The organism is Dyella sp. C11 (assembly GCF_003121485.1).
Classification (GTDB): domain Bacteria; phylum Pseudomonadota; class Gammaproteobacteria; order Xanthomonadales; family Rhodanobacteraceae; genus Dyella.
The window spans coordinates 57672-112773 of record NZ_QAVX01000002.1; the positions used below are offsets into that span (position 1 = coordinate 57672).

The 55102-nt window shown below is 64.7% G+C and carries 59 protein-coding genes, 1 tRNA gene and 1 pseudogene (2 of these 61 only partly in view); 25 read left to right on the top strand and 36 right to left on the bottom strand.

Features of this window, described 5'->3' with window-relative positions; genetic code table 11:
* The 14 genes from DK366_RS02645 to DK366_RS02710 all read right to left on the bottom strand — a co-directional run.
* On the bottom strand, positions 1-5 hold the start of the coding sequence (locus DK366_RS02645) for an RNA polymerase sigma factor FliA (protein WP_109123975.1). 760 nt of this gene lie to the left of the window's left edge; the window shows 5 of its 765 coding nt (coding positions 1-5); the start codon lies at positions 3-5; its stop codon lies beyond the left edge, outside the window.
* 2 nt (positions 6-7) lie between these two features.
* The gene (locus tag DK366_RS02650) at positions 8-931 is read right to left on the bottom strand and encodes a P-loop NTPase (protein WP_109123976.1); all 924 of its coding nucleotides are present in this window, start codon (positions 929-931) and stop codon (positions 8-10) included.
* A gap of 14 nt (positions 932-945) precedes the next feature.
* Positions 946-2382 (bottom strand): flagellar biosynthesis protein FlhF, encoded by a 1437-nt coding sequence (gene flhF / locus DK366_RS02655; protein ID WP_109123977.1) that lies wholly within the window; start codon positions 2380-2382, stop codon positions 946-948.
* A 156-nt stretch (positions 2383-2538) separates the two neighbouring features.
* Positions 2539-4632, bottom strand: a complete 2094-nt coding sequence (flhA, locus tag DK366_RS02660; protein ID WP_109123978.1) for a flagellar biosynthesis protein FlhA — start codon at positions 4630-4632, stop codon at positions 2539-2541.
* An 8-nt stretch (positions 4633-4640) separates the two neighbouring features.
* A complete protein-coding gene (flhB, locus tag DK366_RS02665; RefSeq protein ID WP_109123979.1) occupies positions 4641-5777 on the bottom strand; it encodes a flagellar biosynthesis protein FlhB in 1137 nt (378 codons plus the stop codon).
* 10 nt (positions 5778-5787) lie between these two features.
* Positions 5788-6558 (bottom strand): flagellar biosynthetic protein FliR, encoded by a 771-nt coding sequence (gene fliR, locus DK366_RS02670; RefSeq protein WP_109123980.1) that lies wholly within the window; start codon positions 6556-6558, stop codon positions 5788-5790.
* Entirely contained in the window at positions 6555-6824 is a 270-nt protein-coding gene (gene fliQ, locus DK366_RS02675) for a flagellar biosynthesis protein FliQ (protein ID WP_109123981.1), read from the bottom strand. Before fliQ ends, fliR begins: the two co-directional genes overlap by 4 nt.
* Positions 6821-7036 (bottom strand): hypothetical protein, encoded by a 216-nt coding sequence (locus DK366_RS21090; RefSeq protein WP_157956432.1) that lies wholly within the window; start codon positions 7034-7036, stop codon positions 6821-6823. The genes fliQ and DK366_RS21090 overlap by 4 nt, the downstream gene beginning before the upstream one ends.
* Positions 7033-7824 (bottom strand): flagellar type III secretion system pore protein FliP, encoded by a 792-nt coding sequence (gene fliP, locus DK366_RS02680; protein ID WP_109123982.1) that lies wholly within the window; start codon positions 7822-7824, stop codon positions 7033-7035. Before fliP ends, DK366_RS21090 begins: the two co-directional genes overlap by 4 nt.
* Entirely contained in the window at positions 7824-8195 is a 372-nt protein-coding gene (fliO, locus tag DK366_RS02685) for a flagellar biosynthetic protein FliO (RefSeq protein ID WP_232820881.1), read from the bottom strand. Before fliO ends, fliP begins: the two co-directional genes overlap by 1 nt.
* 5 nt (positions 8196-8200) lie before the next feature.
* A complete protein-coding gene (gene fliN, locus DK366_RS02690; protein WP_109123983.1) occupies positions 8201-8539 on the bottom strand; it encodes a flagellar motor switch protein FliN in 339 nt (112 codons plus the stop codon).
* Complete coding sequence (gene fliM, locus DK366_RS02695; protein WP_109123984.1) at positions 8536-9552, bottom strand: flagellar motor switch protein FliM; 1017 nt, start codon at positions 9550-9552, stop codon at positions 8536-8538. Before fliM ends, fliN begins: the two co-directional genes overlap by 4 nt.
* A gap of 13 nt (positions 9553-9565) precedes the next feature.
* Positions 9566-10066 carry a flagellar basal body-associated FliL family protein gene (locus DK366_RS02700; protein ID WP_109123985.1) on the bottom strand — a complete coding sequence of 167 codons (501 nt, stop codon included), beginning with the start codon at positions 10064-10066 and terminating at the stop codon, positions 9566-9568.
* Positions 10067-11002: 936 nt separating this feature from the next.
* Entirely contained in the window at positions 11003-11932 is a 930-nt protein-coding gene (locus DK366_RS02710; RefSeq protein WP_109123987.1) for a chemotaxis protein, read from the bottom strand.
* Between the two features lie 165 nt (positions 11933-12097).
* Here DK366_RS02710 and DK366_RS02715 point away from each other — a divergent pair, with 165 nt between their 5' ends.
* From DK366_RS02715 to DK366_RS02735, 5 genes are all read left to right on the top strand, one after another.
* On the top strand, positions 12098-13405 hold the full coding sequence (locus DK366_RS02715) for a methyl-accepting chemotaxis protein (protein ID WP_109123988.1): 1308 nt from the start codon (positions 12098-12100) through the stop codon (positions 13403-13405).
* A complete protein-coding gene (gene flgA, locus DK366_RS02720; protein WP_109123989.1) occupies positions 13402-14094 on the top strand; it encodes a flagellar basal body P-ring formation chaperone FlgA in 693 nt (230 codons plus the stop codon). The genes DK366_RS02715 and flgA overlap by 4 nt, the downstream gene beginning before the upstream one ends.
* A gap of 81 nt (positions 14095-14175) precedes the next feature.
* Positions 14176-14499 (top strand): flagellar biosynthesis anti-sigma factor FlgM, encoded by a 324-nt coding sequence (gene flgM / locus DK366_RS02725; protein ID WP_109123990.1) that lies wholly within the window; start codon positions 14176-14178, stop codon positions 14497-14499.
* Entirely contained in the window at positions 14496-14942 is a 447-nt protein-coding gene (locus tag DK366_RS02730) for a flagellar protein FlgN (protein WP_109123991.1), read from the top strand. Before flgM ends, DK366_RS02730 begins: the two co-directional genes overlap by 4 nt.
* A gap of 76 nt (positions 14943-15018) precedes the next feature.
* On the top strand, positions 15019-16275 hold the full coding sequence (locus DK366_RS02735) for an HDOD domain-containing protein (RefSeq protein WP_109123992.1): 1257 nt from the start codon (positions 15019-15021) through the stop codon (positions 16273-16275).
* Positions 16276-16768: 493 nt separating this feature from the next.
* Here the strand turns inward: DK366_RS02735 and DK366_RS02740 are convergent, their stop codons facing one another.
* The 7 genes from DK366_RS02740 to rsmD all read right to left on the bottom strand — a co-directional run bounded on the left by DK366_RS02740 (position 16769) and on the right by rsmD (position 23005).
* Complete coding sequence (locus tag DK366_RS02740) at positions 16769-17785, bottom strand: TMEM43 family protein (protein ID WP_109123993.1); 1017 nt, start codon at positions 17783-17785, stop codon at positions 16769-16771.
* 27 nt (positions 17786-17812) lie between these two features.
* Positions 17813-18664: an MBL fold metallo-hydrolase gene (locus DK366_RS02745; protein WP_109124260.1), complete on the bottom strand. Its 852-nt coding sequence runs from the start codon at positions 18662-18664 to the stop codon at positions 17813-17815.
* 159 nt (positions 18665-18823) lie between these two features.
* Complete coding sequence (gene ggt / locus DK366_RS02750; protein WP_109123994.1) at positions 18824-20551, bottom strand: gamma-glutamyltransferase; 1728 nt, start codon at positions 20549-20551, stop codon at positions 18824-18826.
* A complete protein-coding gene (locus DK366_RS02755; RefSeq protein ID WP_109123995.1) occupies positions 20548-20823 on the bottom strand; it encodes a YfhL family 4Fe-4S dicluster ferredoxin in 276 nt (91 codons plus the stop codon). Before DK366_RS02755 ends, ggt begins: the two co-directional genes overlap by 4 nt.
* A 203-nt stretch (positions 20824-21026) precedes the next feature.
* Positions 21027-21521: a hypothetical protein gene (locus tag DK366_RS02760; RefSeq protein ID WP_109124261.1), complete on the bottom strand. Its 495-nt coding sequence runs from the start codon at positions 21519-21521 to the stop codon at positions 21027-21029.
* A gap of 331 nt (positions 21522-21852) precedes the next feature.
* Entirely contained in the window at positions 21853-22350 is a 498-nt protein-coding gene (gene coaD / locus DK366_RS02765; RefSeq protein WP_109123996.1) for a pantetheine-phosphate adenylyltransferase, read from the bottom strand.
* Between the two features lie 94 nt (positions 22351-22444).
* Complete coding sequence (gene rsmD, locus DK366_RS02770; protein ID WP_109123997.1) at positions 22445-23005, bottom strand: 16S rRNA (guanine(966)-N(2))-methyltransferase RsmD; 561 nt, start codon at positions 23003-23005, stop codon at positions 22445-22447.
* 74 nt (positions 23006-23079) lie between these two features.
* On the opposite strand from rsmD, the gene ftsY reads away from it, so the two are divergent.
* The 6 genes from ftsY to DK366_RS02800 all read left to right on the top strand — a co-directional run bounded on the left by ftsY (position 23080) and on the right by DK366_RS02800 (position 28086).
* A complete protein-coding gene (ftsY, locus tag DK366_RS02775; protein WP_109123998.1) occupies positions 23080-24228 on the top strand; it encodes a signal recognition particle-docking protein FtsY in 1149 nt (382 codons plus the stop codon).
* A gap of 13 nt (positions 24229-24241) precedes the next feature.
* The gene (locus DK366_RS02780) at positions 24242-25327 is read left to right on the top strand and encodes an AsmA family protein (protein WP_109123999.1); all 1086 of its coding nucleotides are present in this window, start codon (positions 24242-24244) and stop codon (positions 25325-25327) included.
* Positions 25324-26355, top strand: a complete 1032-nt coding sequence (gene mutY / locus DK366_RS02785; protein WP_109124000.1) for an A/G-specific adenine glycosylase — start codon at positions 25324-25326, stop codon at positions 26353-26355. Before DK366_RS02780 ends, mutY begins: the two co-directional genes overlap by 4 nt.
* A 24-nt stretch (positions 26356-26379) precedes the next feature.
* Complete coding sequence (locus DK366_RS02790; protein ID WP_109124001.1) at positions 26380-26658, top strand: oxidative damage protection protein; 279 nt, start codon at positions 26380-26382, stop codon at positions 26656-26658.
* Between the two features lie 66 nt (positions 26659-26724).
* Positions 26725-26800: transfer RNA gene (locus DK366_RS02795), tRNA-Phe, on the top strand.
* An 821-nt stretch (positions 26801-27621) separates the two neighbouring features.
* Complete coding sequence (locus DK366_RS02800) at positions 27622-28086, top strand: hypothetical protein (protein WP_232820882.1); 465 nt, start codon at positions 27622-27624, stop codon at positions 28084-28086.
* A 25-nt stretch (positions 28087-28111) separates the two neighbouring features.
* Here the strand turns inward: DK366_RS02800 and DK366_RS02805 are convergent, their stop codons facing one another.
* The 4 genes from DK366_RS02805 to DK366_RS02820 form a co-directional block, all read right to left on the bottom strand.
* On the bottom strand, positions 28112-29713 hold the full coding sequence (locus DK366_RS02805; RefSeq protein WP_109124003.1) for an MASE1 domain-containing protein: 1602 nt from the start codon (positions 29711-29713) through the stop codon (positions 28112-28114).
* Between the two features lie 253 nt (positions 29714-29966).
* Positions 29967-30425, bottom strand: a complete 459-nt coding sequence (locus DK366_RS02810; RefSeq protein ID WP_109124004.1) for a host attachment protein — start codon at positions 30423-30425, stop codon at positions 29967-29969.
* A 189-nt stretch (positions 30426-30614) separates the two neighbouring features.
* A complete protein-coding gene (locus DK366_RS02815; RefSeq protein ID WP_157956433.1) occupies positions 30615-31283 on the bottom strand; it encodes a DUF1045 domain-containing protein in 669 nt (222 codons plus the stop codon).
* Positions 31284-31828: 545 nt separating this feature from the next.
* Positions 31829-32257, bottom strand: coding sequence for a phasin family protein (locus tag DK366_RS02820; RefSeq protein WP_109124006.1), 429 nt, complete (start codon positions 32255-32257; stop codon positions 31829-31831).
* 276 nt (positions 32258-32533) lie between these two features.
* On the opposite strand from DK366_RS02820, the gene DK366_RS02825 reads away from it, so the two are divergent.
* Positions 32534-32956 (top strand): PepSY domain-containing protein, encoded by a 423-nt coding sequence (locus DK366_RS02825; protein ID WP_109124007.1) that lies wholly within the window; start codon positions 32534-32536, stop codon positions 32954-32956.
* Positions 32957-33059: 103 nt separating this feature from the next.
* Here DK366_RS02825 and DK366_RS02830 read toward each other — a convergent pair whose 3' ends face one another.
* Positions 33060-33455 (bottom strand): HU family DNA-binding protein, encoded by a 396-nt coding sequence (locus DK366_RS02830; protein ID WP_109124008.1) that lies wholly within the window; start codon positions 33453-33455, stop codon positions 33060-33062.
* A 293-nt stretch (positions 33456-33748) separates the two neighbouring features.
* On the opposite strand from DK366_RS02830, the gene DK366_RS02840 reads away from it, so the two are divergent.
* Positions 33749-35410, top strand: coding sequence for a M28 family metallopeptidase (locus DK366_RS02840; protein WP_109124010.1), 1662 nt, complete (start codon positions 33749-33751; stop codon positions 35408-35410).
* 40 nt (positions 35411-35450) lie between these two features.
* The gene (locus DK366_RS21485; protein ID WP_232820883.1) at positions 35451-35894 is read left to right on the top strand and encodes a hypothetical protein; all 444 of its coding nucleotides are present in this window, start codon (positions 35451-35453) and stop codon (positions 35892-35894) included.
* 43 nt (positions 35895-35937) lie between these two features.
* Here the strand turns inward: DK366_RS21485 and recQ are convergent, their stop codons facing one another.
* Together recQ and DK366_RS02855 are read right to left on the bottom strand one after the other, a co-directional pair.
* Positions 35938-37755 carry a DNA helicase RecQ gene (gene recQ, locus DK366_RS02850; RefSeq protein WP_109124012.1) on the bottom strand — a complete coding sequence of 606 codons (1818 nt, stop codon included), beginning with the start codon at positions 37753-37755 and terminating at the stop codon, positions 35938-35940.
* Positions 37756-38038: 283 nt separating this feature from the next.
* Positions 38039-38377, bottom strand: a complete 339-nt coding sequence (locus tag DK366_RS02855; RefSeq protein ID WP_109124013.1) for an MGMT family protein — start codon at positions 38375-38377, stop codon at positions 38039-38041.
* Positions 38378-38464: 87 nt separating this feature from the next.
* Between DK366_RS02855 and DK366_RS02860 the strand changes: the two genes are divergently transcribed.
* Positions 38465-38869 (top strand): hypothetical protein, encoded by a 405-nt coding sequence (locus DK366_RS02860; protein WP_109124014.1) that lies wholly within the window; start codon positions 38465-38467, stop codon positions 38867-38869.
* Between the two features lie 104 nt (positions 38870-38973).
* Here DK366_RS02860 and DK366_RS02865 read toward each other — a convergent pair whose 3' ends face one another.
* Both DK366_RS02865 and DK366_RS02870 read right to left on the bottom strand, forming a co-directional pair.
* Complete coding sequence (locus tag DK366_RS02865) at positions 38974-40095, bottom strand: inorganic phosphate transporter (RefSeq protein ID WP_198651395.1); 1122 nt, start codon at positions 40093-40095, stop codon at positions 38974-38976.
* A gap of 78 nt (positions 40096-40173) precedes the next feature.
* Complete coding sequence (locus DK366_RS02870) at positions 40174-40803, bottom strand: pit accessory protein (protein ID WP_109124015.1); 630 nt, start codon at positions 40801-40803, stop codon at positions 40174-40176.
* A 164-nt stretch (positions 40804-40967) separates the two neighbouring features.
* On the opposite strand from DK366_RS02870, the gene DK366_RS02875 reads away from it, so the two are divergent.
* Positions 40968-42290 carry a hemolysin family protein gene (locus DK366_RS02875; RefSeq protein ID WP_109124016.1) on the top strand — a complete coding sequence of 441 codons (1323 nt, stop codon included), beginning with the start codon at positions 40968-40970 and terminating at the stop codon, positions 42288-42290.
* Positions 42291-42418: 128 nt separating this feature from the next.
* Here the strand turns inward: DK366_RS02875 and DK366_RS02880 are convergent, their stop codons facing one another.
* Positions 42419-43195, bottom strand: coding sequence for an RNA methyltransferase (locus tag DK366_RS02880; RefSeq protein ID WP_109124017.1), 777 nt, complete (start codon positions 43193-43195; stop codon positions 42419-42421).
* Between the two features lie 158 nt (positions 43196-43353).
* Between DK366_RS02880 and DK366_RS02885 the strand changes: the two genes are divergently transcribed.
* Positions 43354-44157 (top strand): inositol monophosphatase family protein, encoded by an 804-nt coding sequence (locus DK366_RS02885; protein WP_109124263.1) that lies wholly within the window; start codon positions 43354-43356, stop codon positions 44155-44157.
* A gap of 139 nt (positions 44158-44296) precedes the next feature.
* Here DK366_RS02885 and hda read toward each other — a convergent pair whose 3' ends face one another.
* The 3 genes and pseudogenes from hda to DK366_RS02900 form a co-directional block, all read right to left on the bottom strand.
* Complete coding sequence (gene hda, locus DK366_RS02890; RefSeq protein WP_109124018.1) at positions 44297-45001, bottom strand: DnaA regulatory inactivator Hda; 705 nt, start codon at positions 44999-45001, stop codon at positions 44297-44299.
* A 173-nt stretch (positions 45002-45174) separates the two neighbouring features.
* Positions 45175-46185: pseudogene (locus DK366_RS02895) on the bottom strand (AI-2E family transporter); the annotation flags it as partial.
* 82 nt (positions 46186-46267) lie between these two features.
* Positions 46268-47248, bottom strand: coding sequence for a DUF2066 domain-containing protein (locus DK366_RS02900; RefSeq protein ID WP_109124019.1), 981 nt, complete (start codon positions 47246-47248; stop codon positions 46268-46270).
* Positions 47249-47397: 149 nt separating this feature from the next.
* Between DK366_RS02900 and purM the strand changes: the two genes are divergently transcribed.
* Genes purM through DK366_RS02915 form a run of 3 tightly spaced genes read left to right on the top strand, consistent with a single transcriptional unit; the run spans position 47398 to position 49871 of the window.
* Positions 47398-48426 (top strand): phosphoribosylformylglycinamidine cyclo-ligase, encoded by a 1029-nt coding sequence (gene purM, locus DK366_RS02905; RefSeq protein WP_109124020.1) that lies wholly within the window; start codon positions 47398-47400, stop codon positions 48424-48426.
* Between the two features lie 4 nt (positions 48427-48430).
* On the top strand, positions 48431-49099 hold the full coding sequence (gene purN / locus DK366_RS02910) for a phosphoribosylglycinamide formyltransferase (protein ID WP_109124021.1): 669 nt from the start codon (positions 48431-48433) through the stop codon (positions 49097-49099).
* Between the two features lie 55 nt (positions 49100-49154).
* Entirely contained in the window at positions 49155-49871 is a 717-nt protein-coding gene (locus DK366_RS02915; protein ID WP_109124022.1) for a DUF3108 domain-containing protein, read from the top strand.
* A 71-nt stretch (positions 49872-49942) separates the two neighbouring features.
* On the opposite strand, the gene murA is transcribed toward DK366_RS02915, so the two are convergent.
* A complete protein-coding gene (murA, locus tag DK366_RS02920; RefSeq protein ID WP_109124023.1) occupies positions 49943-51202 on the bottom strand; it encodes a UDP-N-acetylglucosamine 1-carboxyvinyltransferase in 1260 nt (419 codons plus the stop codon).
* Between the two features lie 41 nt (positions 51203-51243).
* Positions 51244-51483 carry a BolA/IbaG family iron-sulfur metabolism protein gene (locus tag DK366_RS02925; RefSeq protein WP_109124024.1) on the bottom strand — a complete coding sequence of 80 codons (240 nt, stop codon included), beginning with the start codon at positions 51481-51483 and terminating at the stop codon, positions 51244-51246.
* A 252-nt stretch (positions 51484-51735) separates the two neighbouring features.
* On the opposite strand from DK366_RS02925, the gene DK366_RS02930 reads away from it, so the two are divergent.
* The 5 genes from DK366_RS02930 to lptB form a co-directional block, all read left to right on the top strand.
* Positions 51736-52746, top strand: coding sequence for a KpsF/GutQ family sugar-phosphate isomerase (locus tag DK366_RS02930; protein WP_109124025.1), 1011 nt, complete (start codon positions 51736-51738; stop codon positions 52744-52746).
* Positions 52747-52841: 95 nt separating this feature from the next.
* Positions 52842-53381: an HAD-IIIA family hydrolase gene (locus DK366_RS02935; RefSeq protein WP_109124026.1), complete on the top strand. Its 540-nt coding sequence runs from the start codon at positions 52842-52844 to the stop codon at positions 53379-53381.
* The gene (lptC, locus tag DK366_RS02940) at positions 53378-54046 is read left to right on the top strand and encodes an LPS export ABC transporter periplasmic protein LptC (protein WP_109124027.1); all 669 of its coding nucleotides are present in this window, start codon (positions 53378-53380) and stop codon (positions 54044-54046) included. Before DK366_RS02935 ends, lptC begins: the two co-directional genes overlap by 4 nt.
* Positions 53937-54587 carry a lipopolysaccharide transport periplasmic protein LptA gene (gene lptA / locus DK366_RS02945; protein ID WP_109124028.1) on the top strand — a complete coding sequence of 217 codons (651 nt, stop codon included), beginning with the start codon at positions 53937-53939 and terminating at the stop codon, positions 54585-54587. Before lptC ends, lptA begins: the two co-directional genes overlap by 110 nt.
* A 3-nt stretch (positions 54588-54590) precedes the next feature.
* On the top strand, positions 54591-55102 hold the 5' portion of the coding sequence (lptB, locus tag DK366_RS02950) for an LPS export ABC transporter ATP-binding protein (RefSeq protein WP_109124029.1). 208 nt of this gene lie beyond the right edge of the window; the window shows 512 of its 720 coding nt (coding positions 1-512); its start codon is at positions 54591-54593; its stop codon lies beyond the right edge, outside the window.

A 55102-nucleotide genomic window follows, 5' to 3' on the forward strand; every position in this document is an offset into this window, starting at 1 on the left:
CTCATTTTCACCACCCCGTCGCCACTGCGGCCTGCCTGCTGAAAAAGGCGATGCGATCCAGGCCCAGTCGCTCGGGTTCACCCCATGTATCGACCGCACCTGCCAATTGCTTGAATGCCAATCCCGAACGACTGGATGGCCACAGATCCACCACCGCGCTCTGGCGGCGAATGGCCTGCTTGAGCCGTTCATCGCTCGGCACGTGCCCCATGAATTCCAGCGCCACGTCGAGGAAGCGGTCGCAAACTCGTGCGAGCTTCTGATGCAGCTGCCTGGCCTCGCCCACGTTGCGCACCATGTTCGCCACCATGCGGAAGCGGCGTACGCCAAAGTCGCGGCTCAACACCTTGAGCAAGGCATACGCATCGGTGAGCGATGCCGGCTCGTCACACACCACCACCACCACGTCGTCCGCCGCGGCGGCGAACATCGCCACGTTGTCGGAGAGACCGGCGGCGGTATCCACCACCAGGTAATCGGGCGGGTTCGTCAAATCGTCGAACGCGCGGATCACCGCGGCATGCTCGCCGGAGCCCAGCTGTGCCAGGCGGCGAGTACCCGAGCCGGCCGGGACCACTTTCAGGCCGTGCGGAGCGTGCATCAGCAGGTCTTCGATGGAACAGCTGCCGTCGAGCAGGTGGCCGATGTGACGCGTGGGCGACAGGCCCAGCAGCACATCGATGTTGGCCAGGCTCATGTCGGCGTCCAGCAGGATCACCTGGCGACCTTCCATGGCCAGCGCCATGCCTAGGTTCACCGACACGGTGGTCTTGCCCACGCCGCCCTTGCCTCCCGCCACCGCAATGGCGCGACAACGCTTGCGCGGTGCGCTGCCACTGAGCCCGTAAGCCTGGTCTTGCACCGGCGCTTGCCGGGTATGACGTTCGGTCAGCGCACGCAACATGCTCTCCAACCCCATCGCCTGGTTCATTGCGAATACACCGCTCATGCGTTCGCCACCGCTAGTCCGAATCGATCCGCCATCACTACGTCATCCGTCGGCGCCGTGCCCTTGAGCACCTGCGCGGCACGGCACACCAGCACGCGGGCATCCGCGGTGGCGATGTCTTCCGGCACGCGCTGGCCGTCGGTGACGTAGTCGAGCGCGAGTCGGTGACGGATCAACACCGACAGCGCGCCGCCGAGGCTGGGTGCCTCGTCGAGTTTGGTAAGAATGCAGGCGTGCGGCTTCACCGGCAGGTAGGCGCGCACGGCTTCATCAAGCGATGCCGCGTTGGCGTTCGCCGCCAGCGCCAGGCAGGCGCGCAGGTCGCCGCCATGGCGCAGCACATCCAGCTGTTCGGCCAGTCGCGGATCGCCACCCGCCAGGCCGGCGGTATCCACCAGCACGGTGTGATAGCCGCGTAGCAGTTCCAGCACCTGGCGCAGGCTGTCCGCGTCATAGGCGGGATACACACGCACGCCGAGCAGGCGGCCGTAGTGTTCCAGCTGCGCGGCGGCGCCGATGCGGTAGTGATCGGTGCTCACCAGCGCCACCTGCGATGCGCCGTGGCGCATCACCGCGCGTGCGGCGAGCTTGGCGATGGTGGTGGTCTTGCCCACACCGGTGGAACCGACGAGGGCAATCACGCCGCGACGATCGGAATGATCACGCGGGCTGATCGACAGGCTGCGGCTCAACACGCCCAGCGGCAGATAGCGCGCCTGTTCGGCATTGATGTTGGCCGGCAGCTCGTCCACCAGCTGGCGCGCGACATCGGGTTCGATGCCCAGGCGCGTCATCTCGCGCAGCACGCGGGCGCGCATCGGCTGGCGGCGTTCCATGTCGTTCCAGATCAGGCTCGACAGCTGCGTTTCCAGAAGATCGCGCAGGCTGCCCAGTTCGGCGCGAACGCGCGCGGTGTCCTGCATGGCACGCTCAAGCATGGGATGGATGGATGCGGTGACTTCTGCCGCGCTGGCTTCCACCGGCGCCGGCTTCTCTTCGACGCGCTTCTCGTCGATCGCCTTGACCGGCGCCACCGGCGCTTCAACCGTTCTGGCGACGGGTGCCTCCACGACGGGTTCCACGCGTGGCGCGGCAGCGTGACGCGAGAGCGATACCGTCACGCCCTCGTCGTCACGACGGTTCGCCGTCGGCAGCGGCGGCGGAACAGCGTCAGAGCGACGCGCGACGATGGGTTTTACTTCCGCGGCGGCAGCCGGTGCGGACTTGGGCGCTGCACGGTTCTCCACTTCCAGCGGCGCGCCGTGACGCGCGGCTTCGCGCACCAGGGCTTCGTCGTAGTCCACGGCGGCGATGATCTCGATGCCGTCATCCATGCGGCGCGTGGAAAGGATCACCGCATCCGGCCCCTGGTCCTCGCGCACTTCGCGCATGGCCTGGCGCATGTCCGGTGCCACGAAACGCTTGATCTTCATGCCTGCTTGCCCTCGTGACGACGAAGGGACGACACGGATGCCTGGCGAGTCATGCGCAACATGTCGGCTTGCCGGCGCGTTGCCGGCTTCGACGTTCCGTTGGTCACGCTTTCCATCCTCATGTCCCGTCCTTTACTCGTTGCCTGCGCTGCTTTTTCAGCGACCCAGCGCCTGGACCAAACGCACTCTGCGGTTGTCCGGCACCTCGTTGTAGGCCAGTACGTGCAGGTTCTGTGCCACATGACGAGTGAAGCGCGCGAGCCACGGACGCAGCTGCGGCGCGACCAGCAAAACCGCGGGTTCGCCGCTCATTTCCTGCTTGCGCGACGCCTCGGCAACACCCTGCTGCAAGCGGTCGGCGAGGCCCGGTTCCACCGCAGCGCCCGCCACACCGCCATTTGCGAGGGAACCAAGCAGGATCTGCTCCAGTTCCGGTGCGAGCGTGATGACGGGGATCTCCGTGCCCAGCCCCGAGATCTCCTGCACGATCTGGCGACCCAGTGCCACGCGCACGGCGGCGGTAAGCGCGCCGGGATCCTGACTCTGGCTTGCGTGCTCCGCCAAGGATTCGACGATGGATCGCATGTTGCGGATCGGCACCCGCTCGGCCAGCAGGTTCTGCATGACCTTGACCACCACGCCCAGTGAAAGGCGCTTGGGCACCAGGTCTTCGACCAGCTTGGGTGCGCTCTCGGCGAGACGATCCAGCAGCTGCTGTACGTCCTGGTGGCTGAGCAGTTCGTGCGCGTGGCTCTGCAGGATGTGCGACAGATGCGTGGCGATGACCGTGGCCGGATCGACCACCGTGTAACCCAGGCTCTGTGCGTTCTCGCGCTGGCCGGGTTCGATCCACATGGCTTCGAGGCCGAACGCCGGATCGCGCGTGGGAATGCCTTGCAGGCCGTCCTGCACGCGGCCCGGGTTGATCGCCATCAGGCGATCGTTGTGCACTTCCGCCTCGCCCATGGGTACGCCCATCAGCGTGATGCGATACGTGTTGGGACCCAGATCCAGGTTGTCGCGGATGTGCACCGCCGGCACCAGGAAGCCCAGTTCCTGCGACAGCTTGCGACGCACGGATTTGATGCGACCCATCAATTCGCCGCCCTGATGCGTGTCCACCAGCGGGATGAGCCGGTAACCCACTTCCAGGCCCAGCGGATCGACGCTGGCCACGTCTTCCCAACCCAGCTCCAGGCGCTCCGTGGGCGCCGCTGCGGGCGCGGGTACTTCGGCGGCGGCCTTGGCCACGCGCTCCTGCGTTTCGCGTTCGCGCTTGATCATCAGCCACGCCGCGCCACCGCACGTGCCACCCAGCAACAGGAACGCAATATTGGGCATGCCCGGGAGCAGACCCATCACGCCCAGCACCACACCGGCCACACCGAGTGCGCGCGGCTGGCCGAACAACTGGCCCACGAGCTGCTTACCCATGTCGGTGGACTTGGACACGCGCGTCACGATCACGGCGGTCGCAATCGACAGCATCAGCGACGGCACCTGCGCCACCAGGCCGTCACCGATGGTGAGCAGCGTGTACGTCTTCGCCGCTTCGCCGGCGGAAAGGCCGTGCTGCAGGATACCGACGAAGAAACCGCCGACGATGTTGATGATCAGGATCAGGATGCCGGCCGTGGCGTCGCCGCGCACGAACTTGGAGGCACCGTCCATCGAGCCGTAGAAGTCGGCTTCCTCGCGCACTTCCTGGCGACGCTCGCGCGCCTGTTCCTGGTTGAGCAGGCCGGCGTTCAAATCCGCGTCGATGGCCATCTGCTTGCCGGGCATGGCATCCAGGGTGAAGCGCGCGGTCACTTCGGACACGCGTGTCGCACCCTTGGTGACCACCACGAAGTTGATGATGGTGAGGATGGCGAACACCACCAGGCCGACCGCGAAGTTGCCACCGATGACGAACTCGCCGAACGCCTCGATCACCTTGCCTGCCGCGCCGGGGCCGTCGTGGCCGTGCAGCAGCACCACGCGCGTGGAGGCGATGTTCAGCGCCAGGCGCAGCAAGGTGGCCATCAGCACCACGGTGGGAAACGCGGCGAACTCCAGCGGACGCATCACGTAGATCACCGCCAGCAGGATCACCAGCGACAACGCGATGTTGAAGCTGAAGAGCATGTCGAGGATGAAGGGCGGCAGCGGCAACATCATCATCGCCAATGCGGCGAGCATGATGACCGGCGCGCCGAGCCCACGGCGGCCGAGCGTCTTCAGGGTGCCTAGCGTGCTTGCGTTAGCCATCACTTATCTCAGAGCTTGTAGGGACCCATCAGGTCCGGATCGACATCGGGTTGCGGTGCCTTCGGCGGCGTGTCGCCGCGCGAAACCGCCTGCTTGAGCTGGAATACGTACGCGAGCACCTGCGCCACGGCCACGTACAGCGCCGAGGGAATCTCGCGATCAATCTGGGTGGTGGCGTACAGCGCGCGCGCGAGCGGCGGTGCTTCCACCGTGGGAATGCGATGACTGGATGCAACCAGGCGTATCTGCAAGGCCAGTTCATCCATGCCCTTGGCGATCACGCGCGGCGCACCCATGCGGCCTTCGTCGTAGCGCAACGCCACGGCGAAATGCGTGGGGTTGGTGATCAGCACGTCGGCCTTGGGCAGCTCCTGCATCATGCGCTTGCGCGCCATCTGGAACTGCATCTGGCGGATGCGGCCCTTGAGTTCCGGGTTGCCGTCGCTTTCCTTCGATTCGTCCTTCAGTTCCTGGCGCGTCATGCGCAGGCGCTTGGTGTGATCGAACTTCTGGTACAGCGCGTCGGCGCCGCCGATCAGCGCGAGAATGGAACCGAACAGCAAGGCGCCATGACCCAGCAGGCTCATCGCACGCACCGTGCCGGCGCCGACTTCGCCCACACCCGTCGCCATCAGGTCGGTCTGCCAGCTGCGAAGCACCATCACCAGCACGGAACCGATCAGCAACAGCTTCAGCAACGACTTGCCCAGCTCCACCAGACCACGCATGGCGAAGATGCGACCCAAGCCCGCAATGGGATCGAGCCGCTCGAACTTCGGCTGCAACGCTTCGCCACTGAAATTCAGGCCGCCCAGCAACAGCGGCGCCGCCAGTGCAGCCAGCACCGTGGCCAAGGCTACCGGCGCGAACAACCCGAACGCCTCGTGCATGGCCATGGACAGCACGCGTCCGGGCAGCTGATCGGAAAACAGCGCATCACGCCCGTAACTCAAACCCAACCCATAGATGCGCCGCACATGATCCATCGCGGCTTCGCCGCCGCTCATCAACGCGGACACACCGGCAAGCACCACCACCGCACCCGACAGGTCGCGGGATCGGGGAACATCGCCTTTCTCGCGCGATTCGCGCAGGCGTTTTTCCGAAGGTTGTTCGGTGCGTTCCTGATCGTCGTTCTCGGCCATGGCGCTGTCCTCAACCGCCGGCCAGTTCGTGCATCAGCGACCAGGCGCTGTTCTGCAACGATTCGAACGCACCCGGTACGCTGCGCAGCGACAGCCACAGCGCGACGAAACCCAGGGTCACCGTGATGGGAAAACCCACCGCGAAAAGATTCATGGAAGGCGCCGCGCGACTGATCGCGGCAAAGCCGATGTTCACCATCAGCAACGACGTCATGGCCGGCAACGCCACGCGCACCGCACCACCAAACAAATGCGTGGCGAACGTCACCACGGCGTACAGGCTCTTGGTGTCGATCACCGGCTGGCCGGGCGGCAAGGCACGAAAGCTGTCGGCCAGCAGCGAGATCAATTGCAGGTGGCCATTCATGGCCAGGAACAGCAGCGTCACCATCAGCAGGTAGAACTGGCTGAGCACTGGCGAGCTGCCGCCACCGCGCGGGTCCACCGTTTCGGCGAAGCCCAGGCTCATGCTCTGCCCAACCAGCTGGCCGCCCAATGACACGGCTTCGAACGCGAGCTTCAACACAAAGCCGATCGACGCGCCCATCAGCACCTGGCTCACCATGGTGGCGATGCCATCGGCCGACATGGGATTGATGGTGGTCGGCGCCAGTGGCGCCAGCACGAACGCAAGCATCAGCATGATGCCCAGGCGAAAACGCTGGGGCAGCACGGAGTCGCCGAACACCGGGGCGGTCAGGCACAGCCCACCGACGCGGGCCATCGCCCACAGCAGCGATCCGATCAAGCCCTGCAGTTGGGCGAGCTGTACCGTGGTCACTTCACCGCCCCTGGCAGGCTCTCGATCAATTGGCGCGTGAACTGCACCAGCGTGCGCAGCATCCACGGACCGGTGATCAGCGCGACCGCCGCCATGGCGATCACCTTGGGGATGAAGCTCAGGGTCATTTCGTTGATCTGCGTGGCGGCCTGCACCACGCCGATGATGAGGCCGACGGCCAGCGCGGTGAGCAGCAGCGGCGCGGCCACCATCATGGCGACGTAGAGCGCGTGCTGGCCGAATTCGATGACGGATTCAGGCGTCATGGCGCGCGCTCCAGCTTCGCTTGCGACAACGAGGCGACAAGCGCCGCAACACGCATGCGCGCATGGCATTCCTCATCGTCATCCCTGCGAAAGCAGGGATCCAGTGACTTTCGCTTTTCAATCGTCAGGCCATGCAAAGGCGCTGGATTCCTGCTTTCGCAGGAATGACGATCAAGAGCGGAAGCCACGGGCGAGAAGTACGTATGGATCATGTGTAGAAGCTCCCCGCCAACGTCCCCAGCAGCAGCGTCCACCCATCCACCAGCACGAACAGCATGATCTTGAACGGCAGGGAGATGATGGTGGGCGACACCATCATCATGCCCATCGACATCAGCACGCTGGCTACCACCAGGTCGATGATGAGGAACGGGATGAACAGCAGAAAGCCCATCTGGAACGCGGTTTTCAGCTCGCTGGTGACGAAGGCCGGCATGGCCACGCGAAACGGCACGTCGTCCTTGCTGGCATAGGGCTGTTCGTTGGCCAGATGCGTGAACAACTGGAGGTCCGCGTCACGCGTCTGGTCCAGCATGAAATGCTTGAACGGCGCCGCAGCAGCGGGAACGGCCTGCTCCGCGGCCATCTGGCCATCCATATACGGCTTCACGCCGTCGGCGTACGCGTGACTCAACACCGGCGACATCACGAACAGCGTGAGGAACAGCGACAGGCCAAGCAGGATCTGGTTGGACGGCGTGGACTGCGTGCCCAGCGCCTGACGCAGAAAACTCAGCACGATCATGATGCGCGTGAACGACGTCATCATCAGCAGCACGGCCGGCAACAACGTAAGCGCCGTCATCAGCGCCAGCACCTGCAGCGACAGCGTCCAGTTCTGCGCGCCGCCGGGTGCGTTCTGCACCGTCAGCACGGGAATGCCGGCACCCGAGGCGGGCATCTGCGGCATGGACGGCATCGCGGGCATGGCCGGCGCGGCCCACAGCAACGCCGGGCACACCAGCAGCAACACCAGGAGAATCCAACGGGAAACCTTCATTACTTGCGCTTCCAACGGGCCAGCACGTCACCAAACGGCGCGATCGGCGGTTGCGGACTGGCTTCCGGCGCAGGCGCCGAACCTTCGTAGACGTGCAGCGTGCGCATGCCGCCCTGCCCCACGCCGATCAGCAGACGCTTGCCATCGGCATCGATCAGCATCAGGCGATCGCGTGCGCCCACCGTCATGGTTTCCACGCAACGCAGGCGACGTCCGCCCGGCGTGGCGCGCGCCTGCAAGCGGCGACTGAACCAGCCGGCAGCGAAGATGAGCGCCACGATGCCGAGCAGGCTCAGCAATACGCGCACCAGTTCGCCACCGACATTGATCTCGGGCGCAGCAGCGACGGGAAGGACAAGCGCAAGCATCATTCAGATCACCGCAGCTTGCGCACGCGTTCAGCCGGGCTGATCACGTCGGTAAGGCGAATGCCGAAGCGTTCGTTGATCACCACCACTTCACCGTGGGCGACCAGCGTGCCGTTGACGAACACGTCGAGCGGTTCGCCGGCTGAACGGTCCAGTTCCACCACGGAACCCTGGTTGAGCTGCAACAGGTTGCGGATGCTGATGCGCGTACGGCCCACTTCCATGGCGAGCGTGACCGGTACGTCGAGAATCATGTCCAGGTTCACATCGGAACCATCGGCCACGGGCGCGCTGAGCTGGTCGAACTCGACACGCTGGGTGGCGGAGGCGGCGTCGTTGGTGGTCATGCGGGGTCAATCTCCAGGGTGGGTTCGGTCGACAGGCGTATTTCGCGGCGGCCTGTCGGCGCATGAAAACGGACGGCGTTGCGGCCGTTGTTCTGGCCGTAGCGCGCACGGAACACCGGCACGTCTTCGGCAAACACAGTGGTGAATTCGGGCAGCTGCACCGGCAGCACGTCGCCGGGACGCAGGCGAAGGAAGTCGCCGATGCTCACGCGCGTTTCGAGCAGCAGCGAACTGAGCTCCACTTCGGCGTCCAGCACTTCGTCCTGCAGGTTTTCTGCCCAGCGATGGTCGCGGTCCACGCGGTCGCTCTGCACGCCAGCATCGAGCAGCGTGCGGATGGGCTCGACCATGGCGTACGGCAGGGTCAGGTGCACTTCACCGCCGCCGCCATCGAGTTCGATATGGAACTTCGACACCACCACCGTTTCGGTGGGGCTGACGATGTTGGCGAACTGCGGATTGATTTCGGAATTGAGGTACTCGAAGTTCAGCGGCAGCACCGGTGCCCACGCTTCCACCATGGAAGCGAACAGCTCGGCCAGCACGATCTGGATCACGCGGTTTTCCGTCGGCGTGAAATCGCGACCTTCGATGCGTGCGTGGAAGCGGCCATCACCACCGAAGAAATTGTCGATGACGGTGAACACCAGGCGCGGCTCCATCACCACCAGCGCGGTACCGCGCAGCGGCTTGATGCGCACCAGGTTCAAGTTGCTCGGCACGGTCAGCGCATGCACGTACTCGGCGAACTTCACCATCTTCACGCCCAGCACCGAGACTTCGCAGGTCTTGCGCAGCACGCCGAAAATCGCGCTGCGGAAGAAGCGCGCGAAACGGTCGTTGACCATTTCCAGCGTCGGCAGGCGACCGCGCACGATGCGGTCCTGCTGCGTGAAGTCATAGGTGATCACCGCATCGGGCGGCAACGGCTCATCGTTGCCCGTTTCGACGGCGCCACCTTCCACGCCGTCGAGCAGGGCATCGATTTCTTCCTGTGAAAGCAGGTCGCTCATCGACGCGTTCCCGTCACTGCATCACGAAGCTGGTGAAATACAACGCTTCCACGCCGGGACGGCCGAGGCGCTTCTCAAGAATCTTGCGTACGGCATCCAGCGCCTGTGCCTGCAACTTCTGCTTGCCCGCAGCGTCGCTGAGGATGGTGTAGTCCTGGCTGCTGAACAGCATGACCAGCGCATTGCGGATCACCGGGTCCGCTTCCTTCGCAGCAGCCAGCGAGGCCGCATCGTGCGACATCAGGCTCACGCCCACCTGCAGGAAGCGCATGGACTGGTCGTCCTTGAAGTTCACGACAAACGGCGGGTCCAGCGTCAGGTACTGCTCCTGCTTGGACATCACCACCTTCGGCTCTTCCGGTTCAGTACCGCCCTGGCTGCCGTGATGCGCACCCAGCACCACGTAAGCGGAACCACCCGCCATCGCCAGCATCGCCACACCCATGCCGATCACGAGCTTGTTCGCCCCCTTCTTCGGAGCCGCCTTGTTTTCCGCCTGCTCGTTCTGAGCCATGTGAATCCCGTTCCTGTCGTTTGCCATCGGTCACCCGCCATGGGTGACACATGACCACTGATAGCAAACGGCATGCCATCGCTGAAAAGCGTTGGTATGACTGGGTTTGCGAGGAATGGCGACGGAACGGCGGCGCTTTATTGACGCGCGTCGATGATCGGGCGCGACGCGTTGGTGGCGGGTGTCGGAAGGTTGTCGCGAAGAGATTTGAGGCTATGCCCGCGGCGCGTTTCTTCACCCCCTCTCCCCTTCGGGGAGAGGGTTGGGGTGAGGGGCGGGCGCTTGAGAAACCACCGCCAAGTCAAGCATTGGCTCCTGCTGTTCGCTGTTCGCTGTTCGCTGTTCGCTCTTCCGGGCCCCGTATGACAGCGGCGTGCGGGTGAAGGAATAGCCCGCAGGGTGGCTCGCATGGATGCGAGCCAGTTTGTCGTCAGGGCAGGATGCCCTGTCGACAAACCCCGCAACCCGCACGCGGACCTGGAGGCCGGAGGCCGGAAGGCGCGTCATCCGGGGTGCCCTTTCTTTTGGTTACTTTTCTTTGGGCAAGCAAAGAAAAGTGACCCGGCCTCCGGCAGGAGGTCGGAAGCCCGCGGCAGGCGAGCCAGGTTGCGGAAAGGCCGCAAAAGAACCCAAAGGCAAAGTCACTGGATGACCGGCCCTTCGGCCGTTGAAAAGCGCCTCCCGCCTTCGCGGGAATGACGGTGAGGGGTAGAGACGGCGTCGCAAGGATGGCGGTGAGGGGTAGAGACGTCATCGTGATGATGACGGTGAGGGATAGGCGCGTCATCGCGAGGATGGCGATGAGGGATAGAAACGTTATAGCCAGGATGGATGCGCGGGATAGAACCGTTCCCGCGAGCACCCGCCCCTCACCCCAACCCTCTCCCCAAAGGGGAGAGGGAGCCAAGAGCGTGGAGGCCTCGCGACCACCAAACCTCAAAACTCCCCAAACTTCTCCGGCATCAACTCCAACACCGTCTGCGCCAACACATCCGGCTGAAACTTCGCCACAAAGCGATCCGCATTCACCTCGCGCACCATCGCTTCGTTAAAGATGCCGCTGATCGAACTGTGCAGCACCACCTTCAACCTGCGCAGCGACGGCGCCTCACGAATCGCCTTCGTCAACGCATAGCCGTCCATGCGCGGCATCTCGATGTCCGACACCACCAGGGTCACCGCGTCGTCACCCTCCGACTCGGCCAGCGCCTCGAGCCGCTCCAATGCCTCGCGGCCGTCCTGCGCAATCACGCATTCCACGTCCATCTGGCGGAACAGATTCACCAGCTGGTTGCGGGCGACCAGGGAGTCGTCCACCACCATCACGCGACGGGGCTGCAGGTCATGGACGCGGGCCATGCGCTGCATCGGGGCGGAGAGTTCCGTGGTGGTGGCGTTGAGCGAGGCCAGCACGTGTTCCACGTCCACCACCGCCACCAGGGCGCCGTCCACGCGCGTCACGGCGTTGACGCGGCTGCCGAAGCCCAGCGCCGCCGCGGGGGCGGCCATGGCCTCGCCTTCGCAATGCACCATGCGTTGCGGTTCGGCGACCAGAAAGCCCTGCACGCTGCGGCTGAACTCGGTGACCATCAGGTGGGCGGAAGGTACGTCGCGCAGCGACGGGTAACCCAGGGCCACGGCCAGGTCGATCACGGGGATGGTGGTGCCGCGATAATCGCAGCTGCCCGCAATCAACGGATGGGCATCAGGCATGCGCTCCATGGGCGGGCGGCGCATCACCTCGCGCACCTTGAATACGTTGATGCCGAACAGCTGCTCATCGCCCATGCGGAACAGCAGCATGGCGATGCGGTTATGGCCCGCCAGCCGGGTCTGCTGCTCCACCTTGTCCATCCACGCACTCATGCGGATTCCTTCGTCGCGGCATCGCCGCCTTTTCTCTCCCGCGTATCGGCCGCGAACGCGGCGGCTTGAGAGCGCGAATGACCCATGGCACGTCGCTTGCTTCTCAAGTTCCGACATTCGCCGCCGATGCCGGAGGCGACCCTTATAGGAAGGAACGATCGACCCATGAGTCTCATCTGGAGCCAGCATCTCGCCGAACTCGCCAGCGCCGCCGCGGCAGGTGACAAGGCGAAGGTCGCGCAGCTGTCGACCCGCCACCCGCGCGCCGCGCAGGCGTTGGCGCCGTTGCTGGCGACCGTTTTCACCAGCCGGCCGCCAGCAGCCGTCGCCATGCAGACCATGGAGCAGCTGGGCCTGGTGCTTGGCGCCTCGCAGCAGCTGGCACGCGAGCAGGCGTCCATGCACCAGTCCGCGCAGCAGAGCCGGGAAGACGTCGGCCGTTTGACGGACGGCAGCGCCGGAATCTCGACGTCACTCCAGCAGATCGGCACCGGCCTGGACTATGCCCGCCAGACCGGCGAGTCCAGCGAACGCAGCGCCAGCGAGCTCGACGGCCAGCTGCGCCTGCTGCGCACCGCGCTGTCGGCCATGAACCGCAACCAGAGCAAGCTGGCCGAGCAGGTGGCGCAGATCCGCAAGCTCACCGGCGTGGTGCAGGAGATCGCCCACCAGACCAACCTCGTGGCACTCAATGCGGCCATCGAGGCGGCGCGCGCTGGCGAAGCCGGTCGCGGTTTCGCCGTGGTCGCGGACGAAGTGAAGCAGCTGGCCGAGAAGACCAGCCAGGCCACCAACGAAATCGAAGCCGTCACCGGCTCCATCGGCGAGTTCTCGCAGCAGCTCGATGGCGACGTGCAGCAGGGCCTGTCGCGCCTGGACCGCGCGCAAGGTGGCCTTACGCAGACCGAGACCTCGCTGCGCGACAGCGGCGAAGCGCTGCGCCAGATCGGCGAGCGCATCGGCACCATGCACAAGAATCAGGATGCCCAGCACGCGCGTGCCGTGGCCGCACAGGCCGCGCTCGGTGCGTGGCATCGCCGGTCGGCCGAGGCCACGCGCCAGTCCGAGGCGTTGAGCCGCGGCGCCCTGCTTGGTCATCGCCTCGCGCTGGAATGGCTGGAAACGGAAAGCGGCGAAGACCCCGCCAGCCTCAGCCTGACCGTTCGCGAGTCGGCGCAGGGTTTGCGCCAGGCGATGGAACTGGCATTGCAGGAACCTGCCGCGCTGGATCGTCGCTGGTTCGACACGCAGGCACTTACCCGCACGCTGGATCGCCTCACCGCAACCCGCAGCAGCAACCCTGCCGCAGGCGCGCTGTCGGCTGCGGGTGCGCGCCTGCGCGAACAGGGCAATACCTTCGCCACGCTGCTGTGCGATGGCCAGCTCGATCAGGCCGGCCAGCTCATGCAGCAGCTCGAAGGCGAGCGCGAGGCCTTGCTGACCCAATTGAACGTGCTGCTGGCCGACCTATGACCCCGCGTCCGCTGGCCCTGCTGCTGTTCGGCGCACTCGCGCTGCCCGCCCATGCCGCCGAACCGGCACAGGCGGCGCGCGTGGCGGCGGAACAGTGGCTGCTGGGCCAGTACCAGACGCCCGGCAGCCGTGTCGTTGCGCAGGCAGCGGAACTGGATACGCGCACGCTGCAGCTCACGCCCTGCCCCGCCGCGCTCAAGGTGGGCCTGCAGGCCGGTGCCCGGCTCATGCCACGCATGAACGTGCTGGTGCAGTGCCCGGGCACGGATGGTTGGACCATGCATGTACCGGTGCAGCTCCAGGTATTCCGGCAGGTGCTGGTGGTGGTGCATCCGCTCCAGCGCGGCGACGGCATCCGTGCCGACGACGTGCACAGCGAAGAACGCGACATCACACGCCTGGGTTATGGCTACATCGACAACATGGCGGAGCTGGAAGGACGTACGCTGTCACGCGCCCTGGGTGCTGGCAGCGTGGTAACGCCAGCCGCCCTGGGCGGACGCAGCGCCGTGAAGGCCGGGGACCAGGTACAGCTGGTGTCCCGCCTGAACGGCATCGAGGTACGTGCCAGCGGCGTCGCGCTGGGTGGCGGGGACAGCGGTTCGCGCCTGAAGGTGCGCAACGGCAGCTCCGGCAAGGTGATCGATGCGATGGTGATGGCGCCGGGCGAGGTGCTTGCCCTTCCCTGAACCCGTCGCAAGAACCATTAAAGTTTGTGGCCGCCCGGCCGATCCTGTCATCAACAGGGCCAGAAACAAGAGAACGGACCCATGAATACCACTATCTCGAACAACGGTTTGCCCAAGCTTCCCCAGGCCCCCACCGGCCAGGGCAGCAGCGCTACGCAGGGCACTTCCACCACCACGGCGAGCGACGCCACCACCAGCAGCGCGGGCACCAACGACCGCGTGCAGCTGACCGACTCCGCTCGCGCCCTGCAGGAAGCATCCCGCACGAACAGCGGTGCCACCATGGACACGAAAAAGGTCGAGCAGATTCGCCAGTCGCTGGCGAACGGCACGTACAAAGTCGACGCGGGTCGCATCGCCGACCGCATGATCTCGCTCGACAACCAGCTCAACGGCAAGTCATGAACGCATCCCTGCAAGCCGAACTGGACCATGCCCTGACGGCTGCGGTCGACGAGATGCGGCTGGCAGTGGACCAATTGGTGGATGCGCTCCACACCGAGCGCAATGCGCTGGAAACCGCCGACGTCGACGCGCTGAACAAGTCCGGCGCCAGCAAGCACGAACTTATGATGCGGCTGGAGCAGCTCGACAGCGAACGCGTGCAGCTGAGCCAGGGCGCGCCGGAAGCCAGCCGCGCACTGGCGCCCAAGTGGCAAGACATCCTGCAGTCGCTGCGCGCCTGCCAGCAGCTCAACCAGCGCAACGGCTACCTCGTCGGTATCCGCCTGCAGCAGGTACGCAAGGCACTGGCGGTGCTCACCGGCAACGAAACCGAAGCAAGCGTGTACGGCCGCGCGGGTGACCTGCGCACGAGCCTGCGTTCGCAACCGTTGGCCGAAGCCTAGGCCTCGTTTTTTCACGTCTTTGTTTGTCGGCGGTAGACGCCGCCCCACTCAACCACTGCGACCACATCGACCGACCATGAGCGAAGCTGCGGCCATCCCCTCTGCCCAGGACGTCTCCGCCGCCAGCGAACTGCCGCTGCCGGTGATTCGCCTGCCCATGCTGGACAGCAAGCGCGAACTCTTCGCCTACGAGATCGTGTTCCAGAACGATGCGGAAGACGAAGACGTATTGATGCGCCGTGCGCTGGCCACCATCACCGACGGCGCGCTCGCGCGCCTGGTGCGCGGCAACCGCACCTTCCTCAAGCTCACGCACGAGCTGCTGATGGAAGAAACCGACGTGCTGCAGCATCAGCCGCGCTTCGGCGTGCTGCTGCGTCCGGAAGCGGCTTCCGATATCGCGCTGGTGGAACGTCTTGCGCGCATGGCGCAGCGCGGTTGCCCGCTGATGCTCGATGCCGGCGACACTACCCTCGAATTCAATCCGGCGGTGGAGCCGCTGCTCAAGATCGTGCAGTTCGTGCGCCTTGATGCCAGCAAACTCGACCCGGCCACGCTGCGCTCGCGCAGCGAATACCTGCATGCGCGCGGCACGCACGTCGTTGCCGGCCATGTGGACGATCACGACACCTATCACCGTTGCGAATCGCTGCCGTTGCAGGCGATCCAGGGCCAGTTCCTGCTCAAGCCCGAACCGGTGGCCGTACCCGTGCTCGCCGCCAGCCGCCTGAGCCTGCTGCGCCTGATGAAGGCGCTGCAGGAAGGCAACCCGGGACCGGTCGAGCTGGGCCAGATCGTGCGCGACGACGCCATCCTCAGCTACAAGCTGCTGGGCTGCGTGAACTCCGCGTACTTCGCGCTGCCGCGCCAGCTCAAGTCCGTGCAGCAGGCTGCGATCTTCTTTGGCGCTGCCCGCCTGCGCAACTGGATCTACACCATGGCACTCAGCGGCACCGGCGATCGTCCGCCGGAACTGCTGCGCGCCGCGCTGATTCGCGCACACATGTGCGAAAAGCTTGCCCAGCACATGCCGTCCGAACAGCGTGAAATGGCCTTCACCGCCGGCCTGTTCTCGCTGCTGGACGCGATGATGGAAGCACCGATGGATTTCGTGCTGTGGCACCTGCCGCTCGCTCGCGAAATCAGCAGCGCCCTGCTGGAAAACAAGGGCCCGTTCGCTCCGTTGCTGGAACAGATCCGCGACTGGGAAGCCGGCAACCTGCGCGGCGGCGAAGTGCAGCCGCAGGTGATCCGTCGCATGGCGGCGATCTACCTGGAAGCCACGCAGTGGGCGGATCACGTCTACGCGTTTGCCGACCAGCGCCCGAACTGATCCCTGCCATCGCGCGTACAGCCACATTGTGGGAGCGCACCCTGTGCGCGACCGCAGCGCCTCCCTGTACCAGGCTTGTCGCGCACAGGGTGCGCTCCCACAGTGGGGGCTTTGGCTTCTACGACATCACGCGACCATCGCGCGCAAGCTCCACACCGCCAAACCCATGCCGGCCAACGCGCGAACTAATCCCGACTGACGAGTCAGAGGCACACTGTAGGAGCGCACCTTGTGCGCGACCGCAGCGCTTCGTTGTACCGCTCCGCAGGACTGTCGCGCACAAAGTGCGCTCCTACAGTTCCAGGTCGGCATCACGCAGCCTCCGCAGCGCCAACCCCATGCCGGCCAGCGCGCGAACTAATCCCAACTGACGAGTCAGAGGCACACTGTAGGAGCGCACCTTGTGCGCGACCGCAGCGCTTCGTTGTACCGCTCCGCAGGACTGTCGCGCACAGGGTGCGCTCCCACAGTGGTGGCTTTGGCTTCTACGACATCACGCGGCGGTTGCGCGCAGCCTCCACACCGCCAGCCCCATGCCGGCCAGCGCCAGCAGGAACCATGCACCGCCCACGGCCATGTCGGTGCCCAGCCACATCACGCAGGCCACGGCAGACACCAGCAACGTACCGCTTCCCACGGCAAGCAACATGTCGTGATGCGTGCGGGGACGCTCGGGCAACAACAGCAACGCACCGAGTATCGCCAGCAGCAGCGAAGCGATGCGGCGCAGCCACACGAACGACGGCGGCGCGGGAACATCGGGCACCACGTCCACCAGTGAACGTTCACCCACCTGCACGTCGAAACCCTTGCCGTCCATCGCACTCATCGACGGCACCAGTTGGTCGCCGCTGATCTGCGCGAACACCGTCACCACCTGCGATGGGATGGCTTCCCAGCTCACGCGCAGATCACCCAAACGCGGTTGCTCGGGGTGAATGCTGGTCGTGAAATAGTTGCCGTTGCCCGAAAAGCTCGCGGCCAGGTTGGCAGGCAGCGTCTTGATGTCGGGCGTGATCTGCTCACCGCCCGGCAGCGCATGCAGCAGCGGCGGCGACATCGAGTAATTGCCCACGCGCACCTGTCCGGCGTCGAATTGCTTGCCTTCCAGCGGAAAGCGCTCCGGGTTCAGATGGCCAGACGGCTGTGCGAATCGACGCGAATCGACCGGACGATCCACCCAGTCCAGCTCGTAATGCACATCTCCACCGACACGGATTTCCCGCCACTGGAACATCTCCACGTGACGGATCATCACCGGCGCATGCGTGTGCTGGCCAAACTCGGGATCGAACGGTTCCTCCACCACGCGCACCGGCCCGGTGACACGCACCAGGTTGCCGTGATGGCCTGCGCCAGGCGCACCACCGTCGCCAAGATCAAGAATCTGCCCGCCGTGACGGTCGGATGCATGACGATTGTCGAGCAGGCCCTGCTCGGTCATCGCCACCAGTCCCGCACCCGCAAGCAACAGCAGCACACCCAGTATGCGTCCCAACCAAGGCTGCATTGTGGCCCCTCCCCCTGTGGGCGACCGTCAGGCCGCCTGTCCTCGCATGTCGTGCTTTTCTTCCGTGGTGCCGTAACGACCCTTTTCGTCCCGCACCACGCGCGCCACCGCGCAATCGTGATCATGCGTGAAGAACAACCGCACGTCGCGGGCCAGCTTGTCGTCCAGGAAAGCGCGTTTTTCCTCGATCAGCTTTTCCGGGTACCGGTCGTAACCCATGGTAATGGGCAAATGCACCCAGAAGCGGCCGGGGATGAGATCGGCACAGAACACCACTCCGCCCACCTCGGCCAGCATCAGGCCGGGCGTATGGCCGTCCGAATAGCTGAACCGCACGGCATTGCCCAACGCTTTGGAATGCTCGCCTTCCACGCGCTCCAACCGCCCGCTGGCTTCCAGCAAGGGCTGCAGCTCCGGCACGAACGACGCACGATCTCGCGGATGTGGCGACAAGGCCCTGCGCCAATGCTCCGCACCGACGATGTAGGTGGCGTTCGGAAACAGCAGGCGCGGCGCCTGCCCTTCTTCCCAAGCCGCGAGCAGGCCACCGGCATGGTCAAAGTGCAGATGCGACAGCACCACGGCATCGATGTCTTCGTGCGTGAGCCCCGCTTCCGCCAGCGAATCGAGCAGCACGTGGCGGTCTTCCACCACGCCATAGCGCTCGCGCAGCGCGGGTTCGAAGAAGGCGCCAATGCCGGTTTCGAACAGCACGTTCTTGCCGTTCAGCCCCTTCACCAGCAGGCAGCGGCAGGCGAGCGGAATGCGGTTCTCCGCATCCGGCGCAATCCAGCGCGACCACAGCGCCCGAGGCGCGTTGCCGAACATGGCACCGCCATCAAGCTTCTGCGAATTGCCGACAAGAGACCAGAGTTCCACGTCAAATACCTCGCGTTGCCACGGATTCGCCGGGAGCGAATCCGGACGCCAAAGGCGGCCCCGCGCGCAGCGCGGGGTGAGGCCCATGGATGGGCCGAACAAACATGGCGCCGCCATCAAGCTTTTGCGAGTTGCCGATGAGCGACCACCATTCCATCGTTACTGCACCTTGCCCAGGCCTGACTCGCGGCGCGGATCGCTCGCCGCATCAAGCTTGTTCGTCTTCAGATCCCACGTCACCACGTTCATGTAACCCCAGGGGCTGCGCTCCTTCAGCGTATGACCCATGCGGGTCAGCGCATCGGTGGTCGCCGCATCGAACGCACCCGGCTCCACGTCCACGCGGTCGGGCATGTACTGGTGGTGGTAGCGCTTCTGCGCGGTGATGCCTGCCGCGTCCTTGCCGTCGATGAAGGCGAGGATGCCTTCCAGCACCTGCGTGATGATGGTGGAACCGCCCGGCGAACCGATGGCGGCCACGCGGTCGGCACCGAACACGATGCTGGGCGTCATGGACGACAGCATGCGCTTGCCCGGCTCCGGCGCGTTCGCGGCGCTGCCGAGCAGGCCATAGACGTTGGGCTTGTTGGGCACCAGCGCGAAATCGTCCATCTCATCGTTGAGCAGCACGCCGGTGCCGGCGGCCACAAACGTGGAGCCCATGGTGTAGTTCACGGTGAGCGTGATGGAGGCGATGTTGCCGTCCTTGTCGATCACCGAGAAATGCGTGGTGTGCATGCCCGGATCGATGCCCGTGCTGCCAGGCAGCATGGACGACGGCGTCGCCTTGTCCGGCAGGATGGTCATGCGCAGGCCGGCCGCGTAGTAAGGCGACAGCAGCATGTCCAGCGGCATCTTCACGAAGTCCGGATCGCCGAGGTAGTCGTTGTGATCACGGAACGCGCGACGCATGGCTTCGATGACCAGATGCGTGCGATGCGCTTCATCGAGCTTGGTCAGGTCATAGCCGGAGAGGATATTCAGGATTTCCGCCACCGCCACGCCGCCCGACGATGCCGGCGGCGCGGTGACGATGCGATAGCCGCGATAGTCGACGGTGATCGGCGTGCGCTCCTTGACCTGGTAGCTCTCCAGGTCTTTGGCCGTCCAATTGCCACCGGCGGCGCGCACGGCGTCCACCAGCTTCTTGCCCACTTCGCCACGATAGAAACCATCCGCGCCCTGCTCGCCCAGGATTTCCAGCGTGCGCGCCTGATCCGGGTCGCGCCACGTCTGGCCAGCCACCGGCGGCTTGCCGTCGGGCAGGTACTTGGCGACGGAGGCCGGCCAGCGGCGGATGTCATCCTGGCGTTCGGTAATGGCGTTGATCAGGCGACCGTCCGGCTGGAAACCATCGCGCGCAAGATGGATGGCGGGCGCCAGCGAATCCTTCAGCGGCAGCTTGCCGTAATGCCTGGCCAGCCACGCAAGGCCGGCCGGCTCACCCGGAATGCCTGCGGAAAGCGGGCCATTGAGCGCGGTGTCGCGATTGGGCGAGCCGTCCTTGTTGAGGTAATCCTTGGTATTCACCGCGGCCGGCGCGGTCTCGCGCGCGTCGATGAAGATTTCCTTGCCGTCGGAAGCGCGGTGCAGCACCGCCATGAAGCCGCCGCCGATACCCGAGCTTTCCGGTTCCACGATGGAAAGTGTGGAGGCCACTGCAATGGCCGCATCGAACGCATTGCCGCCCTTGGCCAGCACTTCCAGGCCAGCGTCCGTCGCATGGAAATTCGCACTGGCGATACCGGCATGGCCGGGATGTTGCGCGACAACCTTGGGCGCGACAGCGGGCGCTGGAGCCGCCGCCGGGCGGCTGTCGGCGTACGCGACGCTGGAGGAAACAAGCAGGGCCAGCAGCGTCACGCGCCAGTTAAGCGGATGCTTCATGCGTTGTCCTTGGTGGATGCACCGCCCTGGGCCATCAGGTGCCGGTACTTGAGTTCAAGCTGATCGTTGGATTCGGTGTGCTCGGGGTCGACGATGATGCATTCGACCGGGCATACGTCCACGCACTGCGGTTCGTCGTAGTGACCGATGCACTCGGTGCACAGCGACGGTTCGATCACGTAGTACTCCTCGCCCAGCGAGATGGCCTTGTTCGGACAAACCGGTTCGCAGACGTCGCAATTGACGCAGGTATCGAGGATTTTCAGGGACATCGCTTCAGTTTACACGGTACGGCAACACGGGACGGGCAGTTAAGGGGCGAGAGCCGAGTTATGAGGGCGCAAAAGTCCAACCACCAGAGGCTGCTGCATATCTTTGACAAAGCGTCTTCCGCCTCTCGCCTCTCGCCCCAAAAACCAAAAGCCCGCGGCGCTTGCGCGCCGCGGGCCCTGGAATCGCCCCGGAAAACCGGAACTTACATGTTCACATAGCGGATGGTGGCACCGGTCGGCTGCAGCACCGTGGTCACCTTGTCCTTGTCGCCGGCATCGCCGATCACCAGCACGATCACGTCCTTGAACGCGCCCGGCTTGGCGTCCTTGAAGGCATCGGTGACGAACTCGGCGGTCTTGGCCGAATCCGGGCCGGCGAACACCAGCATGTTGCCCGGCAGTACGCCGCGGGCGACGGTGTCCTGCACCTGCTCGAGCTGACGCTGACGCAGCGCATTGGCGTCGTCGTTGTCGCCGGCCGGCACCAGGTACGGGAACGGACGGTCAGCCGTCATGCCCTGCATGTTCTTCTGGACGATCTGGCCGAGGTAGGCGTTCCACGCCTTGGTGTCGTTCGGATCGCTCGGCTTGGTCGCGGCGGCGACCTGTTCGGTCGGCTGCTGCTGGGATTCGTCCTGCTGGCTGCAGGCGGCGAGGCCGGTGATCGCGAGGGCGGCGAGGAGAGCGTACTTGTACATGGTGGTCACCTTGGATGGTGGAATTCTTGGAATGGACAATCCATTGGATGACTGGACCATACGACCGTCTGTGACGGAACCGGTGGACCGGGAGTATGGGCGGCGAAACGCAACCTCATTCCCCTGGTCCGCGGCAAGCGACTGTCCTGTCCGCAGGATGCCCGCGAGGATACACGAGCCCGCGCCCACCGGACACCGTGGGGCATGCTGCGCTGCGGTGGGCCGGCAGCCGCTGTTCTGTGGGAGCGCACCCTGTGCGCGACTATCCTTGCAGGGCGGTATCGAGGGCTGCAGTCGCGCACAGGGTGCGCTCCCACAGCGATCGTCAACTTCAGCGCCAGCGCTGGCGCATCGCCTGCTGCACGGCCGGATGCACGAAGCCGGAGATATCGCCGCCCAGACGTCCAATCTCGCGCACCAGCGTGGACGAGATGAAGCTGTACTGCTCGGCCGGCGTGAGGAACAGCGTCTCGGCCTGCGGAATCAGGTGGCGATTCATGCTGGCCAGCTGGAATTCGTACTCGAAATCCGAAACGGCGCGCAGGCCGCGGATGATGACGCCCGCACCGACTTCCTCGATGAAATGCGCCAGCAGGCCGTCGAATCCACGCACTTCGACATTCTTCAGATCGGCCAGCGCCAGACGCGCCAGCGTGATGCGCTCGTTGAGACTGAAGCCGGGCCCTTTGTTGGGGCTCTCGGCCACCGCGACGATAATCCGCTCGAACAACGGTGCGGCGCGCGCCACCAGGTCCGAATGGCCGTTGGTGATCGGATCGAACGTGCCCGGATAAACGGCGAGGCGCTGGTTGACCGATGGCTTGTTCACGTGACGAGTCACTGTCAGCGGAGGGGCGGCTAGCTTAGGACCGTTCGCAGCGCTCGCCTAGCCCGATGTTCCACTCGAAAACCATACGCTGCCGTCAGGAGACACGTCGGTACAGCGCATAACGAACGTCGCCTGCCGTGCCCTCGCGATGCGGCTGCCAGTTCACCGGAAGCTGCGGCGCGCCGTCGCGCGGCGATTCCACGTAAATCCAGGCCGACGGCGTCAGCCAGCCGCCCTGCTCCAGCCGCTGTGCCAGCGGCGTCCACAGATCATGGGCAAACGGCGGGTCCAGGAACACCAGCCCGAACGGTTCAGCCGTGCCCTGCAGGTAAACCTGTGCGTCCGTCGCAGCCACCTGGCCACCCTGCACCTTCAGCCGCGAAAGGTTCTCCCGCAGCGCCTGGGCGGCCTTCGCGTCGCGTTCCACGAACAGCACGCTCGCGGCCCCGCGTGAAAGCGCCTCGATGCCCAGCGCGCCGGTGCCGGCGCACAGGTCCAGGCACCGCGCCCCGGAAATCACCGGCGCCAGCCAATTGAACAGGGTCTCGCGCACGCGCTCCGGGGTAGGCCGCAAACCCGGCAAATCAGGCACATCCAGACGTGAATTGCGCAAATGTCCGCCAATGATGCGGATGCGCCCGGACGCCCCCTTCATGGATGGCGTGGCTCAGCGGTGAGTTTGGGTGGGGGTGGTAGCATGCCGCCCATTGTCTTTGAATCGCTGCCGCAATGCTCAAGTTCTGGAAGAAGAAGCCCGTCGACGCCACCCCGGACCAGCCGACCGCGCCCGCCGCGGAAAGCGCGCCGGCGAGCGGGTTTACGCACGATACGGATGCCGCTTCGCTTGATCACGCCAGCCCCGCACTGGATGAGGCACTGGCTGAAACCCCGCCCGCGCCCGAGCCGCCGCAGGAAGACGAAGCCACCGAACTTGCCGCCGTCGTCGAAGCGGCCACGCCGGCCAAGCGCAGCTGGCGCGAGCGGCTTTCCGGCAGCGCCTTCGCCAAAGGCTTGTCGTCGCTGTTCGTTCGTCATCCCAAGCTGGATGACGATCTTCTGGACGAACTGGAAACCACGCTCATCACCGCCGATGTCGGTGTCGAGGCAAGCACGCAGCTGGTGGAAGACCTGCGCAAGCGCATGCACAAGCGCGAGTTTGCCGATGCCGGCGCGTTGCTGGCCGCGCTGCGCCAGTCGCTGATCGCCCTGCTGCGCCCGGTCGCGGCGCCACTGGATGTGAGCAATCGCAAGCCCTTCGTGATCCTCACCGTGGGCATCAACGGCGTCGGCAAGACCACCACCATCGGCAAGCTCGCCCGCCGCTATCGCGACGAAGGCCGCCAGGTGCTGCTGGCTGCCGGCGACACCTTCCGCGCCGCCGCCGTCGAGCAGCTCAAGACCTGGGGCACCCGCAACAACGTGCCGGTGATTTCGCAGGGCCAGGACGCCGATGCAGCCAGCGTGATTTTCGATGCGCTGCAGGCCGCCCGCTCACGCAACGCCGATGTGCTGATCGCCGACACGGCCGGTCGCCTGCACACGCAAGGCGGCCTGATGGACGAGCTGGGCAAGATCGCCCGCGTGCTCAAGAAACTGGACCCCGAGACACCGCATGAAGTGCTGATGGTGATCGACGGCACCACCGGCCAGAACGCCGTGAACCAGGTGCGCCAGTTCCGCCAGATCGTCGGGGTGACCGGCCTGGTCGTGACCAAGCTCGACGGCACCGCCAAGGGCGGCGTGGTGTTTGCGCTGGCGCGTGAATTCGGCCTGCCGATTCGTTACGTGGGGCTGGGTGAAACCGCCACGGACCTTCGCGTATTCGACGCCGACGCCTACGTCGACGGGTTGCTTCCCGCCAGCCTGGGCCAGGGCTGAGGGGCGCTGACGGGTGCCGCGCTGGCTCCGGCTCACGCTCATCATCCTCAGCAGCGCCACGCTGCTGCTGGTGGCGATCGCATTGATCGCCGTGCACGTATTGCTGCAACCCGAGCGCATCACCGCCATGTTGCAGCAGCAGGCGCGCAATGCCGGTCTTGAACTGAGCCTGGCAAGCCCAGCCACGCCGGCTCTGTTTCCGCGCCCCGCGCTGGAGCTGGAAGGCATCACGCTCAGCGCGCAGAACGCCAACATGCCGATCCTGCTGGCGGCGCGCGGCACGCTCGCCCTGCCCTGGCGCACGCTGGTGCGCGGCGAAACGGTGATCTCGCAGATGCAGATCGATTCGCCACGCGTGGATCTCGATGCGCTGCAATCGTGGCTGGACGACCTGCCTACCGGTCCCGCTGCCGTGCCGTCCACCATTCCCAGCATCGATGCCGGCGTGCACATCACGCGCGGCAGTCTCGTCCGCGGCAACCAGATGTTGCTGGGTGATGTGGAACTGGATGCCGGACGCCTGGCCGCCAATCATCCCTTTCCGTTGACCATCACCGCCAAGGACGCGCAAGGCATCCCCACGCAATTGCGCGTCTCGGTAACGCCAAGCATCAAGGGCAACGCGTTGCTGCTGGAAAACATCGGCCTGTATCTCACGCACAGCACCACGTTCACGCTGCAGCTCGCCGGCAGCGCGCGCTGGCGAGGTGCCGCCGATGCATCGGCCAATCTCTCAGGCAAGCTCGATCACGCCAATGCGGGGCAATACAACACCTCCATCGAGCTGGCACCGGCCAACCAGAGCGAGCCCTTGATGCTGGCACTGAAACTGGATGGCCCGGACAACCATGCCGACCTGCAGATTCCGCCGCTGGCGCTTGCCAACTGGTGGTCGCAACTGGACCACGATGACGGTCCGCGGCTCAGCGTGCCACCGGGCAACGGACATGCCGAGATTGCCAACATCGATACAGGCGATATCAGCATCGAAGGCTTGAGCATCCAGGCCGGCAACGACGTCCCTGCTCCCGCTGCGAGCGCGCCAACTCCCGCTGCCGCGAAGGCCACTTCCACCAAGCCTGCGCGCAAGACACCATGAACCCTTTTGCCGTTTCCTTGCTGGCCTGGTTCGACGAACACGGCCGCAAAGACCTGCCTTGGCAACATCCACGCGATGCCTATCGCGTGTGGCTGTCCGAAGTGATGTTGCAGCAGACGCAGGTCGTCACCGTCATCCCGTATTTCCTGCGCTTCGTCACTGCGTTGCCGACGCTCCGCGATCTTGCCGCGGCCGACGAAGACACCGTGCTCGCGTTGTGGTCCGGCCTGGGCTATTACCGCCGCGCGCGCTTCCTGCACAAGGCAGCACAGGTCTGCGTGGAAAAGCACGGCGGCGAGCTGCCGCGCGATTTCGATGCACTGGCCGACCTGCCGGGTATCGGCCGCTCAACCGCCGGCGCGATTCTCGCGCAAGCCCATGGACTGCGCTTTCCCATCCTCGATGGCAACGTCAAGCGGGTACTTACGCGCTATCTCGGCATCCACGGCCACCCCGGGCAAAGCGCCGTCGAAAAACAGCTCTGGCTGCAAGCCGATGCATTGACGCCCGCAGAGCGCACCGCCGACTACACGCAAGCCATCATGGACCTGGGTGCCACCGTTTGTGTGCGCTCCAAGCCTCGCTGCGATGCATGCCCGCTTGCGCGTCATTGCATCGCGTTTCGCGACGGCCTTACAGCGAAACTCCCCACCGCCAAACCCGGCAAGGCCATACCCACGCGCGACACGATCATGCTGGTCCTGCGCGATGCGGACGGCCGCATCCTGCTGGAACGGCGCGGGCCGCAAGGTGTGTGGTCCGGCCTGTGGAGCCTTCCGGAAGCCAGCGATCACGATGGCGCGTGGCGCGCGGCGCAATCACTGGCGCGCATCGACGACGCACAACCGCTGCCATCGTTCGTCCACGTCTTCAGCCACTATCGCCTCCATGTCGAGCCACTGCTGTTCGATGAGGCGACAGCACACCAGCGTGTCGCCGATAATGCGGACCTTCGCTGGTGCGCCCCCCATGAGCGCGCCGCGCTCGGCCTGCCCGCACCCGTGCGAACCCTGTTGCAGGATCTTTGAATCACTACCCATGAGCCGTATCGCATGAGCCGAATCATCCATTGCGCCAAGCTCGGCCACGACGCCGAAGGCCTCGACTTCGCCCCGTGGCCCGGCCCGCTGGGCCAGCGCATCTACGCTGAGATTTCCAAGGAAGCCTGGCAGCAATGGCTGGCCCACCAGACCATGCTGCTCAACGAATACCGCCTCAACCCGCTGGACCCCAAATCCCGCCAGTTTTTAAGCGCCGAAATGGAAAAATTCCTGTTCGGCGGCGACGTGAAACAGCCCGAAGGCTACGTCGCCCCCGACACGGAGTCTTGACGAACCACCCCACTTCCGATTTAATGCACGGCTCCACGCAGCATCTTCGATGCTTGCAGGGATTCTGGCCGGGTAGCTCAGTTGGTAGAGCAGGGGATTGAAAATCCCCGTGTCGGCGGTTCGATTCCGTCCCCGGCCACCATGATTTAAAAAAGCCCGCTTCGCAAGGAGCGGGCTTTTTGTTGTTTTCCTCATGACGCAACGTCCGGGCAGAAACTTGGGCTTGATCTGAAAACTCCGCTACTCAGGTGGCCATGATGTACTCCCGCGCGAACAAACCAATCGAGCAGGAATCGAAGCACTGCGAATCACCGACGAGGAACCCACCACGAGTTTCAATGGGATGTCGCCAGTAGCAGATCACTTGGGCGCCAGCGCTCCAATCGCGCCATAAGAACTTCGTAGTGAAGAGCACCAGGCCGATCACCCACGCCCCTGAAACGAGTGTGCGCGTTGAGTCGGGATGGCGTTGCAAATATCAATGGCAGCAACTGTCGTCGTGAGCACATCGACACTCGCGAGTCATAGCGAATGATCTTCTCCGACAAACGCAGGGCGCACTACGCAATCCGTTCGAAAGCAGATGCAACTTGAGCTCATGAGAACGCCGGGCAACTTGGCGGAGTATCCCGGCAAAGCAAACTGGCCCCATTGAGGCATTCGCGCAACAACCCGACAGCTGCTACGCATACGCTCCTCAGTATGTGAACTACATCACATAACAAAGGAATGGCGGCACAGGTCAGGCCATCATCAAGGAGCACGGAACGCGTTTGCTCGTGCAGCGACGACTTGATACGCGCGCCGTGGAGATTGCACTCCACACTTGCGCCACTTTGTTTAAGCGTTTCCGGCAAAAAGCCTGATAAATCGACCATTTGTCACAGGGGATGCGACAAAGTTGGTGTTACATTCGGGCCGATGCTCAATGTCTGAGCACACCACCAACAAAGGGGTCCGTTTATGTTGAAAGCCCTCTCGCACCGTGCATGCCTCGTTGGCATGCTGGCTCTCGCCTCGTCGGGGGCCGCCCTGGCCGATCAGCCGCCCGCTTCCGGCCTTGGACAATCCTGGCCGAACGCGTCTGACGTAAGCAGCAATCCGAATTTCCACGCCTACGTTTTCACGCTCGGCGGCATTCAGTTCGTGCAGATCAATGACACGAACGGCAATGTCATCGGCGCCGTGGGCACGGCGAACGGACAGTTCATCACGCTTCCGGTGGGCCGCTTCTCGCAGCTGGTAACCACGCCGCAGCAGGGTCCCGCGGTGACGCCGGCAGCAGCAGCGGCTGCACCGACGACGGTCTATCAGGATTCCGCCACTACGGTGACGGCAACGGCATTGAGCGATGGCACGCTGCAGCTGAAAGCCGCTGCCGCCTGCTCAGGCGACCCGGCCGTGTGCAACTCGCACAGTCCGCAGTAAGAAGAAGGTCCGCGATCAGCGGCGTTCAGACGCCGCTGATCGTGATCGGATCAAGCAGGAGCAGGCTGACGCGTCGTCCATTGGCAATGAAGTGCTCGCGAGCGTCGCCTTCAAACGTCATCGCCCGATCACGAATGCCTGACCAGCCCATGCCGCTGGTGGACCGCATCACGCGCGGCAGCAGCTCGTCCCAGCGCACGTTGGTCGCCGTCGAGGCCGTGTCGCGAAAGATCATGCTGACCAGCGCCCAGCGACGCCCGGCCTTTTCGCCGCAGCGTACGCGCACGATGACTTCGCTGATATTCCGCTTGGCACAGGCATCGGCCACGACTTCCACGACCAGTCGGTAGATGGCCAGATGCAACGTCTGCGAAAGCCGACTCAGCGGCCCGCGCAAATCGCACCAGTAACCCACGCCCGTTTCATCGAGCGCACGCGGAATGGCACCCTCGCGCAGTGCAGCCGGCAGCCCGCGCTCGCGCCAGGACACCGGATACAGGCTGTCGGCAAGCCGGAACAACTGATCCTGCGCAACCAGGGCCTGACGGTGATAGCTGCGGTCTTCGATGGTCGGCTGCAGATGGCGCAGCCGCGACATCATCATCGAGAAACTGGCCTGCACGGTTTCGCGAATCTGCTCCAGCGCGAGCGACGTCGTGCGCAGCTGCATCTCGCCGATATGCACGTTGCGCTGCGCAAGCGCGAGAGCCATGCGGACGTCCATCCGCTCCTGCTCCGCATGCTGGTGCAACGCACCGATGCGTGCGCCGAGCAGGAGCATGGACGAAATGGCGAAGGCGACGATGGCTTCCGCCTGCATGGTCTGCTGGTCGTGCGAGGCAGGCATCAACGCAACGACGGCCAGGCTGGATGCCGTGCCGCCGATCGCTGCGCCCTGCCAGCCGTGACGCATGGCCAGCCACACGATGGGAAGGAACATGGCGACCTGTGCGATCTGCCGAACGCGCGCAGATTCCAGGCCAATCCAGACCAGCAACAGCAAAGCCGGCACGACCAGGAAAATGCTGTCGAGTACCGTGCGATTGTCGAGCAGGCGTGCTCCGACTTCGCGCCAGCGCGCGCCGCTGAACAGCTGGTAGGCGAACAACGCCGTGGGCGTGACCGCAAGAATGCCGAGGTAGTTGCCCAGCACCCATTCGACGCCAAGCTTGTCGAAATGCGCCACATAGCCCGGCGGAAGGTGCATGACCATGGTGGTGGCGATGTTGAACCCCGTCATGAGGAACGAGAGCACCAGGGCACAACCGAGCAAGGACCCCATGTTCAGGGTGTGTCGCGAGGTGATGACAGGCCAGCGCTCGCGCACGATCCACACCACCGGCGCCATGATCACGATGCCGGGAATGACGTTGAGGATGCCCCAGGGAACGCCGTAGCCCCACTGGTTGACGCAATCGATGGTGAGGGGAATGAGCACGGCCACTTCGCCGGCCACGAGCACCGGCCAATCGCGGTAGCGCGTGAGCAGGAGGACGGTGAGATGCACGCCCGTCAACAGCAGGAAATGCGGGATGACGATCTGGCGAACGAGGTAAATCAGCAGCCCATAGGAGACGGCCAAGCCGATGCGGCGGAACCACGGATTGGTCCACGGTGCGTCCAGCATTGCGTCCCCCTGTTCAGTGTTTCCCCTCGGCTACGCAGGGCTGTGCATAGCCGGCCGATGACATCGGGAGGGGCGTGAAAACACCGTGAAACGCCCCGGCAATCCGTCTGTCCTATCGTATCGCACCCAGTTGTTCCAAATGTGCACTCCGTCAAACATTCCAGCATCGAGTCGTGAAAGTACGATCAACGCGCGGACGGAGGAGCGAAGCATTTCGCGAATCACGCAACTTCGTGCGCCCCTCCCTCTTCCTTCAAGACGCCACGGCGGAATAGAGCCGCTCCGGCAAGTACTGGCGCAGTCCGATGGGATCAAGGTGCACGAGGTTCTTGGCAACCTCCAGCAGGATGCGATCCCGGGTCACGCCGTCCAGCCGTTCCCGCAGCGATCCAAGAAATGCCGGGGCCGCGATCAACACCAGGGCATCGAATCGCTTGTCGGTACGACCTTTCAGCAAAAACCTCGAAAGCTCCAGGGCGAAGTTGGTGGTTTCCTGCTCGGCCACCGTGGTGTCCGGTTCTTCCGCATGGCGCCCTGGACCCGCACGATCAAAGCCGCGACCCGGGCGATCGGATACCAGATCCTGATCGTGCAGCCTGGCCTCGGGATGGATGAACGCGTCCATTTCCTCCAATGGACCGGTGGGCTGGCTGGCCTGGAACAGGCGGGCGACGCCACGGTTGGCAACAACGACCCATACGGTTTTCTTCATGACGCGCTCCCAGGATGCTTCACCAGGAATGCGGGCGTGGATGTTTCTCGCCCTTGATGACCGCCCGCAGGTGGCAGATTCCCACAGGGTCTTCGAGATTCCGCGCGTACGCGTCAAGCGGGCGTGAGCGCTATTCGCACCACGGCCGTGCGGTCACGCACCTTGCGATTTGGCCGATGCAAAAACGCCTCAGGCTACGGAAGCCTTGTGGAGCGCGACGCGCTCCAGCGGCTCGAACGCCGCGCCAGGCGACGGCTCGACGCAAAGCGTCAGTGCGTCAATGCGCGCGGTAGGCAACATCGAGGCGCGAAGCGACAACCAGCGCTGCAAGGCGCGCTCTTCGTCGATGGAGGCCGGCGCGGACAGGGTCATGTGAAAACGGTAGCGTTCGAACACGTAGGGGTACCCGTAACGTCCAAGGTAGTGGGTTTCGATGGCGTCCAGCCCGGAGGCTCGACGCTGGAAGTCCGTCTCGGCCAAGGGAAGGCGCAAAGGCTCGATGGCTTCCACGCATGCATTGGCCAGGGCATTCACCGCCCTGCTGTCCCCCACGGGACGCAAGGCCGGGAAACCGGCAAGCCGGGCGCAGCGCAGAGGGAGATTGATCGGTGCATGTGACCGCGCGACGACATTCAATGCGCGACGCAAGTCGCCCAGATCGACATCAGGCGACAAGGTGAAGGGCGAACGCAACGTGGCATGCCAACCGTAGCGCCGCGTATCGGCCAGCAAGGCATTCCAGCGACTGAGCGGAATGCCCGGAATGCCGTTGGCCGCCAGCTCGGTGCTCAACCAGTCGCGCCCCAGGGAGGCCAGTGCGCTCGCCGGCGCCGGGCAAAAGTAGATCGCGTAGCGCATCAGAAGTCGGCTTTCGCGATCCGCTGCGCGAGCATCGAGGAGCGACTCGAACGCGGGGTTGTCGAATGCCCGCCCGGCCTGCGTCGATCCGTTATCGGCGCCAACGTGCGGGACGCACGATGGCGCGCATGGCCGACGCCGCAGGTTCCGCCCACGACATTCGTCTCGACCTGCACGGTGCCGACCGCCCTTGCGGGAGTCATGCCCTGTCCTCGTTCCACACGCGTCCCCTGCTCCCCATGCTTGCGGCATCACGGACATGGCCGCGGCAGCCCCAGCCCCCTAGCTAACTAAACCTATGTGACAAGACGGGGAACCCGCACGATCCTTCGACCATTGCTGGATTCTTTCCCGGGAAAACGCAACGCATGCCTGCGCTCGTTTCATGTCCGTGCACACGGTTGCAGCCGCGAAGTTGAGCACGAGCTCACTGCCCGTAAAGCGATGGAGTGTGCAGAACGCCAAGGATGGTGCGGCGAGGGTGATGCCCGTCACGCAAGGCGCGTGTCGCCCGGTGGATTCACCGGGCGACACGCCACTCTCGATCAGAGGGTCGGATGAAACTTGCCCCAGGGCGAAAGGATGTCCTTCCACGGATCGGTCAGGCCCACTTCGCTCACGGTGCCAAGTGCACCGGCCGTGTCCTTCTGCCAGGTCTGCACGGCATCCTGCAGCCCCTGGGCAAAATGGGCCTGCACGTTGGCGGCAATCTGGTTGGTGACCGTGGCGTCGCCCATGCGCTGCTGCAGTTGCCGCCAGAAGGCGTCGGCCGGCATGGCTGCCAGCGCGGCCCAATCCTGCGCCTTGATCAAACGCTCGACACGGGCCTGCTGTTCGGCGATGCCGTCATCCATGGCGCGCGTGGAAAGCTCCAGCCATTTCTTCCAGTTTTCCATCACCAGCTTGTTCACGCGCAGCTGGAATTCGGTATTGGCCTTGTAGAGGCTCAACGGGAGATCGCTCGGGGTAGCCATGTCATGCCCTCGTTGGGAGATCTTGTCAGGTTGAGCCGCCGTGCCCCTCCGGCAGCGGCCTTGCTCATCGGGTGTCACGGTGACACCGATAGCCACTATGGGCCCGGCACACGACGAAAGCATGAACCCGGGCATCTCAACGAAATGTGTGATTCCGGTGTCTTTGATTGTCGGCTTAACGGCATCGCCCCCAGTTCAGCGATGGGTTCGCATGCGTTCACCGAGAGTTGTCTGGTCGACCACACACTCGATTTCCCGCCACAACGAGGTGCGCCCATGAAGACACTCGCAACCCTGACCGTCACCATGGCGCTGGTTTTTTCCGGCGTCGCGCTCGCCCAGCAAGCCATGACCGAACCACAGGTCAAGGCGTCGCTGGAGCAGCGGGGCTACAGCAAGGTGCACGATCTCAATTTCAAGGACGGTGTTTGGACGGCCAAGGCGCGCAGCGCCGACGACAGGAGCGTCGATGTACGTATCGATCCACGCACCGGCCAGATCTTTCCCGACAAGCAGGTGGCCCGCCTGAGCGAGGCGGATATTCGCGCCCAGCTTTCAACGCAGGGCTATACGCACGTGCATGCCGTGGATTTCAAGGATGGCGTGTGGAAAGCGAAGGCCGACAATCCTGCCGGCAAGGGCGTTGCCCTTCAGCTCAATCCGAACTCCGGCCAAGTCATTGGCAGCGACAGGGACTGATTTTCATCGAGGCGGCCGGCGAACCCACGGCCTGGACTTTCAGATTCGTCAGGTGCGGCGCGAACGCCGCACCTGACGTTGAAGCTTCAGCGGACCGCTAGGCTCAGAGAGCGGCGTCCTTGAGCTTCTTCAGCGCGCGGATCTTCAGCTTCACCGTGGCGGGCTTGGCAGCGAACCACTGCTCTTCCTTGGTGAACGGATTGATGCCCTTGCGCTTCGGCTTGGCCGGCACGTTGACGGCGGTGATCTTCAGCAGGCCCGGCATGGTGAAGTTGCCGGCGCCCTTCTTGTGCACCGAACCGGTCACGGCAGCCTCGAGGGAGGCCAGCACCGCACGAACGTCCTTGGCGACCACGCCGCTGGTTTCAGCGATGTGGGCAACCAGGCCGGACTTGCCCAGTGCTTCCTTGATCGGCTTGTGAACGACGGCCTTGGCGGCCTTCGGAGCTGCCTTCGGAGCGGCCTTCTTCTTTGCTGCTGCTTTCTGCGCCTTCGCCATTACATTTCCCCGTGGTGATCGATAGAGATGGTGTTTGATGCCTCTCGGCATGCGGAATGTATGGCATGCCATGGCATCACGCCAAGCTGCAGAACGGAAAAAATGCGGTTTTTTTTCACTTTGGGCGCCGCGGGGGTGAAGAAAGTCACTATCGACCCCGCCGAAACCCTGTTTTTCAGGGGTTTTCTCAATGCGTCGAAGCCACCCATCGCCCTTCAGCTAACTGTCGGCTATGGACCGCTGGTCGCAGCCGTATCTACTATCGAGCTTCGTTTCCACGCTAGGTGCTGTCCATGAAGCGATTGGCCTTATCCCTGCTCGCCCTGTCCGTGACGTCGGCGCTGTTCGCCGCCGACGCACCGACCACCCCGACCATCGACCCGCACCGCCTGTCCGAAGACGTCAAGACGCTTTCGTCCGACGCCTTCGAAGGTCGCGGCCCGGCCACGCCGGCCGAAACCAAAACCATCGACTACGTCGTCGCCCAATTCAAGGCGGCAGGCGTGCAACCCGGTGGCGACCTGAAGAACGGCAAGCGCGAATGGACGCAGGCCGTGCCGCTGCTGCAGTCCGACATCGCCGGTACGCCGTCGCTGTCGTTTACCGTCAACGGCAAGAACGAGCCGCTGACGCAGGGCAAGGAAATCGCCGCGCGCGCCGCGCTCGACGGCTCCAAGTCCGTCGACATCAAGAACGCCCCGCTGGTGTTCGTGGGCTACGGCGTCAAGGCACCGGAGCGCAACTGGGACGATTTCAAGGGCGTGGACCTGCACGGCAAGATCGCCGTGGTGCTGATCAACGATCCGGATTTCGAGACCGGCGTGGGCGACTTCGGCGGCAAGGCCATGACCTACTACGGCCGCTGGACCTACAAGTACGAAGAAGCCGCGCGCCAGGGCGCCGCCGGCATGCTGATCGTGCACGAGACCGCACCGGCCTCGTACGGCTGGGCCACCGTCGCCAATTCCAATACCAACACCCAGTTCGACGTAGTGCGCGACCACCCCTCCAGCGTGCATACGCCGGTGGAAGCATGGATTCAGCGCGATGTAGCGGTCGATCTGTTCAAGTCGGCGGGCCTCGATTTCGAAGCACTGAAGAAGCAGGCGCAGACGCGTGACTTCAAGCCGGTGGTGCTGAAGGGCGAAACCTTCTCCGCCGACTACAAGCTCAACTCCAAGGTGATCACCTCGCACAACATCGTCGGCCGCATCGAGGGCAGCAAGCGCCCGAACGAGACCGTGATCTACAGCGCGCACTGGGACCACCTGGGCGTGGGCGCACCCGACGCCAAGGGCGACAAGATCTACAACGGTGCCGTGGACAACGCCACCGGCACGGCCGCGCTCATCGAACTCGCTCGCGCGTTCGCCAGCCAGCCGAAGCCGGAGCGCTCGGTGGTGTTCCTCAACGTCACCGCCGAAGAAAAGGGCCTGCTCGGTTCGGAGTACTACGCCTCCAAGCCGCTCTACCCGCTGGCCACCACCGTGGCCGACATCAACATGGATGCGCTCGATCCGCACGGCCCGGCGCGCAACTTCACCATTTCCGGCAGTGCCAAGCTCGACCTGCTCGATGAGCTGACCACCACGGCCAAGCAGTGGAACCTGGTGTACTCGCCAGATCCGAAGCCGGAAGCGGGCCACTTCTTCCGCTCCGATCATTTCTCCTTCGCCAAGCGCGGCGTGCCGGCGATTTCGTTCGGCTCGGGCAATGACTGGGTGGACGGCGGCCTGGCGGCCGGCAAGGCAGCGGAAGACGAATACGTCGCCAAGCACTACCACCAGCCGTCGGACGAATGGCAGGCCGATTGGCCATTCACCGGCATGGCGCGCGACCTGCAGATCCTCTACAAGCTCGGCAGCGATCTCGCCAACTCCGATACCTGGCCGGACTGGAGCAAGGATTCGGAATTCCGCGCCGCCCGTGATGCCACGGCAGCGCAGCGCAAGTAAGCGCGATCCGGCACGTGTAGCAAACGAAAGGCCCGCAGCGATGCGGGCCTTTTTTCTGTATCGATCCAACACCTGCGTACGGGTTTTTCACACGCCGATGATTCAGATGACGGCAAAACACAACGGAAACATGGCAGTCACAGACGAGCCAGATGGGAATCACGAGGAAGTCATGGTCCATCGGCAAGCTGTGCGTCATCCGCCGTCATCAAAAACGTCGAATAACATGCTGACGCAATACGTTCATCCCTCGAAAATCGGCCTGTTCCGCATCATCCGCCACGGGCGCCAATGGCGCGCGCTGTGCGAGGAGCAGGAAATCGGCCGCCACGAAACCGCAGAAGCGGCCCTCATCGCCAGCCGCATGGCATGCCCGCAGGCGCGCCTGCCGGGCGACCTTGCGCAGTGGCGTTACATTCCCGAACTGGCCCTTGCCCATTCGCGCGTGTCCAGCGAGGGCACGCGCTGGCGCCTTGCCGGCTGACATCGCGCGATGGCTCCCAAGTCGGGGCGCCTCATCGAATCACTTATTCGTGCGCGTTGATCACTGCCAGGAAATCGCGCCCGTAGCGCTTGAGCTTGGCCTCGCCCACACCGCTGACCGAGGCCAGTTCCGCCTCGTTGGAAGGCAACGCGCGCAGCATCGCGAGCAAGGTCGCATCGTGGAAAATCACGTAGGGCGGCACGCCATGCTGCCTCGCGAGCTGGGTGCGAAGCTTTTTCAGTTCGTCCCATAGCGGCTGCTCGTAGGCTTCCACACCCAGGCTTCCCCCCGTGACCAGCTGGCTGTCACGGCGCTTCTTGCGGGACGCACGTACGGGTGCGGCATCCTCACGCAATCGCACGGTGCGATTGCCCACCAGCACATCGCGACTGGCCTTGGTCAGGCGCAAGGTGCCGAACCCTTCTGCATCGGCTTCCAGCATGCCCATCGCCAGCAGCTGGCGAAACACCGAGCGCCATTGTTTCTCGTCCATGTCGGCGCCTATGCCGAACGTGGAAAGGCGGTCATGCCCCAGCTCGCCCATGCGTGAGCTGTCTTCGCCGCGCAGGATGCTGATGACATGCCCGGAACCGAAGCGCTGCCCGCTGCGATAGACGGCGGACAGCGCTTTTTGCGCGGGCACGGTGGCATCCCACGTTTTCGGCGGCTCGACGCAGTTGTCGCAACGACCGCACGGCCCATGGAACGACTCGCCAAACGACGCGAGCAGCAATTCCCGGCGGCATTGCGTGGTTTCGGCATACGCCAGCAGCGATTCCAGCTTCTGACGTTCCACGCGCTTGCGCTCGTCGGCGGATTCGGACTGCGCAATCATCTGACTCATGGTCACGACGTCGGAAAGGCCGTAGATCATCCAGGCATCGGCGGGCAAGCCGTCGCGCCCGGCGCGGCCGGTCTCCTGGTAATAACCTTCCATGCTGCGCGGCAAATCGAGATGCGCGACGAAGCGCACATCGGGTTTGTCGATGCCCATGCCGAACGCCACCGTCGCCACCATCACCACGCCGTCTTCCCGCAGGAAACGTCGCTGATTGGCGTGGCGCGTGGCGGCATCCAGACCCGCGTGATAGGGCAATGCCTCGATGCCCGCCTCGGCCAGCCACGCGGCCGTTTCATCCACCTTCCGCCGACTCAGCGCGTAGACGATACCCGTCTCGCCTCGGCGTCGCTCAAGAAATTCCATCAACTGGCGGCGTGCGTTATGACGCTGGCCGACCTGATAACGAAGGTTGGGGCGATCGAAACTGGAAACGAACTGGCGCGCCTGCTGAAGCGCCAGGCGCTCCACGATTTCTTCGCGCGTGCGTTCGTCGGCCGTGGCCGTGAGTGCCATGCGCGGCACCTGCGGGAAGCGCTGATGCAGCACCGCCAACTCGCGATATTCCGGCCGAAAGTCGTGGCCCCATTGCGATACGCAATGAGCTTCGTCGATGGCGAAGAGTGCCACTTCCGTGCGTTCCAGCAGCCCAAGAAAGCGTGAGGTGAGCAAACGCTCGGGCGCCACGTAGAGCAGGTTCAACTCGCCTTCCAGAAGACGACGCTCCACCTCACGCTGGTCAGCCGCGTCCAGGCTGGAGTTGAGATACGCGGCGGCGACACCGGCCTCGCGCAATGCGTCCACCTGATCCTGCATCAACGCGATCAGCGGTGACACCACGATGCCGGTGCCCTGCCGGACCAGCGCGGGAATCTGATAGCAAAGCGACTTGCCTCCGCCCGTTGGCATAAGCACCAGCGCATCGCCGCCCTCGATCAACTGATCAACGATGGCCTGTTGCTGTCCGCGAAATTCGGTGTAGCCAAAAACGCTGTGGAGTATGTCTAGAGGCGAGGTAAGCATCGGCCCATGCTAGCAAATGTGCCTTGCAAACTAATGGCGATGCGCTTGGCCACGACAACATCCGCATCAAGACATCATCTCGCCAGTCGAGGCGCAAGCCGTGTTGAACACGGTGACATCAAGGGAACCTGCAACGTGAGATCCGCTGCGTACTCCACGCCATCTGGCGTGGCATATGCGGCATGAGCCAGAAGCGCTCGGTGACACGCGACGATGCGCAGTCTGTTCCACACAACCAGAAATCCTGCTCTCGAAAAAAGCAGGGCAACCGGCTCGCTTGTTGTCAGCCCGGGATACCCCAGAGCGCACGGTCGAGATCGGCGTCCAGGCCAAACGTGGCCAGCGGCACGCGTCCGTTCTTCACTTCGACGCCTTCCGCCTTCAAACGGCGGCTTTGCTCCTTGAAGCCTCGGCTTCCCGCCGGAAACGCGATATGGCCGCTGGAACGGAGCACGCGAAACCAAGGCAGCTCCATACCCTCGGGTACTTCACCGAGCGCCCTTCCCACCAGCCTGGCCCGGCCCGGCAAACCGGCACGCGCCGCGATGGCGCCGTAGCTCGCGACGCGCCCAGGCGGAATGGCTGCGATGGCAGCAAAAATGCGCGCGTGCGCTTCGTTCATGGGTTTGTCCATGATCTTCAACAGGCTCTTTACACCAGGTCGTGGCACAGTAACGAGCCTGTCGCTGCCTGCCAAGGAGATCGCACCATGCGCCATTTTGAAGCCGTGCGTTCCCACATCGGCAGCATGCACGAGCTGCGCCACAACGACCCGTACCTGATCAGCTTCGACCTGACGCTGCCGCATGAGCGCCATCAAGGCATTTATCTTGCGGAACTGGAAGACGAGGCAGGTCGTCGCTATCTACGCATCTCCACGCCTGTCGGGCCGCTGGCCGGGGCCGATCCGCGACGATGCCTGCGTTTCAACTGGGAACAGCGCAAGGGATTTCTGGCGGTTGCCGATCTGGATGGCTCGCCGTACCTGCACCTGTGTGAGAACCGACCTTACGAGCTGCTCGACGCGATGGAGCTCAGGCGCTTGATCCAGGAACTGGGCGCGCTGGGTGATCAGCTGGAGCGCATCGTCGCGGCGGGTGGTGACGATCTTTAACGCCACATTGCGTCTCATCGAAACGCGAAACTACCGCAACGGAAAGAGCGCGTTATCGCGCGATGCCGAGCCTGCACCGGGTACCAGCGCAGGCTCGGTGAACATCAGAACAGGGCGAACAGACGCACCATGCCGTAGGCGAGCAACGCCGTGATCGGCAGCGTGAGGATCCACGCCCACACCATGCGCTCCACCACCGACCAGCGGATGGCATTCCAGCGTTTGGCAGCGCCCACGCCCATGATGGACGCCGACACGTTGTGCGTGGTCGACACCGGAATGCCAAAGTGGGTCGCCAGGAGAATCACGGTGGCCGAGCTGGTTTCTGCGGCGAATCCGTTGATCGGATGCAGCTTCACCATGTTGTGGCCCAGCGTCTTGATGATGCGCCAGCCACCACTGGCGGTGCCGGCCGCCATCGTCAGCGCGCACACCACCGCCACCCACGTCGGCACATCGAACCCACCCGCTGCCGTGCCCTGGATGCGCAGGAAACCCAGCCAACCGGGAAGGCCCTCGAACTGACCCGCCGCGGTGGCACCGGCCAGCGCCAGCGCAATGATGCCCATGCTCTTCTGGCCGTCGTTGGAGCCGTGCGCCAGACCCATCGCACCTGCCGACAGAATCTGTGCCTTGCCGAAGAAGCTGTTCACGAAAGGCGTTCGGCCAAAACGGCGCAGGAAACCTTCGCGACTGGCGAACCAGCTCAGCAACGCATAGAGCAGGCCCATCACGGTAAAACCGATGACGAAGCCGCCCAGCGGAGACACCACCATCGGCACGATCACTTTCGGAATCACACCCGAGCCGTTCCACCAGTGATCGCCGCCCTGGGACCAGATCACCGAAGCGAAGTTGTCGCCAGACGCTGCGATGGCCGCACCCACCAGCGCGCCGATCAGCGCGTGACTGGAACTGGACGGCAGGCCGCGCCACCACGTGATGAGGTTCCACACGGTCGCCGCGAGCAAGGCGCAAATGAGCAGCTTGGGGCCAGCCTCGACCACATGGCTGTTGAGCAGGCCGGCGGCGATGGTCTTGGCGACCGCCGTGCCCCAAAGCGCACCGATCAGGTTGGTGATGGCCGCCAGCATGACCGCCTGCCCGGGCGTCAGCACCTTGGTCGCCACCACCGTGGCGATGGAGTTGGCCGTGTCGTGGAAGCCGTTGATGTAGGTGAAAGCCAGTGCGATCAACACCACCGCGATGGCAAGGCCGATGCTCATGCGCGCACCTCGCGCACAGGCGTCGTGTCCCGGTGCAAGGCCGGGATACGCGAAATAGGCAGCGTCATCGTGCCGGCCTCAGGAATTCTTCAGGACGATGGAGTAAACGATGTTGCCCACGTCGCGGCACTTGTCGATGGCCTTTTCGAGCAGCTCGAACAGGTCTTTCGCCAGCATCGCGCGCATGGCATCGCCGCCTTCCACGTAGAGCGTGCGATACGGCGACAGCAACAGGCGGTCGCCTTCCGATTCCAGCGTCTGCAGGCGATCCTGCAGCTTCTTCACCGGGTCGATGCGCAAGCCGCGGCGCAGCTCGCCGATCATTTCCGAGACCACACCCGTGGCGCGCTCAAGCACCAGGGCACGCGCGGCGAAATCCACATCGCTTACGCGACCGGACACGATCTCGTAGCGCTCGGCGAATTTTTCGATGGTCTTGGGAATCTTGTAGAGCGCGGAGTTCAGCGCTTCGATGTCTTCACGGTCGAGCGCGGTGACGAAGGTGTTCACCAGCTCTTCGCTGATCTGCCCCGCAAGTGCCTTCTCGCGCTGACGCGCGGCAGCAAAGGCGGCCATCACCGGCGCGTGGTCTTTGCGCGTGACCAGTTCGTGCAAAGCCTTGGCGCTTTCGCGCGCGGCCTCGGCGCTCTGTTCGAGCAGACCGTAGAACTTGTCGCCTTTGCCGAAAATCGTTTGCAATGAAAACATGCGGTTATTGCCTGGGGTGCGGGGCGGAAAATGACGGGTATGTTACAGGAGCCCCCTGCCGCGCCGCATCAAGCCCTGCCAAGCCATCCACCCTCCCGGGCGAACGAAGGCCTTACACTCCGTCTCATGTCCATCCGCGACCTAAGAGCAGGCCAGCCCACCCCATGCTGACCGAAATAGCCGCCGTCATCCTGCTGTCGTTCTTCAACGGCTTCTTCGCCTTGTCCGAAATGGCCCTGGTGGCCTCGCGCAAGACCCGCCTCAAGCAGATGGCCCGCGACAGCCGCCGGGCCCGCATGGCCCTGCGCATTGCCGAGTCCCCGGAACGCTTCTTGTCCACCGTGCAGGTGGGCATGACCCTGGTGATCCTGGTGACGGGCGCACTGGCCGGCGACGCGCTGGGCGACCACATCGCCACCGCCATCCATGGCGGCCGTGCTGCCTGGATGGAACCGTATGCCAAGGTCATCGGCCTGGTGCTGGGCTTTGTGCTGATCTCGTTCATCCAGATCGTCATCGGCGAGCTGGTACCCAAGCGCGTCGCCCTGTCCGCCCCGGAAAAAATCGCCGGCTATGTGTCCATGCCGATGATGGTGTTGTCGCGCATCACCGCGCCGTTCGTGTGGTTGCTCAACCTGTCCAGTGGCCTGCTGCTGCGGCTACTGCGCATCCAGGGGCGCGGCAGTGACGTGGCGACGGAAGAGGAAATCCGCCTGCTGGTGGCCGAAAGTGCCGAGCACGGCGTGCTGGATCGCGACGAACACAACATGGTGAATCGCGTGCTGCGACTGGGCGACCGCTCGGTGGACAGCGTGATGACGCCGCGCACCCGCATCGTCTGGCTGGACGCCGAAGCGCCGCTGGACGAGAACACGGAAACCTTGCGCACTACGCCCTATTCCCGTTACCCGGTGTATCGCGGCGACGAAAGCGACATCCTCGGCGTGGTGGAAGTGAAGCGCCTGTTGCGCGGCTTTGCGGATGGCACGCCCGACGTCTTTGGCCATCTGTCCAAGCCGCTCTACGTGCCGGCCACTGCGCGCGCACTCGATCTGCTGGAGGAATTCCGCGACGCGGAAACCCAGCTGGCGTTGGTGGTGGATGAATACGGCGACATCGTCGGCCTGGTGACGCTCAACGACCTGCTCGCCGCCATCGTGGGTGCCACCCAGCTGGGCAGCAACGACACCAAGGAAAGTCCGCTGATCACGCCGCGCGGCGACGACAGCTGGCTAGTGGATGGCTCGCTTTCCACCGACGACCTGCGCGAACTGCTGAAGGTCGACACCTTGCCCGGTGAGGAAGAACACGAATACCGCACGGCCGCCGGCATGGTGATGGCCGTACTGGGGCATATTCCGCAGACTGCCGAAACCTTCGAATGGCGCGGCTTCCGCGTGGAAGTGGTGGACCTGGACGGCGCGCGCATCGACAAGTTGATGATTACGCGCCTGCCGCGCATCGACGTGGACGAAGACGGGTTCTGATCCACGGAACCGTTGAGCAATGCGGCTTCTTTATCTTGTGGGAGCGCACCCTGTGCACGACTGCGGTGCACTCATCGACACCTGAGCCGTGGCGCACAGGGTGCGCTCCCACAGGTAGTCACAGCTAATTAATCGCCTTGCGGCGGCTTCGTTTTGCCCGTCGCGATGTGCGCCATGCGCTGCGCATCGGCAAAGATGCCGTGCATCACGCGCAGCTCGCGTTCGTCCGGCTGGGCGCGCTGGAACAGCTTGCGCAGGCGCAACATGATCGTGGTCGGCGCGCGCCCCTTGTGGAAGTCGATGTCGTCGAGCATCTGCGAAAGGTGCTCGAAAAAGCGCTCCATCCGCGCCGCGTCGGCGGGCGGTTCGGCATCGGCGCGAACCGGGGCGGCAATCTCGCCCAGCGAGGCCAGGCGCAATTCGTAGGCCATCACCTGCACGGCCTGCGAGAGGTTCAGCGAGCTGAAATCGTCCACGCTGGGAATGCGCACCATGGCGTGGCAGCGGGCCAGTTCCTCGTTTTCCAGACCGGTGCGCTCGTTGCCGAACACCAGCGCCACCTGCTCACCACGGGCAGCGGCAGCCAAGGCACGGGCAGCGGCTTCACGCGGCGTGATTTCTTCCAGGTCCACGCCACGGCGGCGGGCGGAGAGCCCCAGCGCCAGGCTGGTGCCGGCCAGGGCATCGACCAGACCGTCGCTGACGGTGGCGTTTTCAAGCACCTCATCCGCCCCGGCGGCCAGGGCGGATGCCTCGCGGTCGGGGAACTTGTGGGGCGCCACCAGGGCCATCTTGTCGAAGCCCATGGTGCGGATGGCACGGGCGGCGCTGCCGATATTGCCGGGGTGCGAGGTGCGCACCAGCACGTAGCGGATGCGGGCGGCGAGGTCGGTATCAGCGCTCATCGGGACAGGAAAACTCGTGCAAACGGACGCATAGCTTGGAAACGTCGAGGCCCCGTGTCAAACACCGCCCAACGGCGGCCTTCCCCGCCGACCTGACCCGAGGGCCGGTCTCTGCTAGACTTTCGCGCCGAAACCCCGTTCTTTTGAAAGCCGAAGCCATGCCAAGACCCGCCGTCAACGTCGCGGTGCGCGCCGCGCGCTCCGCAGGAAACATCATCCTGCGTTACATGAACCGCATCGACGGACTCAATGTCGTCGAGAAGCAACGCATGGACTTCGCCTCGGAAGTCGACCGCCTGGCCGAAGCCGAGATCGTCAAGGAACTCAAGCGCGCCTACCCGACGCATGCCTTCCTCGCCGAGGAAAGCGGCACCATCGGCAAGGGTCCGCTGGTGTGGGTCATCGATCCGCTCGATGGCACGCACAACTACCTGCGCGGCATTCCGCACTTCTGCGTTTCCATCGCGCTGCTCGAAAAGGGCGAGCCGGTGTACGCGGTGATCTTCGACCCGCTGCGCGATGAGCTGTTCACCGCCAGCAAGGGCGACGGCGCGTACCTCAACGACCGCCGTATCCGCGTGAGCAAGCGCGACAACCTCGGCGGCGCCATGATCGGCACCGGCTTCCCCTACCGCCAGCGCTCGCACCTGGACGCCCAGCTCGACATGACCCGCGCCCTGCTCGGCCAGGCCGAGGACATCCGTCGCTCCGGTTCCGCCGCGCTCGACCTGGCCTATGTCGCCGCCGCCCGCTACGACGGCTTCTTCGAGATCGGCCTGAAGCCGTGGGACATGGCCGCCGGCGCACTGCTGGTGCGTGAAGCGGGCGGTCGCTACTGCGACTTCGCCGGTCGTGATGGCATTCCGGAAAGCGGCAACATCATCGCCGGCAACCTCAACGTCGCGCAGGCGATGGTGGATGCGATCAGTGCGAATGCCACGCCGCGTTTGCTGATGGCCTGAGGCCTGAGCTCCATTGAAGAAAAAAGGCGCCTCACGGCGCCTTTTTTTATCCCTGTAGGAGCGCACTTGTGCGCGACCCCGGCGCTTCGACATCCCTCGGTCGCGCACAAGTGCGCTCCTACAAGATGCTTTGCCGCGGTCAGCCGCCCGGCTCGGTCTCGCGCAGAAATTCGCGCAGGAACGGCACCGTGATGCGTCGCTTGGCCGCCAGCGACGCCTGGTCAATGCGATCCAGCAGGTCGAGCAAGGCACCCAGGTCGCGCGCGTAGCGATTGAACAGCCAATCCAGCACGGTGTCGTCCAGCTCGATGCCCCGCGTGGCGGCCTGCTGGCGCAGGACAGCGCGACGCTCCCCATCTTCCAGCGGCTTGATCAATGCCTGCTGGCAGGCGCCCAGCCGCGAGCGAAGGTCCGGCAGACCCAGCCCCAGTTGCACGGGCAGCACGTCGGCGGCGAACAGCAAGGCGGCGCCTTCGGCTTTCGCCATGTTGTAGACGTCGAACAGGGCGTGCTCGGCTTCGCGGTCACCCGCAATGGCGCCCAGGTCATCCAGCGCCAGAAACTCGCTGCCCGCCACGCCACGAATGGCCGCTGCCTTGTCGCCAATGCTCGCCAGCGGCAAGTATTGCACGGTACGGCCACCCAGGATGGCTTCCTGGCAGGCGGCCATCAGCAGATGGCTTTTGCCGCTGCCCGTCGACCCGGCCAGGTAAAGCCAGGGCGTGCGGGGCACGCGTGCGATCTGCTCCACGGCGGCGAGCGTCGCGGCGGTGCCACCGGGATGGAAATGTTCGAAACGCTGGCGGCGAGGCCAGCGCAAGGCGAGCGGCAACTGCGGAAGCATTGAGGGGGTACTGCGTCCTTCTTGGTGCCTTCCCGGTCCACGATCGTACGGGTTTCCACATGGCCTTCCGGTGTTTGAACGGTGACGTCCACTTCGGTGAGCACGGGATCGCCGTCGCCCTCCTCCATGTACAGGTCGCTCTGCCGGTAGCGCTCGGCCAGATAACGCAACACCACCAGGATCACCGATGCCGCCGGCAACGCCAGCAGCACACCGAGGAAACCGAACAGGTAGCCACCCGCCAACACGGCAAAGATCACCGCCACCGGATGCAGGCCGATCTTGTCTCCCACCAGCTGCGGCACCAGCACATAGCCTTCCAGCAACTGGCCGGCGGTGAAAATGCCGACCACGATCAGCACGTGCGTCCAGTCGCCGTATTGCACCAGGGCGGCAATCAACGCCGATCCGAAGCCCACGATGAAGCCCAGGTAGGGCACGAAACTGAGCAAGCCGGCGATCATACCGATCAGCGGGCCCACAGACAGCCCCATCAGGGTCAGCGCGATGCCGTAGAACAGGCCGAGCGCCAGCATCACCAGCAGCTGGCCGCGCACGAAGGCGCCCAGCACGCTGTCCGACTCACGCGCCAGATGGGCGACCGTGGGTTCGATCGAACGCGGCAGCATGCGGTCGATCCACGCCACCATGCGGTCCCAGTCGCGCAGCAGGTAGAACGCCACCACCGGGATCAGCACCATGTTGGTCAGCCACATGACCACGCCGACGCTGGAGCGGGAAATCTTGCCCAGCAGCACGGTGGCCGCATTGCCGATGGAACCCAGGTGATCCTTGAGTTGCTGGATCACCCGATCCGTGTCGAAGGCGCTCGGGTCCAGATGCAGTTTGGCCTGTACCCAGGGCAGCGCCGTATCGCGAGCCCAGTCCACATAGCGCGGCATATTGGTCACCAGGTTTTCGACCTGGCGCGAAATGAGCGGGATCAGCAACAGCAACGCACCCACCGTGATCAGCAGGATCACGATGAAAACAATGCTCACTGCCAGCGTGCGTCCCATGCCAAAACGCTGCAGGCGATCGGCCAGCGGATCTCCCAGGTAGGCCAGCATGGCGGCGAAAGCGAACGGCATCAGCACCGGTGCCAGCAGCCAGAACACGTAGAGAATCACCGCGGCGAGCGCGAGCATTTGCCAGCGGCGGGAGCTGTCAGGCGACATCGACATGGCTCATCCCTTGAGGTCGGAGAAACAACGCGACGCTGGAGCTGGGCCAGCGAAGCAAGACACGGCGCTCAACGCGTGGCGATCAGTGCACCCAGCGCAGGCTGGCATCGGCATCGCTGTGCGAGTCGCCCCGCAATACGCGCCCACCCGCCGCCAGACTGTTGGCCAGAGCGTCCATCGGCAGTGAAGATTTGATCGCGAACAACATGCCATCGCCCTGTGCATTCAGCGTGGTGACCTGCCGCACATTGGGGTCGGCGCGCAGCACGGCCACCAGGTTGGCGTAGTCCATGGCCGAATTGAGTTGCGACACCCAGAGCTTGCCGTCGACCGTGACCGAGCCGATCACGTTCAACTGCTTGCCCAGGCGATCCATCAACCCGTTGCCCGCGTCCGTGAGCACCGCCGCCGTGTTGGCGCCCTGCGTGCTCCATTTCTGCTGGGGACCACCCGACACAAGCGCCCAGTCCGCGGCGTTGCCGTGAATCTGGCCCAGTAGGATCAGGCCGGTCTTGTACTGGCGCGCCACGGCGGCCACTTGATCAGGCTCCGCGCTGGTCAGGCTGGGCGTGTCGCCGATCTTGGCCGGATCAGCCAGCACGGTGCTGTAGCCCTTGGTGGCCAGCAGTTGCGTCAGCGGGGCCAGCGTGTCGCGGGTGACCACGCTGCCGTCCTCGTCGCGTACCACCAGCAACACCGGCGGACGGGAACCACCGCCCGACACGCCCATCTGCGCCACGGCGTGCTGCACGGCTGCCTGGTCGAACGTGACCTGCAGCGCCATGCCGCTGGCGGCACGCTGGTACTGGTACTGCTGCACGATGCCCGACGCGCCCTTGAGCAGGTCCGCATAACCGGGCTTGCTGCTGAGGTCCTGGCCGCCCGACGTGCGGGCCAGCACCTGCGCCAGGGCGTCGCCAAAGGCTCCGTCGCGGGCGGCGTCGCTGGTGTCAGCCACGTTCACGACCACGGTATAGGGTGACACCTGCCCCTGCGCGTGCACGGACAGCAGCGGGGCAAGGCCCAGCATCAGACAGACGAGCAGGAGGCGGGTCAGGCGCATGGGGGGCGAATTCCGGGTGGGGAACATCAGAAGTCTGCCCAATCCGGCCCGGACCGTCCATCGAAGCCATCCCGCTTCCGCGTCATCGCTCAGGAAAGTGCGGCCCCACGCTGTTACAATCCGACGTTTCCCAACGCCGGGTTGCCCCCATGTCCGACGCCCTCACCTACGCCGCCGCTGGCGTCGATATCGACGCAGGCAATGCCGTGGTCGAACGCATCAAGCCGCTGGTCAAGCGCACTGCCCGCCCCGAAGTCATGGGTGGCCTGGGCGGCTTCGGCGGCCTGTTCGACCTTTCCGGCAAGTACAAGGAACCGGTGCTGGTCTCGGGTACCGACGGCGTGGGCACCAAGCTCAAGCTGGCCCAGCAGCTGGGTCGCCATGACACCATCGGCATCGACCTGGTCGGCATGTGCGTGAACGACGTGCTGGTGCAGGGTGCCGAGCCGCTGTTCTTCCTCGACTACTTCGCCACCGGCAAGCTGGACGTGGACACCACCGTGGCCGTGGTCGGCGGCATCGCCAAGGGTTGCGAACTGGCCGGCTGCGCGCTGATCGGCGGCGAAACGGCCGAGATGCCGGACATGTATCCGCCGGGCGAATACGACCTGGGCGGCTTCACCGTCGGGGCGGTCGAGAAGTCCCAGCTGCTTTCCGGCGACGCCATCGTGGCGGGCGACGTGATCCTGGGCGTGGCCTCTTCCGGCCCGCACTCCAACGGCTACTCGCTGATCCGCAAGATTCTTGAGCGTGCCGGCAGCCCGCTGGATCTCGACGTCGGCGGCGTGAAGCTGGCCGATGCACTGATGGCGCCCACCACCATCTACGTCAAGCCGATGCTGGACCTAATGAAGAACGCGCCCGTGCATGGCATGGCCCACATCACCGGTGGCGGCCTGAAGGAAAACATCATCCGCGTGGTGCCGGAGAACCTCGGCATCCACATCGATGCTGAAGCCATCGTGCTGCCGCCCGTGTTCGAGTGGCTGATGCGCGAAGGCAACGTGGCGCGCGAGGAAATGTGGCGCACGTTCAACTGCGGCGTGGGCTTCACCATCATCCTGCCGCGCGACGCCGTTGCCGCTGCCAGTGCATTGCTTGAAAAGCATGGCCTGGCCAGCCGCGTGATCGGCGAAGTCGTGCCCGCCCAGGGCGACGAGCGCGTCCACATCGGCTGATTCCGTGAGCGCTTCGCGTCTTCGTGTGGCCGTGCTCGCATCCGGGCGCGGTAGCAACCTGCAGGCCTTGATCGCCGCCCGCGATGCCGGGACGCTGCCTGTCGACCTTGTCGCCGTGGGCAGCGACAAGGATGACGCCGGCGCGCTGCAGCTGGCGAAGAAAGCAGGCATCCCTACGTTCTCGCTGGATCCCAAAGCCTTCGCGCGCCGCAAGGATTTTGATTTCGAGCTGTTCCGCAGGCTCACCGCGACCGGTGCGCAGGCGCTGGTGCTGGCGGGTTTCATGCGCATCATCGACGGTGCGGCACTCGCGCCGTGGGTTGGACGGATGATCAACATCCACCCTTCCCTGCTGCCCAAATACCGCGGCCTGCACACGCATCGCCGCGCGTTGGACGCCGGGGACACCGAGCACGGCGCCAGCGTGCATTACGTCACGGCCGAACTCGATGGCGGCCCGGTGATCGCCCAGGCGCGCATCGACATGGTTCCCGGCGACGATGAAAGCGCCCTCGCGCAGCGCCTGCTCGGCTTCGAGCACCAGCTGTTGCCGGCCGTACTCGCCCTGATGGCGGATGGGCGCATCGATTTCATCGCGCCCAACCGCGTGGCCCTGGATGGAAAGCTGCTCGACGCGCCGCTGCAACTGCGCAACGGCACGTTGGTTGACTGACGCCGCACGGCGCCTCTACAGCACGTTCAGTTTCGACGCGTAGACTGCGGTCCCCATGACCGCATCCCACACTCTCCGCACGTGCGCCGCCGGCCTTGTGCTGGCCTTTTCCACGACGGCCGTTTTCGCCGCCACCACCGCACCGGCGCCCTTCACCGCGACCTACCAGGTGTCGCAGGGTGGGCAGGTGATTGGCGAAGCGGTGATTTCACTGAAGTCCGGCAGCAACGGACAGTGGGTCTACAGCAACCAGACCAAGGGCACGGCAGGCCTTGCCGCGGCGCTCGGTGCCAACTCGTCAGAAACCACCACGTTCCGCTGGAACAACGGCGCGCCGGAAACCGTCAACTACGACTACAGCATGGACGCCGGCTTCAAGAGCAAGCAGCGCAAGACCGAAGTGAACTGGACCAGCGGTCAGGTCACGGTGAACGAAGGCAAGGGCCCGATGACGTATCCCAGCGCGCCGGGCAGGGTCGATCGCAACACCACGCCTTATGCCATCGGCCTCGCATTGCGCGAAGGCAAGCAGTCGGTGGCGCTGCCCGTGGCCGTAAAGCGCAACGTGGAAACGCAGGAATTCAAGGTCGCCGCCAAGGAAGCCGTGAAAGTGCCGGCCGGCAGTTTCCAGGCGGAACGCGTCGTGCGCAGCGGCGACCAGAACAGTTTCAGCGCGTGGTACGCGCCGCAGAAATATCCCGTGCCGGTGAAGCTCGCGCAGAGCGATGGCGGCAACCTCGAACTTCAGCTGGTGAGCTTCAAGGGCAACTGATCTTTACCGGCAAAGCGCATGAAAAAGGCCGCCATTCAAGCGGCCTTTTCTTTTGTCGAAAACGCCAACGATCAGGAAGGCAGGCGACGAATCTTCGCGCCGAGCACGCCCAGCTTCTCTTCGATGTTCTCGTAGCCGCGATCGATGTGATAGACGCGATCGACGGTGGTGTCGCCTTCGGCAACGAGGCCGGCGAGCACGAGGCACGCGGAAGCGCGCAGGTCGGTCGCCATGATCGGCGCGCCGCTCATCTTTTCCACGCCCTTGATGATGGCCGTGTTGCCTTCCAGGCGGATGTCCGCGCCCAGGCGCTGCAGTTCCAGCGCATGCATGAAGCGGTTTTCGAACACCGTCTCGGTGATCACGCCCACGCCCTCGGCCACGCAGTTGAGCGCGGTGAACTGCGCCTGCATGTCGGTCGGGAAGGCCGGGTACGGCGCCGTGGTGATGTTCACTGCCTTCGGGCGACGGCCGCGCATGTCCAGCTCGATCCAGTCGGCACCAGTGGAAATATGCGCACCAGCTTCTTCCAGCTTGGCGAGCACGGCGTCCAGCGTGTCAGCGCGTGCGTTGCGTGCGCGCACCTTGCCGCCAGTCATGGCAGCGCCGACCAGGAAGGTGCCGGTTTCGATGCGATCAGGCAGCACTTCGTATTCGGCACCGTGCAGACGCTCCACACCGTGGATGGTCAGCGTGGACGTGCCGGCGCCTTCGATCTGCGCGCCCATGGCGATCAGGCAGTGCGCCAGGTCGACCACTTCCGGTTCCTGCGCGGCGTTCTCGATCACCGTGGTGCCCTGCGCGAGCGCGGCGGCCATCATGATGTTCTCGGTACCGGTGACGGTGACCATGTCCATCGAGATGCGCGCACCCTTCAGGCGCTTGGCCTTGGCCTTGATGTAGCCGTTCTCCACGACCACCTCGGCGCCCAGCGCCTGCAGGCCGCGGATGTGCTGATCGACGGGGCGCGAACCGATGGCGCAACCGCCCGGCAGCGACACTTCGGCCTCGCCAAAGCGGGCCACCAGCGGACCCAGCACCAGGATGGACGCACGCATGGTGCGCACCAGGTCGTACGGCGCGAAGTGGCGATCGGTGGTGCGCGGATCGATGTGCATCTTCATGCGATCGTCCAGCACCAGCTGCGTGCCCATCTGGCCCAGCAGCTCGATGAAGGTGGTCACATCGTGCAGGTGGGGCACGTTGCTGATCGCCACCGGCTCGTCGGCCAGCAGGCAGGAAGCAAGGATCGGCAGCACGGCGTTCTTCGCGCCGGAAATACCCACCTCACCGTGGAGCGGCTCGCCGCCACTGATCAGGATCTTGGCCATCAAAAGTCCTTCGAAAGAATGTCCGGGAGCGCAGCGCAGCCTTAACGGCGCGCGGCGATCTCCGCGGGAGTGAGCGTCTTCAGGGCCAGCGCGTGGATCGCGCCGCCCATGAGATCCCCCAGCGTGGCGTAAACCAGGCGATGCCGGGCCAGCGGAAGCTTGCCGGCGAACTGATCAGCCACCACTTCAGCCTCGAAGTGCACGCCGTCGTCGCCGCTTACGGTGGCCTGCGCGCCAGGCAGGCCTTGTTCGATCATTGCCTGGATGGTGGCAGCGTCCATGGTTTTTCCAATGCAGAGGTGGTCAGCGCCGTCGATCCGGAAGGGAACCGGACCCAATGGCACCGACTATGACGTTAAAATGCGAATATGCCATGTTAATGGAAAACCTCTGTCGCAGAAACGACACGTGTCCCGGGCGGCGTCCCCCTTCGAGCCGCCACCCACGCATAACATAATGATTTATCCGATTTTTCGCTCACCCAGCGACCCATTCAGGGTCATGACGGAAATCCGGCCGACCTCCGAGGACGCATGAACGCCCACGTCGCCCCAGCCAACCCGCACGCGATCAACGCCGACACCATCGTGCAGAGCGCGCGCACCGTGATCGCCACCGAGGCCGCAGCCATCCGCGCCCTGGAGCCCCGGATCGGCCCCGAATTCGTGGAAGCCTGCCGCCTGATCATGGGCTGCGCCGGTCGCGTCGTGGTCACCGGCATGGGCAAGTCCGGCCATGTCGCACGCAAGATCGCCGCCACCCTGGCCTCCACCGGCACGCCGGCGTTCTTCGTGCATCCGGGCGAAGCCAGCCACGGCGACCTGGGCATGATCCTGCCCCAGGACGTGGTGCTCGCCCTTTCCAACTCGGGCGAAACCGACGAAGTGCTCTTCATCCTGCCGGTGATCAAGCGCCAGGGCATTCCGCTCATCGCCATCACGGGCAACGCCAAGTCGTCGCTGGCCGATCAAGCCAGCGTGCACCTGGATGCCAGCATCGCCGCCGAGGCCTGCCCGCTGGGCCTGGCGCCCACCGCCAGCACCACCGCCGCCCTGGTGATGGGTGACGCGCTGGCCATCGCCCTGCTCGAAGCCCGCGGATTCACGTCCGAAGATTTCGCCCGCTCGCATCCGGCCGGCAGCCTGGGCCGTCGCCTGCTGCTGCATATCAGCGATGTGATGCACACCGGCGAAGGCATCCCGGCGGTGTCGCCGAACTCGTCGCTGACGCAGGCGCTGATGGAAATGACCCGCAAGCACCTGGGCATGACCGCCGTGGTCGATGCGGATCGTCGATTGCTCGGCGTGTTCACCGACGGCGACCTCCGCCGCGCGCTGGACGATGACGACCTGGACCTGCGCGGTGCCACCGTGGCCGACCTGATGACGCGCGGTCCCAAGACCATCGGCGCGGACAAGCTGGCCATCGAAGCTGCCCAGCTGATGGAAAAGCACCAGATTCACGCCCTGCTGGTGGTCAACGACCAGCAACAGGTGGTGGGCGCCCTGAACATTCACGATCTGCTCCGCGCCCGTGTGGTCTGATCGAAAGGTTCAGCTGCTTTCCTACACTGCGTGCACCATCCGCCGCGCCCGGCGTTTGACGGTGACGACTTTCCGCCCCCTCTCCGAATCCGACCATGTATCTGGCTGATATTTCCGCTGACGTCCTTGCCCGCGCCGCCAAGATCCGCCTCGTCGTGTTCGACGTGGACGGCACCCTGACCGACGGCCGCCTGTGGTACGCCGAAGACGGGCACGAAACCAAGGTGTTCCACGTGCATGACGGCCTGGGCCTGAAGCTGCTGATGGCCCAGGGCATCCATGTGGCCATCATCTCGGCCCGCATCAGCCATCCGGTGGCGCTGCGTGCCGAAGAGCTGGACATCGCCCACGTCTACCAGGGCCAGGGCGACAAGCGCGCCTGCCTGCAGCAGCTGCTTGAGGCGCTGAACCTGACGCCCGACCAGGCCGCCTTCGTCGGCGACGACCTGCCTGACCTGCCGCCGATGCGCATGGTCGGCCTGGCCGTGGCCGTGGCGAATGCCCATCCGTGGGTCGTCGAGCAATCGCACTGGCAAACTCGCCTGCACGGCGGCCTGGGCGCGGCCCGCGAAGTCTGCGACATGGTGCTGCACGCCCAGGGCAAGACCGCTGCCGAGCGGGAGCGCTGGCAGTGAGTTTTCGAACCTATCTACGGGATCGCGGCCTGCCGGTCGCGATCGTGCTGATTGCCATCGCCACGGGCGCGGCCCAGCTGCTGTACTGGTGGCTGGCCCCGGCGCCCAAGGTCAGCGATTTCGTGGGTCCGCCCCGTTCCGGCTACACGCTGACCAATTTCCAGCTGTGGTCCTACGACGTGGACGGCCTGCCCAGCTTCCAGATGGTCGCCCCGCACCTGGAGCGCCGCGAGAACGACGAGTCGCTGTACATCAATACGCCCGACTTCGAGATGCCCTCCAACCAGGAAGGTATCCCGCCCTGGCTGGGCAAGTCGCTCTACGCCTGGGTCGACAAGAGCGGCACCCTGTTGAAGCTGCAGGGGCCGGTCTACATGCACCGTGCGGCCTTCGGCGACACGGACGCGGCGGAAATGCACACCACCGACGTCACCGCCTGGCCGAAGGAAAACCGCATGGTGACCGACGCCCCAGCGCATATGAAGCAAGGGCCACGTACACTTAACGGGGTGGGCATGCGTGCCAACCTCAACACCAATCATCTGGAGCTGTTCGATGAAGTCACCGGCTCGTTTCCGCCGCGACCCAAGAAGTCTCAAGCTGCACCTCGCCCTGCTGGGCCTGGGACTGCTCATCCTGCAGCCGGCGCTGGCCAAGCAGGATGACCGCAACCAGCCGATGAACTACTCGTCCAAGACTCTGGACGGTTTCAACGCGCCCAACACGGTCACCACCCTCACCGGCAATGTCGTGGTCACCCAGGGCACGATGAAGCTCACCGGTGCCGTGGCCAAGCTCTACCTCGATGCCGACACACAGGTGGCGCGCGCCGTAGTGACGGCTCCTGCCGGCGGCGTGGCGCACATCGAGCAGCTCGATGACTGCAACAACCTGATGCAGGGCGACGCCCAGCAGCTGGACTACGACAACATCAATGGCATTGCCGTGCTCACCGGCAATGCCGTGGTGAAACAGCAGGGCCGCGGCGAATTCCACGGCGACAAGCTCACCTACAACACGCAGACGGCACTGATCACCGGCGAAGCCGGTGGCGATGGCCTCGTGCATGGCGTGATCCTGCCCAAGGCGCAGCCGGGCGTACCGGCACCTGCGGGCCAGGTGGCCTCTCCCACCTGCCATCCCAACGCAGCCGCCACCCCGGCAACGCCGCCAGCTGCTGCACCCAAGCCGGCCGGGGGTCATTGATCGATGCTGTCTGCTGAAGGCCTGCAAAAGAGTTTCAAGGCGCGCCAGGTGGTGCGCGACTTCGCGTTCTCCATCCGCGAAGGCGAAGTGGTGGGCCTGCTCGGCCCCAACGGCGCGGGCAAAACCACCTGCTTCTACATGGTCGTGGGCCTGATCGAAGCTGACGCCGGCATCATCAAGCTGGACAAGCAGGACATCACCGGCCTGCCCATGCACCAGCGCGCCAAGCTCGGTATCGGTTACCTGCCGCAGGAAGCGTCCGTGTTTCGTCGCCTCACCGTGGCCGACAACATCATGGCCGTGCTGGAACTGCGCGAAGGCTGGGACGAAAAGCGCCGTACCAACGAGCTGGAAAGCCTGCTCGACGAACTGAAAATCGCGCATATCGCCGACCAGAAGGGCATCAGCCTGTCCGGTGGTGAACGTCGTCGTGTGGAAATCGCCCGCGCACTGGCCGCGCATCCGCGCTACATGCTGCTCGACGAACCGTTCGCCGGCGTGGACCCCATTTCCGT

What these genes read in the sequence shown, in the direction of transcription:
- DK366_RS02650 (WP_109123976.1), bottom strand. Translation starts at nt 931, where the DNA reads ATGAACCAGGCGATGGGGTTGGAGAGCATGTTGCGTGCGCTGACCGAA.
- flhF (WP_109123977.1), bottom strand. Translation starts at nt 2,382, where the DNA reads ATGAAGATCAAGCGTTTCGTGGCACCGGACATGCGCCAGGCCATGCGC.
- flhA (WP_109123978.1), bottom strand. Translation starts at nt 4,632, where the DNA reads ATGGCTAACGCAAGCACGCTAGGCACCCTGAAGACGCTCGGCCGCCGT.
- flhB (WP_109123979.1), bottom strand. Translation starts at nt 5,777, where the DNA reads ATGGCCGAGAACGACGATCAGGAACGCACCGAACAACCTTCGGAAAAA.
- fliQ (WP_109123981.1), bottom strand. Translation starts at nt 6,824, where the DNA reads ATGACGCCTGAATCCGTCATCGAATTCGGCCAGCACGCGCTCTACGTC.
- DK366_RS21090 (WP_157956432.1), bottom strand. Translation starts at nt 7,036, where the DNA reads ATGATCCATACGTACTTCTCGCCCGTGGCTTCCGCTCTTGATCGTCAT.
- fliP (WP_109123982.1), bottom strand. Translation starts at nt 7,824, where the DNA reads ATGAAGGTTTCCCGTTGGATTCTCCTGGTGTTGCTGCTGGTGTGCCCG.
- fliO (WP_232820881.1), bottom strand. Translation starts at nt 8,195, where the DNA reads ATGATGCTTGCGCTTGTCCTTCCCGTCGCTGCTGCGCCCGAGATCAAT.
- fliN (WP_109123983.1), bottom strand. Translation starts at nt 8,539, where the DNA reads ATGACCACCAACGACGCCGCCTCCGCCACCCAGCGTGTCGAGTTCGAC.
- fliM (WP_109123984.1), bottom strand. Translation starts at nt 9,552, where the DNA reads ATGAGCGACCTGCTTTCACAGGAAGAAATCGATGCCCTGCTCGACGGC.
- DK366_RS02700 (WP_109123985.1), bottom strand. Translation starts at nt 10,066, where the DNA reads ATGGCTCAGAACGAGCAGGCGGAAAACAAGGCGGCTCCGAAGAAGGGG.
- DK366_RS02710 (WP_109123987.1), bottom strand. Translation starts at nt 11,932, where the DNA reads ATGAGTGCGTGGATGGACAAGGTGGAGCAGCAGACCCGGCTGGCGGGC.
- DK366_RS02715 (WP_109123988.1), top strand. Translation starts at nt 12,098, where the DNA reads ATGAGTCTCATCTGGAGCCAGCATCTCGCCGAACTCGCCAGCGCCGCC.
- flgA (WP_109123989.1), top strand. Translation starts at nt 13,402, where the DNA reads ATGACCCCGCGTCCGCTGGCCCTGCTGCTGTTCGGCGCACTCGCGCTG.
- flgM (WP_109123990.1), top strand. Translation starts at nt 14,176, where the DNA reads ATGAATACCACTATCTCGAACAACGGTTTGCCCAAGCTTCCCCAGGCC.
- DK366_RS02730 (WP_109123991.1), top strand. Translation starts at nt 14,496, where the DNA reads ATGAACGCATCCCTGCAAGCCGAACTGGACCATGCCCTGACGGCTGCG.
- DK366_RS02735 (WP_109123992.1), top strand. Translation starts at nt 15,019, where the DNA reads ATGAGCGAAGCTGCGGCCATCCCCTCTGCCCAGGACGTCTCCGCCGCC.
- DK366_RS02740 (WP_109123993.1), bottom strand. Translation starts at nt 17,785, where the DNA reads ATGCAGCCTTGGTTGGGACGCATACTGGGTGTGCTGCTGTTGCTTGCG.
- ggt (WP_109123994.1), bottom strand. Translation starts at nt 20,551, where the DNA reads ATGAAGCATCCGCTTAACTGGCGCGTGACGCTGCTGGCCCTGCTTGTT.
- DK366_RS02755 (WP_109123995.1), bottom strand. Translation starts at nt 20,823, where the DNA reads ATGTCCCTGAAAATCCTCGATACCTGCGTCAATTGCGACGTCTGCGAA.
- DK366_RS02760 (WP_109124261.1), bottom strand. Translation starts at nt 21,521, where the DNA reads ATGTACAAGTACGCTCTCCTCGCCGCCCTCGCGATCACCGGCCTCGCC.
- rsmD (WP_109123997.1), bottom strand. Translation starts at nt 23,005, where the DNA reads ATGAAGGGGGCGTCCGGGCGCATCCGCATCATTGGCGGACATTTGCGC.
- ftsY (WP_109123998.1), top strand. Translation starts at nt 23,080, where the DNA reads ATGCTCAAGTTCTGGAAGAAGAAGCCCGTCGACGCCACCCCGGACCAG.
- mutY (WP_109124000.1), top strand. Translation starts at nt 25,324, where the DNA reads ATGAACCCTTTTGCCGTTTCCTTGCTGGCCTGGTTCGACGAACACGGC.
- DK366_RS02790 (WP_109124001.1), top strand. Translation starts at nt 26,380, where the DNA reads ATGAGCCGAATCATCCATTGCGCCAAGCTCGGCCACGACGCCGAAGGC.
- DK366_RS02800 (WP_232820882.1), top strand. Translation starts at nt 27,622, where the DNA reads ATGTTGAAAGCCCTCTCGCACCGTGCATGCCTCGTTGGCATGCTGGCT.
- DK366_RS02805 (WP_109124003.1), bottom strand. Translation starts at nt 29,713, where the DNA reads ATGCTGGACGCACCGTGGACCAATCCGTGGTTCCGCCGCATCGGCTTG.
- DK366_RS02810 (WP_109124004.1), bottom strand. Translation starts at nt 30,425, where the DNA reads ATGAAGAAAACCGTATGGGTCGTTGTTGCCAACCGTGGCGTCGCCCGC.
- DK366_RS02815 (WP_157956433.1), bottom strand. Translation starts at nt 31,283, where the DNA reads ATGCGCTACGCGATCTACTTTTGCCCGGCGCCGGCGAGCGCACTGGCC.
- DK366_RS02820 (WP_109124006.1), bottom strand. Translation starts at nt 32,257, where the DNA reads ATGGCTACCCCGAGCGATCTCCCGTTGAGCCTCTACAAGGCCAATACC.
- DK366_RS02825 (WP_109124007.1), top strand. Translation starts at nt 32,534, where the DNA reads ATGAAGACACTCGCAACCCTGACCGTCACCATGGCGCTGGTTTTTTCC.
- DK366_RS02830 (WP_109124008.1), bottom strand. Translation starts at nt 33,455, where the DNA reads ATGGCGAAGGCGCAGAAAGCAGCAGCAAAGAAGAAGGCCGCTCCGAAG.
- DK366_RS02840 (WP_109124010.1), top strand. Translation starts at nt 33,749, where the DNA reads ATGAAGCGATTGGCCTTATCCCTGCTCGCCCTGTCCGTGACGTCGGCG.
- DK366_RS21485 (WP_232820883.1), top strand. Translation starts at nt 35,451, where the DNA reads ATGCGGGCCTTTTTTCTGTATCGATCCAACACCTGCGTACGGGTTTTT.
- recQ (WP_109124012.1), bottom strand. Translation starts at nt 37,755, where the DNA reads ATGCTTACCTCGCCTCTAGACATACTCCACAGCGTTTTTGGCTACACC.
- DK366_RS02855 (WP_109124013.1), bottom strand. Translation starts at nt 38,377, where the DNA reads ATGAACGAAGCGCACGCGCGCATTTTTGCTGCCATCGCAGCCATTCCG.
- DK366_RS02860 (WP_109124014.1), top strand. Translation starts at nt 38,465, where the DNA reads ATGCGCCATTTTGAAGCCGTGCGTTCCCACATCGGCAGCATGCACGAG.
- DK366_RS02865 (WP_198651395.1), bottom strand. Translation starts at nt 40,095, where the DNA reads ATGAGCATCGGCCTTGCCATCGCGGTGGTGTTGATCGCACTGGCTTTC.
- DK366_RS02870 (WP_109124015.1), bottom strand. Translation starts at nt 40,803, where the DNA reads ATGTTTTCATTGCAAACGATTTTCGGCAAAGGCGACAAGTTCTACGGT.
- DK366_RS02875 (WP_109124016.1), top strand. Translation starts at nt 40,968, where the DNA reads ATGCTGACCGAAATAGCCGCCGTCATCCTGCTGTCGTTCTTCAACGGC.
- DK366_RS02880 (WP_109124017.1), bottom strand. Translation starts at nt 43,195, where the DNA reads ATGAGCGCTGATACCGACCTCGCCGCCCGCATCCGCTACGTGCTGGTG.
- DK366_RS02885 (WP_109124263.1), top strand. Translation starts at nt 43,354, where the DNA reads ATGCCAAGACCCGCCGTCAACGTCGCGGTGCGCGCCGCGCGCTCCGCA.
- hda (WP_109124018.1), bottom strand. Translation starts at nt 45,001, where the DNA reads ATGCTTCCGCAGTTGCCGCTCGCCTTGCGCTGGCCTCGCCGCCAGCGT.
- DK366_RS02900 (WP_109124019.1), bottom strand. Translation starts at nt 47,248, where the DNA reads ATGCGCCTGACCCGCCTCCTGCTCGTCTGTCTGATGCTGGGCCTTGCC.
- purM (WP_109124020.1), top strand. Translation starts at nt 47,398, where the DNA reads ATGTCCGACGCCCTCACCTACGCCGCCGCTGGCGTCGATATCGACGCA.
- DK366_RS02915 (WP_109124022.1), top strand. Translation starts at nt 49,155, where the DNA reads ATGACCGCATCCCACACTCTCCGCACGTGCGCCGCCGGCCTTGTGCTG.
- murA (WP_109124023.1), bottom strand. Translation starts at nt 51,202, where the DNA reads ATGGCCAAGATCCTGATCAGTGGCGGCGAGCCGCTCCACGGTGAGGTG.
- DK366_RS02925 (WP_109124024.1), bottom strand. Translation starts at nt 51,483, where the DNA reads ATGGACGCTGCCACCATCCAGGCAATGATCGAACAAGGCCTGCCTGGC.
- DK366_RS02930 (WP_109124025.1), top strand. Translation starts at nt 51,736, where the DNA reads ATGAACGCCCACGTCGCCCCAGCCAACCCGCACGCGATCAACGCCGAC.
- DK366_RS02935 (WP_109124026.1), top strand. Translation starts at nt 52,842, where the DNA reads ATGTATCTGGCTGATATTTCCGCTGACGTCCTTGCCCGCGCCGCCAAG.
- lptA (WP_109124028.1), top strand. Translation starts at nt 53,937, where the DNA reads ATGAAGTCACCGGCTCGTTTCCGCCGCGACCCAAGAAGTCTCAAGCTG.